36 protein-coding genes, 2 tRNA genes and 3 pseudogenes are annotated in these 44,338 nt (G+C 53.1%); 20 read left to right on the top strand and 21 right to left on the bottom strand.

The window, feature by feature from the left end:
• Nucleotides 1-292: 292 nt before the first annotated feature.
• Nucleotides 293-1,284: pseudogene (gene hemB / locus A7P99_RS05050) on the top strand (porphobilinogen synthase); the annotation flags it as partial.
• Between the two features lie 408 nt (nt 1,285-1,692).
• On the opposite strand, the gene prfB reads toward hemB, so the two are convergent.
• From prfB to A7P99_RS05030, 4 genes are all read right to left on the bottom strand, one after another.
• Nucleotides 1,693-2,796: a peptide chain release factor 2 gene (prfB, locus tag A7P99_RS05045; RefSeq protein ID WP_067448631.1), complete on the bottom strand. Its 1,104-nt coding sequence runs from the start codon at nt 2,794-2,796 to the stop codon at nt 1,693-1,695.
• A 219-nt stretch (nt 2,797-3,015) separates the two neighbouring features.
• A complete protein-coding gene (potE, locus tag A7P99_RS05040; RefSeq protein ID WP_067448633.1) occupies nt 3,016-4,332 on the bottom strand; it encodes a putrescine-ornithine antiporter in 1,317 nt (438 codons plus the stop codon).
• A gap of 127 nt (nt 4,333-4,459) precedes the next feature.
• On the bottom strand, nt 4,460-6,622 hold the full coding sequence (locus A7P99_RS05035; protein ID WP_067448635.1) for an ornithine decarboxylase: 2,163 nt from the start codon (nt 6,620-6,622) through the stop codon (nt 4,460-4,462).
• 523 nt (nt 6,623-7,145) lie between these two features.
• Complete coding sequence (locus A7P99_RS05030) at nt 7,146-8,942, bottom strand: aminopeptidase P family protein (protein ID WP_067448637.1); 1,797 nt, start codon at nt 8,940-8,942, stop codon at nt 7,146-7,148.
• Nucleotides 8,943-8,972: 30 nt separating this feature from the next.
• Here A7P99_RS05030 and A7P99_RS10025 point away from each other — a divergent pair, with 30 nt between their 5' ends.
• Nucleotides 8,973-9,221 (top strand): hypothetical protein, encoded by a 249-nt coding sequence (locus A7P99_RS10025; RefSeq protein WP_151086412.1) that lies wholly within the window; start codon nt 8,973-8,975, stop codon nt 9,219-9,221.
• 22 nt (nt 9,222-9,243) lie between these two features.
• On the opposite strand, the gene A7P99_RS05025 is transcribed toward A7P99_RS10025, so the two are convergent.
• The 8 genes from A7P99_RS05025 to A7P99_RS04990 all read right to left on the bottom strand — a co-directional run bounded on the left by A7P99_RS05025 (nt 9,244) and on the right by A7P99_RS04990 (nt 16,025).
• Nucleotides 9,244-10,731, bottom strand: a complete 1,488-nt coding sequence (locus A7P99_RS05025; RefSeq protein WP_067444462.1) for a peptide MFS transporter — start codon at nt 10,729-10,731, stop codon at nt 9,244-9,246.
• 567 nt (nt 10,732-11,298) lie between these two features.
• On the bottom strand, nt 11,299-11,991 hold the full coding sequence (locus A7P99_RS05020) for an epoxyqueuosine reductase QueH (RefSeq protein WP_067448643.1): 693 nt from the start codon (nt 11,989-11,991) through the stop codon (nt 11,299-11,301).
• A gap of 213 nt (nt 11,992-12,204) precedes the next feature.
• Nucleotides 12,205-12,777: a 50S ribosomal protein L25/general stress protein Ctc gene (locus A7P99_RS05015; protein ID WP_003824618.1), complete on the bottom strand. Its 573-nt coding sequence runs from the start codon at nt 12,775-12,777 to the stop codon at nt 12,205-12,207.
• A 66-nt stretch (nt 12,778-12,843) separates the two neighbouring features.
• On the bottom strand, nt 12,844-13,827 hold the full coding sequence (locus A7P99_RS05010) for a ribose-phosphate pyrophosphokinase (RefSeq protein WP_125080640.1): 984 nt from the start codon (nt 13,825-13,827) through the stop codon (nt 12,844-12,846).
• A gap of 389 nt (nt 13,828-14,216) precedes the next feature.
• Nucleotides 14,217-14,293, bottom strand: a tRNA-Gln gene (locus A7P99_RS05005).
• Between the two features lie 19 nt (nt 14,294-14,312).
• Nucleotides 14,313-14,389 (bottom strand) — tRNA-Gln (locus A7P99_RS05000).
• Between the two features lie 179 nt (nt 14,390-14,568).
• Nucleotides 14,569-15,435 (bottom strand): 4-(cytidine 5'-diphospho)-2-C-methyl-D-erythritol kinase, encoded by an 867-nt coding sequence (gene ispE, locus A7P99_RS04995; RefSeq protein WP_067527477.1) that lies wholly within the window; start codon nt 15,433-15,435, stop codon nt 14,569-14,571.
• Entirely contained in the window at nt 15,432-16,025 is a 594-nt protein-coding gene (locus A7P99_RS04990; protein WP_067686694.1) for an outer membrane lipoprotein LolB, read from the bottom strand. The genes ispE and A7P99_RS04990 overlap by 4 nt, the downstream gene beginning before the upstream one ends.
• A 172-nt stretch (nt 16,026-16,197) precedes the next feature.
• Here A7P99_RS04990 and A7P99_RS10020 point away from each other — a divergent pair.
• Nucleotides 16,198-16,307, top strand: a pseudogene (locus A7P99_RS10020) (IS5/IS1182 family transposase); the annotation flags it as partial.
• Nucleotides 16,308-16,655: 348 nt separating this feature from the next.
• Here the strand turns inward: A7P99_RS10020 and lpdA are convergent.
• The 5 genes from lpdA to yjgA form a co-directional block, all read right to left on the bottom strand.
• Nucleotides 16,656-18,086, bottom strand: coding sequence for a dihydrolipoyl dehydrogenase (gene lpdA, locus A7P99_RS04985; protein WP_067448649.1), 1,431 nt, complete (start codon nt 18,084-18,086; stop codon nt 16,656-16,658).
• Nucleotides 18,087-18,191: 105 nt separating this feature from the next.
• Nucleotides 18,192-19,061: a hypothetical protein gene (locus A7P99_RS04980; protein ID WP_067527475.1), complete on the bottom strand. Its 870-nt coding sequence runs from the start codon at nt 19,059-19,061 to the stop codon at nt 18,192-18,194.
• A gap of 159 nt (nt 19,062-19,220) precedes the next feature.
• On the bottom strand, nt 19,221-19,982 hold the full coding sequence (locus A7P99_RS04975; protein ID WP_067448653.1) for a hypothetical protein: 762 nt from the start codon (nt 19,980-19,982) through the stop codon (nt 19,221-19,223).
• 183 nt (nt 19,983-20,165) lie between these two features.
• The gene (locus tag A7P99_RS04970) at nt 20,166-21,620 is read right to left on the bottom strand and encodes an MFS transporter (protein WP_082880731.1); all 1,455 of its coding nucleotides are present in this window, start codon (nt 21,618-21,620) and stop codon (nt 20,166-20,168) included.
• Between the two features lie 437 nt (nt 21,621-22,057).
• Complete coding sequence (gene yjgA, locus A7P99_RS04965) at nt 22,058-22,615, bottom strand: ribosome biogenesis factor YjgA (protein ID WP_067448656.1); 558 nt, start codon at nt 22,613-22,615, stop codon at nt 22,058-22,060.
• 203 nt (nt 22,616-22,818) lie between these two features.
• Here yjgA and A7P99_RS04960 point away from each other — a divergent pair, with 203 nt between their 5' ends.
• The 10 genes from A7P99_RS04960 to A7P99_RS04915 all read left to right on the top strand — a co-directional run bounded on the left by A7P99_RS04960 (nt 22,819) and on the right by A7P99_RS04915 (nt 35,037).
• The gene (locus tag A7P99_RS04960; protein WP_067448659.1) at nt 22,819-23,067 is read left to right on the top strand and encodes a hypothetical protein; all 249 of its coding nucleotides are present in this window, start codon (nt 22,819-22,821) and stop codon (nt 23,065-23,067) included.
• Nucleotides 23,068-23,105: 38 nt separating this feature from the next.
• Nucleotides 23,106-23,333: a hypothetical protein gene (locus tag A7P99_RS04955; RefSeq protein ID WP_067527474.1), complete on the top strand. Its 228-nt coding sequence runs from the start codon at nt 23,106-23,108 to the stop codon at nt 23,331-23,333.
• A gap of 83 nt (nt 23,334-23,416) precedes the next feature.
• The gene (locus A7P99_RS04950; RefSeq protein WP_067686693.1) at nt 23,417-26,656 is read left to right on the top strand and encodes an N-6 DNA methylase; all 3,240 of its coding nucleotides are present in this window, start codon (nt 23,417-23,419) and stop codon (nt 26,654-26,656) included.
• Nucleotides 26,650-27,234, top strand: a complete 585-nt coding sequence (locus A7P99_RS04945) for a restriction endonuclease subunit S (RefSeq protein ID WP_197481757.1) — start codon at nt 26,650-26,652, stop codon at nt 27,232-27,234. Before A7P99_RS04950 ends, A7P99_RS04945 begins: the two co-directional genes overlap by 7 nt.
• A gap of 76 nt (nt 27,235-27,310) precedes the next feature.
• Nucleotides 27,311-29,587 carry a Tex family protein gene (locus tag A7P99_RS04940; RefSeq protein ID WP_067686690.1) on the top strand — a complete coding sequence of 759 codons (2,277 nt, stop codon included), beginning with the start codon at nt 27,311-27,313 and terminating at the stop codon, nt 29,585-29,587.
• Between the two features lie 73 nt (nt 29,588-29,660).
• The gene (locus tag A7P99_RS04935; protein ID WP_067448668.1) at nt 29,661-30,677 is read left to right on the top strand and encodes a hypothetical protein; all 1,017 of its coding nucleotides are present in this window, start codon (nt 29,661-29,663) and stop codon (nt 30,675-30,677) included.
• A 281-nt stretch (nt 30,678-30,958) separates the two neighbouring features.
• The gene (locus tag A7P99_RS04930) at nt 30,959-31,753 is read left to right on the top strand and encodes a 3'-5' exonuclease (RefSeq protein ID WP_067527468.1); all 795 of its coding nucleotides are present in this window, start codon (nt 30,959-30,961) and stop codon (nt 31,751-31,753) included.
• 127 nt (nt 31,754-31,880) lie between these two features.
• Complete coding sequence (locus A7P99_RS10015; protein ID WP_153705676.1) at nt 31,881-32,198, top strand: hypothetical protein; 318 nt, start codon at nt 31,881-31,883, stop codon at nt 32,196-32,198.
• A 209-nt stretch (nt 32,199-32,407) separates the two neighbouring features.
• Nucleotides 32,408-33,292 carry a UTP--glucose-1-phosphate uridylyltransferase GalU gene (galU, locus tag A7P99_RS04920; protein WP_067448674.1) on the top strand — a complete coding sequence of 295 codons (885 nt, stop codon included), beginning with the start codon at nt 32,408-32,410 and terminating at the stop codon, nt 33,290-33,292.
• Nucleotides 33,293-33,456: 164 nt separating this feature from the next.
• The gene (locus tag A7P99_RS04915; RefSeq protein WP_067448676.1) at nt 33,457-35,037 is read left to right on the top strand and encodes an inorganic phosphate transporter; all 1,581 of its coding nucleotides are present in this window, start codon (nt 33,457-33,459) and stop codon (nt 35,035-35,037) included.
• A gap of 731 nt (nt 35,038-35,768) precedes the next feature.
• Here A7P99_RS04915 and secB read toward each other — a convergent pair.
• From secB to A7P99_RS04900, 3 genes are all read right to left on the bottom strand, one after another.
• Nucleotides 35,769-36,230: a protein-export chaperone SecB gene (secB, locus tag A7P99_RS04910; protein WP_067527466.1), complete on the bottom strand. Its 462-nt coding sequence runs from the start codon at nt 36,228-36,230 to the stop codon at nt 35,769-35,771.
• A 153-nt stretch (nt 36,231-36,383) separates the two neighbouring features.
• Nucleotides 36,384-37,811, bottom strand: coding sequence for a D-alanyl-D-alanine carboxypeptidase/D-alanyl-D-alanine-endopeptidase (gene dacB, locus A7P99_RS04905; RefSeq protein WP_193563049.1), 1,428 nt, complete (start codon nt 37,809-37,811; stop codon nt 36,384-36,386).
• 182 nt (nt 37,812-37,993) lie between these two features.
• Nucleotides 37,994-38,683 carry an OmpA family protein gene (locus A7P99_RS04900; RefSeq protein WP_067440207.1) on the bottom strand — a complete coding sequence of 230 codons (690 nt, stop codon included), beginning with the start codon at nt 38,681-38,683 and terminating at the stop codon, nt 37,994-37,996.
• Nucleotides 38,684-39,007: 324 nt separating this feature from the next.
• On the opposite strand from A7P99_RS04900, the gene A7P99_RS10585 reads away from it, so the two are divergent.
• The 6 genes and pseudogenes from A7P99_RS10585 (at nt 39,008) to A7P99_RS04880 (ending at nt 43,102) form a co-directional block, all read left to right on the top strand.
• Complete coding sequence (locus A7P99_RS10585; protein WP_255361256.1) at nt 39,008-39,130, top strand: hypothetical protein; 123 nt, start codon at nt 39,008-39,010, stop codon at nt 39,128-39,130.
• 36 nt (nt 39,131-39,166) lie between these two features.
• A pseudogene (locus tag A7P99_RS10675) lies at nt 39,167-39,253 on the top strand (hypothetical protein); the annotation flags it as partial.
• 18 nt (nt 39,254-39,271) lie between these two features.
• Nucleotides 39,272-39,406: a hypothetical protein gene (locus A7P99_RS10580; protein ID WP_255361255.1), complete on the top strand. Its 135-nt coding sequence runs from the start codon at nt 39,272-39,274 to the stop codon at nt 39,404-39,406.
• A gap of 960 nt (nt 39,407-40,366) precedes the next feature.
• On the top strand, nt 40,367-41,131 hold the full coding sequence (gene mtgA / locus A7P99_RS04890) for a monofunctional biosynthetic peptidoglycan transglycosylase (RefSeq protein WP_197476500.1): 765 nt from the start codon (nt 40,367-40,369) through the stop codon (nt 41,129-41,131).
• Between the two features lie 260 nt (nt 41,132-41,391).
• Nucleotides 41,392-41,835: a universal stress protein gene (locus tag A7P99_RS04885; protein WP_067525152.1), complete on the top strand. Its 444-nt coding sequence runs from the start codon at nt 41,392-41,394 to the stop codon at nt 41,833-41,835.
• Between the two features lie 97 nt (nt 41,836-41,932).
• Nucleotides 41,933-43,102 carry a PilT/PilU family type 4a pilus ATPase gene (locus A7P99_RS04880; protein WP_067527464.1) on the top strand — a complete coding sequence of 390 codons (1,170 nt, stop codon included), beginning with the start codon at nt 41,933-41,935 and terminating at the stop codon, nt 43,100-43,102.
• A gap of 158 nt (nt 43,103-43,260) precedes the next feature.
• Here A7P99_RS04880 and A7P99_RS10670 read toward each other — a convergent pair whose 3' ends face one another.
• Complete coding sequence (locus A7P99_RS10670) at nt 43,261-43,431, bottom strand: hypothetical protein (RefSeq protein WP_193563042.1); 171 nt, start codon at nt 43,429-43,431, stop codon at nt 43,261-43,263.
• Nucleotides 43,432-43,688: 257 nt separating this feature from the next.
• Here A7P99_RS10670 and pdxH point away from each other — a divergent pair, with 257 nt between their 5' ends.
• Nucleotides 43,689-44,321: a pyridoxamine 5'-phosphate oxidase gene (gene pdxH / locus A7P99_RS04870; RefSeq protein ID WP_067448689.1), complete on the top strand. Its 633-nt coding sequence runs from the start codon at nt 43,689-43,691 to the stop codon at nt 44,319-44,321.
• Nucleotides 44,322-44,338: the final 17 nt, after the last annotated feature.

Genomic DNA, 44,338 nt, shown 5'->3' with positions numbered 1-44,338 from the left:
TAAAACACCCACACTTATCGGTAATCTGATTGTTAAAGAGCTGCTGAACCGTAAAACCGACAACAAAACCGTGCCGTAAGGAACAGCGAAGATGCGGACTATACGCCTACCAGAATATTTTGTCAAATACCGGAAAACAAAATATCCACAAACAAAAACTAAATCACTAAGACGGAAGAAGTTTCATTAGCGGAAAATTGCGTACCACATCTGCCACCATTCTCATCAATCCCCTTTTCTAGTTAAACGACATAGAATATACGCCGTTAAAAACATCCCATAGGTTTCCAGTATGAATTTCCCGCCCTGCCAAGTTCCCTTCATCCGCCCACGCCGGATGCGTAGAGATGATTTTTCTCGTTGCCCGATGCGTAAGCATCCCCTCACTTATCTACCCTGTATTCGTGCTGGAGCAATGCTCTGGCAACGAGCCCATTCCTTCCATGCCCGACATTGAGCGGCAAACCTTGGATAACCTGCTGCACCAAGCTGAGCAAGCTTGCGAACTGGGCATTCCCATGCTGACCTTATTTCCTGCTTCAGTGCCGCATAAAGACCTAACTGCCAGCGAAGCCTACAACCCAGAAGCATCGTACCGCACACCGTGCGCGCCTTGCGCGACCGCTCTCCCGAGTTGGGCATGATGACTGATGTAGTACTCGACCCCTACACCAGTCACGGCCAAGACAGCTTGATTGATGAAAATGGCTACGTATGTATTATAATGATGAAACCGTAGAAGTGCTGATTAAATAAGCATATGCCACGCTGAAGCCGGCGTACAAGTGGTTGCCCCTCCGATATGATGGACGGTCGTATTGGCTCCATCCACGCGCCATCCACGAAGCCTTGGAAGATGCCGGCCACATCCATACCCGACTGATGGCCTATTCTGCTAAATTATGCTTCCACCTTCTACGGTCCGTTCCGCGATGCAGTGGGCAGTTCCGCCAACTTAGGCAAGGCTGACAAACGCACTTATCAAATGGGTCCCGCCAACAGCAACAAAGCCTTGCACGAAATCGCGCTCGACTTACAGGAAGGTACAGACATGGTGATGGTGAAGCCTAGCCTGCCCTATCTCAATGCCATCCGCTGCATGAAAGACCAATTCGGCGTACCCTCCTATGCATACCAAATATCCAGCGAATACACCATGCTCCAAGCCGCCATCAAAAACGGCTGGCTTGACGGCAACAAAGTTATCCTCGAAAGCCTAGCTCACCTTTAAACGCACCACCGCAGACGGCATTCTCACCTAATTACGCCATTGAAGCGGCCAAACCGCCCAAGCCGGGCTCACCTGCATCCCCTGCGCCCCAAAGCCCGCACATTACAGGCCGCCCGGTACAGCCAGCACAAAAACACCAAACCCGAACACAGCAGCAAACCAACCAACACCCAAGTTCCAGACACTGCCACCCTGCCAAGTTGCCGAGTTCCCCTGCCGACAATTCCAGCCAACCCAACGCCTTCAACAAAACCATTCCCACCAGCCAACTCAATAATTGGCTCAAGCACACCAATACCGCCAAAAGTTGCATCCGCTGAGCAAGGCTAGCTTAGGCGAAATGTGTATTCACGCTGTTGTTTAGTCATCATATTGCCCCTTGAGTTAAACGTTTGAGGCTACCTGAAACCCTCATCACACTTTCAGGTAGCCTTTCTGCATTCAAATCACTTAAGCGGCAATCACATGCCCTGTTTCAAGCTGGCTTCGATGAAGTCGTCCAAATCGCCGTCGAGCACAGCTTTGGTGTTACCGGTTTCGTAGCTGGTGCGCAAGTCTTTGATGCGAGAGGAATCGAGCACATAAGAGCGGATTTGGCTGCCCCAGCCCACGTCTGATTTACCTTCTTCCAGCGCCTGTTTTTCCTCGTTGCGCTTACGCATTTCCAACTCAAACAGCTTGGCACGCAGCATTTCTTCGCAAACGCGGCGATTATCGTGCTGCGAGCGGCTGTTTTGTGACTGCACCACAATGCCGGTAGGAATATGGGTCATGCGCACAGCGGAGTCGGTTTTGTTGATGTGCTGGCCGCCGGCGCCGGACGCGCGGTAGGTGTCGGTGCGAACGTCTGCCGGGTTGATCTCCACTTCAAAGCTATCGTCCACTTCAGGGTAGACGAACACAGAGGCAAAGGAAGTATGGCGTTTGTTGTTGGAATCGAATGGGGAGTGGCGCACGAGACGATGCACGCCGGTTTCGGTGCGCAATAGGCCGTAGGCGTATTCGCCTTCCAAGCGGATGGTGGCGCGATTGATACCGGCAATTTCGCCGTCGTCCTGCTCCATGATTTCCACTTTGAAGCCTTTGCGCTCGCCATAACGCACATACATGCGCAGGAGCATGCCGGCCCAGTCTTCGGCCTCGGTGCCGCCAGCGCCGGCAGTGATATCGATAAAGCAGTTGTTCACGTCGGCAGACTGGTTAAACATGCGCTTGAATTCGAGCTCGGCCATTTGTTTTTCCAGCTCGGCTACATCTTCCTCAATCGCGGCAAAGCTGTCTTCATCTCCCTCCTCCAGCGCCATATCGATGAGCAGGCGGTTGTCGTCGATGCCGCCGGCGATATTGTCGAGCGTGAGCACAATGCCTTCGAGCACTTTGCGCTCTTTGCCAATTTCTTGGGCGCGTTTAGGATCGTTCCAAAGCTCGGGATCCTCCGAGAGGCCGACCACTTCTTCCAGCCGGTCTTTTTTGCCGTCGTAATCGAGATACACGCGAATTTCGCCACTGCGTTTTTCCAGGTCGGCGAGGGTATTGTTGAGTAGGTTGATGCGTTCGGCTTCCATGATTATTGTCTTGGTGTTTAATGCGTTAAATTCAGGGGGGCGTATTGTAACAGATTCAGGAAGAACGCCCGAAAGGCAGTGGCAGTATTTTTCAGGTAGCCTTCAATCCATGAGGCTACCTGAAAAAGCGCAGCCCCCGAATTCTCCTCTATTTAGAATTCGGGGGCTGCTTTTAGCAGGTTTGCCTAAACTGTATTCAGACCGGTTTGCTATAACCGACTAATACGGCTCTTTCAGGTCGAATTTCTTACCAGCAACCTGACCGTAGATCAGCCAGCCGAAGAAAGTTACCAAACCACCACCGAGCATAGCATCTGCGCCGGAACCATACAGGGCGTAGAAGCTGTAGATATTACCAATCAGAGCAACGATGGTGGTTACTTTCAACTCGCCAGCCGGCACGTTGCTGACTTTCTGCATGACATACAGGGCAGACATAGACAGTACGTAGGGCACGAGGTTGGTTACTACAGCCAAGTTCACCAATACGTCGAACTGCTCACTCAAGCTCGGGCTTATGGTCATCAGGGAGAGCAGGGTTTGAACCACGCACAGGATGATCATACCTACCAACGGAGTGTTAGATTTGGTAACAGAGCTGAACGCTTTGGGAAAGTAACCTTGGTCAGCACTGGATTTGAACACTTGGGCCACAGTGAACTGCCAACCCAACAGGGAACCAGTACAAGCCAGCACCATCAAACCCATTACCACTTTGCCGATAGTCGGGTTGAAGATTTGGGCAAACACCAAACCAAACGGGCCATCGGAAGCAGCCAAAGCAGCATTATCGACAATACCGGCTACTACGTTGGTAGAAACGATATAAATTACCGCAGTCATCAGGGTACCGCCCAATACAGCGATCGGCACGTTTTTCTCGGGGTTTTCTACGGCATCAGAGTTTGCACAGGCAGATTCCAAGCCAAGGAATGACCACAAGGTGATTGAAATGGATTTCGGCAGAGCTTCAAACACACCGTAGTTATGCGGGTTCCAAGCGGCAGCATATTTAGCGCCATCAAACCAGAACCAGCCGATAATGGAAATACCAACCACCGGAATCACCACGCCCCACACGGTGAAGCTGCCGATGCGGCCGGTGATGGATGCGCCGCCGAAGTTGGCAACCGTGGTTACCCATACGAAGATAATGGTCCACATGGCTACTTGCTGCGGAGAAAGCTGCCATTCCATCAACTGGGCAAGGTAGCCTACTGCGGTAATAGCAATAGCGATGTTGGCAATTACAAGAGAAACGGCGTAGGTGTAGTTGGCAATAAAGTTACCGGATCTACCGAAGGCATACTCGGCATAACCACCCATACCACCAGCATTTTTACTGAAGCGGCCACACTTAGCGAACGCGTAAGCCAAGGCCAGAGAACCGCCAGCGGTAACCAGCCATGACAAAATAGAAATCGTACCAACCTGAGCCAATTTGGCTGGCAACAGGATGATGCCTGAGCCCATCATATTTACCATGGTGAGAATGGTCAGTTGCACCACGCCCATCTTGTTTTGAGAGGTTGACATATACTTAATCCTTCTTAATGCAGCAGGCGGGTTTAACCAATATTCTGGCGAAGCCTGCGCTGCCGCGCAATCAAATTTATCTAACAAAGGCTACCTGAAACCGTTTCAGGTAGCCTGATACGGCTTATTAGCCTTTAACCACTACATGACCGAAAGCACGGCGGCTGCCGTCTTCCACGGTCTGCAGATATACACCTTGCAGCTCAGGTTCGAAACCAGGCAAGCAGTTGATGCCTTCTTCGAGAGCCAGGAAGTATTTCTGCACTGCACCACCCCAAACTTCGCCCGGGATAGTACACAGTACGCCCGGAGGATAAGGCAGAGCACCTTCAGCAGCGATTTGACCAGCGATTTCGCTCAAGCGAACCAGTTTCACTTCGTTGCGGATGAAGGCTTGCTGTGCGTCGTAGGGCAGCATAGCTTGTTTCGGCCAGCCATCGGCACGGAACATCTCGCTCTGCAACTGTTTCATGTTATTGCGTTTGTAGAAGTCGTGCATTTCTTGGCACAGGCGACGGATGGTGTAGCCTTTGTAGTACTCAGCATTGCGGCCATATACAGTGGGCACCACTTCGCTCATCGGGCTGTCAGCTTCGATGTGTTTTTCGAAGCGAGAGATCAGAGCAACCAAGTGTTCCATCTTAGCCAGATCTTCGGCTGGAGTCATCAGGAACAGAATGGAGTTCAAGTCGCATTTCTCCGGAACGATACCGTTGTCGCGCAGGAAGTTAGCCAAAATGGTAGCAGGTACACCGAAGTCTTCGTATTCACCGGTTTCCACGTTGATACCAGGAGTGGTCAACAGGAATTTGCACGGGTCAACAAAGTATTGGCCTTTACCGTAGCCAGGGAAGGAGTGCCATTTAGCGCCCGGCTCAAATTCGAAGAAGCGCAGATCTTGAGCAATCTTCTCGGTCGGGTAGGATTCCCACGGTTTGCCGTCAATGGTTTCCGGAATAAACGGTTTGATCAGCTTGCAGCTTGCACGCAGCATCTTACGAGCTTCAATACCTACGGTTACGCAGTCGCGCCACAGGTTGCGACCTACTTCACCATCCAAAACCCGAGCGTTCACGTCCAGAGAAGCGAACATCGGGTAGAACGGGCTGGTAGAAGCATGAATCATGAACGCATTGTTGAAGCGTTTGTGGCTGCAATAGCGTTTCTGGCCTTTAATGTGGCTGTCTTTTTTGTGAATCTGAGAAGCTTGAGAGAAGCCAGCCAGTTGTTTGTGTACGGATTGGGTAACGAAGATACCAGGATCGTTTTCGTTCAGTTCCAGCAACATCGGTGAGCAATCGCGCATCATCGGGATGAATTGCTCGTAACCTACCCAAGCAGAGTCGAACAGGATGTAGTCGCACAAGTGACCAATGCGGTCTACTACTTGGCGAGCATTGTAGATGGTACCGTCGTAAGTACCCAACTGAATGATAGCCAAGCGGAACGGACGTTCTTCTTTAGCACGCTCCGGAGCAACTTTAGCCAGTTGTTCGCGGATGTAGGCTTCTTCGAAGCAAGCATTGTCAATACCACCGATGAAGCCGTAGGGGTTACGAGTAGTTTGCAGGTAAACCGGGATAGCGCCGCCAGTAATCAGCGCGCCGATGGTGTTAGATTTGTGGTTGTTGCGGTCGAACAATACCAGGTCACCTTTAGCCAAGAGAGCGTTGGCCACCACTTTATTGGAAGAAGAAGTACCGTTCAGAACGAAGTAGGTCTTGTCGGCATTGAACACTTTGGCAGCGTATTGCTGGGCTGCACAAGCAGGTCCTTCGTGGATCAGCAAATCACCCAAGCGAACGTCGGCATTACACAAGTCGGCGCGGAATACGTTTTCACCGAAGAATTCGTAAAATTCGCGGCCGGCAGGGTGTTTGCGGTAGAACTGTCCACCTTGGTGTCCGGGGCAGTCGAACTGGGCGTTACCGATGTTTACATACTGCTTCAGCGTACCGAAAAAAGGAGGGGCAAGTTTGGAACCGTATTGATTTACGGCAGTATCCACTTGGCGGCCATAGTATTCTTCATTGCCGCGACCTAATTGAATCACGCCGTTCACACGGGTCAACAGGCTTTCGGGCACGCTCTCGCCGGGCTGCAGAGCAACAAATACCGGAATACCGAAGCCGGTGGCTTCAACCTGCTCTACAGCCTTGGCTGCATCGGCAGTAGAAGCAACAACGGCACCAATACCTGCGAGGTCGGCACCTTGCACGTCCACCACATCTAACTCAGTGGTGAAGCCCTGTTGAACAGACGGGCTGGCTGCTACTTTCAAAAACGTCATATCAAACTCCTATGTGTTTAAAAACACCGCCGCCAAACCACAGCGGCAGCAATGGGAAAACTCTTTATTTGGAGTGATGAGTGTATGTTATGTTTTGTGTTTTTGTGTAGTTTTGTGAATCAGTCATCTTGCCCCGCATTCCACCTAAACAAAATTTAGCATTTTGCTTTATTATTAACCAAACAATAAGTGCTAAATTCTCTGTGCGCTTAAATGAAAACGGTTCACATCTCTATTTCTTTATATGCTAACACAGCGCAATTCTTAAAATTTTTCCCTTGCTGCGCAGTGAAATATTAGCATAACTGCCAAACAACTGCCAAATATTTTTCGCTTGAAAAGCAACAAAAAACAACCCTACTGACCGTAAGTCTATTATTTGTAAAAACAAGTTATGTAAAAATTTCTTTACACGAAACGGAAATTGCCCTTTTCCAGGCAGAAAATATGGCCTGAAAGGCAAAAAACTACCTGAAATCCAGGTAGTCTTTTGTCAGCACGTTATTGAACCACATCATCAAAATCAAATGGGCTGGGTATTCTTTTCCAGCCATGCTTTAGCTGCACCTTCGGTATGCGGGGCCAGTTTTTCGCGCACGAGGGAGTGGTAGTCGTTTAGCCAAGCGGCTTCGTCGTCGCTCAACATACTGCGTTCGATAAGCTGCGTATCAATTGGGCACAGGGTAAGCTGCTCGAAGCACAGGTATTGGCCAAATTCGGTTTCCTTCGGCTGTTTCACGCGACGGTGCACTACCAGGTTTTCAATGCGGATACCCCATTTGCCCGAACGATATAAACCAGGCTCATTGGAGGTAATCATGTTTTCTTTCATATTGTTGCACTTGAGACCAGAAGTGTTGTAAGCAATTTTCTGCGGACCTTGGTGCACGTTGAGGAAATAACCTACACCGTGGCCGGTACCGTGACCGTAGTCGCACTGCTCTTTCCACAGCGGTGCACGGCAGATGGCATCCAGTACTTGACCGGAGAGATTTTCCGGGAACACTGCTTCGGCTAGGGCAATGTGTGCTTTTAGCACGCGGGTGTAGTCACGTTTCTGCTCGGCAGTAGGCGAACCAATAGGGATAACGCGGGTGATATCAGTGGTACCGTCCAGATAGTGTGCCCCGGAGTCGATCAGCAGGATGCCCTGCCCTGTGATGGTGCTATAGTGCTCGGGTGTAGCGGCATAGTGCGGCAAAGCGGCATTCTCGTTGAAGCCGGCAATAGTATCAAAGCTGAGCGAAATGTAACCGGCCTGACGGCTGCGGTGGTCGATTAACATGGTATCGATATCCAGCTCAGTAACGATTTCGCCGGCGGCCAGTTTCTGCTCTAGCTCGGCAAAGAAGCCGCACAAAGCCACGCCGTCACGCACCATGGCATGTTTGGCGTGTTCGATTTCGGCTTCAGACTTGCAGGCTTTAAATAGGGTGCTGGGGTTGATGTCTTTAATTACACGCACGCTGCCAGGCAACTTGCCCAAGGTGTAAACGGCGGTACGGTCGGGATCGACTAGGAGGCTGCCACTGAGTTTGCTCACGGCATCCACCACGCTGCGGTATTCAGCCACGTCGATTTTGGCTTCGTTCAGCACTTTGCGGCAGGCATCAGTGAGCTTGGTGGGGTTCACAAACAGGGTAGCCCGTTCGGCATCAATCAGCAGATAGGAGATAAACAGGGGGTTGAACGGCACGTCATTGCAGCGCAGACTGGTAATCCAAGCGATGTCGTCGAGCGAGGAAACCAAATGACAGTCGGCACCAAGTTCTTTCATTGCGGCACGCACACGGGCAAGTTTTTCCGGCACGCTTTCTGGCGAGAATCGGGCTTCGTGTACGAAAATAGGACTTTCCGGCAAGCCGGGGCGGTCGTGCCAGAAGTTATTGAGCAGGTCGGTATCAAGCCGCAGGTAGATGTTTTTCGTAGCAAAATCAGCCTGCATTTCGTGCTTGAGTGAGAGCGACAAACCATCTGCCGGAATGCCGACTACGGAGTTTTCAGGCAGCCTCTCAGCCAACGATTCAACCATGGTGGGGTAGCTCTGGCCGAGTTTCTGCAATACGAAACCGCTGCCTTCGAGCTGGCGTTTGGCCTGTTCCCAATAACGGCTGTCCACCCACAATTCGGCGAAATCAGCGCTCACGGCCAGCGTGCCGACCGAGCCATCAAAGCCGGACAACCAAGCACGGCCGCACCAATGTTCGGGCAAGTATTCGGAAATATGTGGGTCGGCGGAGGGCACAATCCAAACGTCAATTTTCTGTTCTTGCATGGTTTGCCGCAGGGCGGCGAGACGTTGTGCGTGAATATTACTCATAGCTGACTCCTTTGGCAGTTACTGGTAAAGATGCTGCTGATGCAAGGTGTTGCTGCTTTAACTTGTCTGATTGTAAAGTACGCATTTATTGCCGCTTATCGTTGCTATATTAAATATCGCCGGCAGCTGCAAGCCTACCTGAAAACAATCCGCTTACAAAGCGGCAAATATGATTTTTCAAATGCAAAGTTAATGCAATCATATTGCCTAGTTAGAGAAGTATGGAAAACCACCACGACAGCATTTTCCGGCAGAGGTTTTAGTGAGTGGGTAACTTGAGGCTACCTGAAAATCATGCAATTTAGTCTATGTCGCTCAACAGACGGTTCAACATAGGCAGCATCACCAGCAACACCACGCCTGCACTGATGCCGAGGATGCCCAACAGTTGGTAGAATTCAATTACCTTGGTAGCATTATACAACTGGTCGAACAGTACCCCACCCAGTGTGAAACCCAACGAAATGGTAAGGAAATTGAACGATACCATCTGTGTTTTGAATACTTCGGGCGCAATTTTGGTGGCAAACGACAAAGAAATCGGCGAGAGCAGCAGCTCAGCAATGGTAATCGTGAGAATCAATAGCGCCATTACCACCAGCGGCATAACCTGACCGGAGGAAAGGAAAGGAATGAAGCACAGGTAGGATGCACCCAGAATCACCATCGACAAGGTAAATTTCATGGGTGTTTTCGGCTGGCGGGTGCCCATTTTGGTCCACAGCGCAGCCATCAGGCCGGCAAATACGATAACCCACAGACTCTGTAAAGCGGCCAGCCAAGCCACGGGGATTTCAAAGCCCCACAACACGCGGTTAGACGTTTCGTCAAAGTAAATGGTTACCACAGTGTAAATCTGAAACCACACCGCCCAAAACAGGCACATTACCGCAAACATCGGTACATAGGCCAGAATATGGCGTTTTTCCGCATAAGAAACCTGCTCACTGGTAAACATGCGCACGAAATAAGTAAGGCTGGTAATAATTACCACAATCAAGAGTACACGTGAAAAATTTTCCAGATGCAACAGCTTACCCGCAATACTGCCACCTAGCACCATCGAAGCGATTACCGCAATGGATACAGCCAGTTTGCGCCGCTCGGGCGGCAACGGATTGGCAGGCGGAGAGGGCGGCAATTGGCTACGGCCGCGCCAGTATTGCCACAGGCCGAAAGCCATGCCTATAGCTGCCGCGCCGAAACCGTAGTGGAAGCCGTATTTCAACTGCAGCCAACCGGTGAGCAACGGACCGATAAAGCCGCCGATGTTGATGGCAGTGTAAAAAATTGAGAATCCCGCATCGCGCAGGTGCCGCCGCGACGGATCTTCATATAGCGATCCCACCATGGCGCCGGCAGAAGACTTCACCCCACCGCTTCCCAAGGCAATCAGCACCAGGCCAACAATCAGCCCACCCAAACCCGGCAGCACAGCCAGGGCAATATGGCCGAGCATTACCACCACGCCCGACCAAAACAGGGTTTTTTCCGCTCCCAATACGCGGTCGGCCAACCAGCCGCTCAGAATGGTGGCCAAATAGATACTGCCGCTGTATGCGCCTACCACACCGCCGGCCAGATTTTTATCGATGCCCAGGCCGCCGTCTTTAGTGGCGTAGTAGAGGTAAATCAACAGGATGGCCTGCATGCCGTAAAAAGAGAAACGTTCCCACAGCTCAATATGGAACATGGTACCCAATTGACGTGGATGGCCGAAAAAATCACCTTTGGATGAGCCGCCTTCGGTGACGGGAGTGGTAAAGCGTTCATTGGTTGGCGTAGTCATAAAGGATTCCTTGCTAATGGTCTGTTTTTCTATGCCTGCGTACAGACTACCTGAAAAATGCTGCGTTGCGCCTCATCCAACCATGGCAAGCCTGCTTCCGGCCAAGCGGCGCTGTTGTAACAAAAAATAATTCCTCCTTTGGCAGAAGAATACGGACGGTATCCAAATGAAAGCCACATCCGCTTTTCCTGCACAAAGGGGGACTTGGTGTGGCACATATTAGTATGCACTGCGCCTGCGTGCAAGCATAAATTTGCATTTCCCAACATTTATTTTCCTAATCAGCAAACCAAAGTGCTTTACAAACGCCGAATACAGTGCCTTTCAGCGATTTTCTCTTTCTTAATAGAAGTGGAAGCTACCTGAAAAATGTGCGCCGGGATTTTCAGGTAGCCTTGGGCGGGTATCAACCCCGCGTCTACAGGATTTCAGGTAGTCTACGCCTATATCGGTTTTGCTCGCTGCAAGCTATGTAGCAGCTTTTTCGTACCCGCTTGCTGCAATTAAAGTTGCAATAAAAAGGCTACCTGAAAATTCCAGGTAGCTTTTCCATGTAATCGGCAGCATTCAACCTGCATCCTCTTCATCACCATAATACTTCACCCCGATTCTAATCGGCGGCCGCCCTTGCGATTTACGGTGGGCGTTAGAATCACGCAGTGAGTAGGCACAGCCGCAATATTCCTGCTGGTAGAAGTGCTCGCGCTTACTAATTTCTATCATGCGCGAGCTGCCACCACCTTTGCGCCAATTATAGTCCCAATACACCAAACCAGGATGTTTTCTGGCGGCACTGTGGCCGCAATCATTGATTTGGCTCATATTTTTCCAGCGGGAAATGCCGAGACTGCTGGTGAACACAGGAAAGTCGTTTTCATAGGCATATTGGGCGGCTTTTTCAAAGCGCATATCGAAACACATGGTACAACGGACTCCGCGCTCGGGCTCGAATTCCATGCCCCTGGCTTTCTCAAACCATTCTTTACGGTCGTTTTCGTAGTCGTCGTCTTTGTCGATGAAAGGAATGCCGAATTTGTCGGCAAAATGCATGTTTTCTTCTTTGCGCAACAGGTATTCTTTGAGCGGATGAATATTGGGGTTGTAGAAATAGATGGTGTAGTCGATGCCGGAAGCAAGCAGGGCTTCCATCACTTCGCCGCTGCACGGGGCGCAGCAGGAATGGAGCAAGACTTTGTTTTGCCCTCCCGGCGGAACAAGCACGGGGCGGCTGATGGGGCTGACTTCAAGAGTGTGGTTCATGGTTTTTCCGTAATTTGGTTTGGGCAGGATTTTAACACCAAACGCAGCAGGGCTGCGGGCTGAAGAAGACGGTGAAGCTTTTTCAGGTAGCCTTTTCAAATACGAAGAAGCTGCCCGAAACTGCCAGCTATAACTTTTCAGGTAGCCTTTACACCGCAACACCGGCCAAACAAAACCCCGCTTTGCAGCGGGGTTTGTTATCAAAGCTATGGCTTATTTGCCTGCGGCGGTTACGGTGGCTACGGCCAAGTTGGCGCCACGGCGCAGGGAGGTGCTTTCCACGCCTTCTGGATATTGGATGTCGGACAGGTGCAATACATCGCCAGCCACAACTTTTTCGCAATCCAAAACCAGTTCGGACGGGATGTGTTTTGGATCCAGCAGCACTTCCACGCTGGTGCTCAGCAGAGCCACGCGGCTGTTTTGCAGTTTAACAGCCTGAGATTTCTCGGCATTAACCACGTGCAGCGGCAGGCGGATTTTGATCGGTTTGCCGGCTTCTACGATTTGGAAGTCGATGTGGCGCACTTCGCGGCGAACGGGGTGCATCTGGAAGTCGCGCACAATCACGTCATGCTCTTTGCCGTTCAGCGCCAGTTTGATGATGGCGGTGTGAAACTCTTCTTTCTGCAGGGCAAAGAATACGGTTTTGTGGTCAACGGAAACAGCAGTGGCGTCAGAGCCGGCGCCGTAAACTACGGCAGGCACACGGCCTTCGCGGCGCAGGCGGCGGCTCGCACCAGTACCTTGCTCTTCGCGCACTTGGGCTTCAATTTTGAAAGACATAGTAAAACTCCATTTAAGTTAAATAAAGCCGTCTGCCGGGCTGCGACCAACCCTGACGGCAAGGGATTACGGGAGGAATAATGCTCCCGGGGATGCCACATCCTCGTTGAAGAGGTATGAGACAGATTCTTCGTTGCTGATGCGGCGCATGGTTTCGGCCAGCAAACCGGCAATCGTAACTTGGCGAATACGGTCGCAGTTGCGGGCGGCATCAGACAGGGCGATGGTGTCGGTAATCACCACTTGGTCAATATCAGACGATGCAATGCGGTTCACGGCTTCGCCGGAGAACACGGGGTGGGTGGCATAGGCCAACACGCGTTCTGCACCGCGCTCTTTCAAGGCGGAAGCGGCTTTGCACAGAGTATTGGCAGTATCGATCATGTCATCCACAATCAGGCAAGTACGGCCTTGGATATCGCCGATGATGTTCATCACTTCAGCCACGTTGGCTTTGGGACGGCGTTTGTCGATAATCGCCAAATCGGTGTTCAGCACTTTGGCCACGGCACGGGCGCGCACCACGCCACCGATGTCGGGGCTGACCACGGTGAGGTTTTCGATGCGCTGTTGCAGGATGTCGTGAACTAAAATCGGGGTGGCATAGATGTTGTCCACCGGGATATCGAAAAAACCTTGGATTTGGTCGGCATGCAAATCCACAGTCAGTACACGATCGATGCCGGCGGTGGCGAGCATATTGGCCACCAGTTTGGCGGAAATCGGCACGCGCACGGAACGCGGGCGACGGTCTTGGCGGGCATAGCCGAAATAGGGTATGGCAGCGGTAATACGGCCAGCGGAAGCGCGTTTGAGCGCGTCGGCCATGGTGAGCAGCTCCATCAGATTATCGTTGGTGGGTGCGCAGGTGGACTGCAAGATAAACACATCGCGGCCACGCACATTTTCCAAGAGTTCCACGGCGACTTCGCCATCGGAAAACTTGCCAACGGAAGCACTCCCCAATGAAATACCGAGGTGTTTCACCACATTTTCAGCCAAGCCGGCGCTAGCGTTGCCGGCGAATACCATTAAACTTTCGTATGCCATTTCTTCATTACCTGTGTTGTTTGCGGTCTCGCCGCTGACTGTGGGAAACATTGCCGCTCCCTCGCGCTTGGGTTTGACTGGCTTGCAAATGGTAGATTATACGCCGAGCGCAGGCAAAACCAAAGTGCTGTTTGTGCGGAATATCCACCATTTGTACCTGCTTGATATCGGGGGCGGGCAACGAATGCCTGAGCATGGTTTGCTTTCGCCCTTAATTGAGCAATCAAAACCGAATAAACGGGTTTCCACGGCAAGAAAATTCTTACCACTCCGGTTTTCGAACCGATTTTGTTTTGGCGAAACTCGCTACGCTCGTTTTCAGGTAGCCTTTTAGTGTATGGTGCATACAATAAAAATAAAAGCATGTACGCGTACATGCTTTTGTAAGGTGGCTGGGGATGTAGGATTCGAACCTACGCATGCCGGAATCAAAATCCGGTGCCTTAACCAACTTGGCGAATCCCCAAATGTATTGTTTACGAATCTGGCTGGGGATGTAGGATTCGAACCTACGTATGTCGGATTCAGAATCCGATGCCTTAACCAACTTGGCGAATCCCCAGTACAATCCTGCTATTGCGGCAGGCGATTCAAGAAAGGGGCGAATTATGCGTTTTTTTCGGTATATTGTCAAGCGTGCCTGATGTTTTTGTCATAGTGGATAAAATTGAGATAAGGCGGTGAGCCGCAGACAGTACAACTAGTATGGCAAGGCGGGCCAACACCGTAGCATTCTTAATTTTAATCCACTATATTTTTCAGGATGCCTTGCAAGGGATGCCTATCTAAACCGCGCACGCACCAGGCAGCCAGATTTTCAGGTAGCCTACTATAGATATACTCGGCTTCGCCTTGCGTGGCGCAGGCGATAAACAGGCAGGCACCGGAACCGGTTAGCTGCGGCATGCCGTAATCTTGCAGCAGACGGAAGGCGGCGGCCACGGGCGGGTATTCGGCCAGCACCACGGCCTGCATATCGTTGCGGAAAGGTTGCAGTTGCGTGAAACCAGGCTGGGCGCAGGACGGGCTGTTGCGGGTGAGATTAGGGTGGGCAAAGATTTTCGGCGTGGCCACATGCGCACCGGGGCGCACCACTACATACCATTGTTCCGGCACGGCCAGCGGGCTCAGGATTTCGCCGATGCCTTGCACAAAAGCGCTTTGACCGAACAGAAAAAATGGCACGTCCGCACCCAACTTCAGGCCGAGCGCCCGCAGCGTTTCGGGCGGCACGGCAGTGTGCCACAAATGATTGAGGGCAAGCAGCACGGTAGCGGCATCCGAGCTGCCACCGCCCAGCCCGCCGCCGCTGGGAATATGTTTGTCCAGCCAGATTTCCACGCCGTTGGGGCTACCTGAAAACTGTTGCAGCAGGCGGGCGGCGCGGTGGCTCAAATCTTGTTCGGGCGGGATGCCGCCGGCGGGGTTGTGCAGGATGATTTGCCCGTCTTTGCGCGGCAGCAGCCATATTGTGTCGCACAAATCAATCAGGCAGAAGATGCTTTCGAGCAGGTGGTAGCCGTCGGTTCGGCGGCCGATGATGCGCAGGTCGAGATTGAGCTTGGCCGGGGCGGGAAAGGCAAGGGCGGCGGGGTGCGGCTGCATCATACGGCCTGCCCGGCATTATCTGCGCAGCTGCCGGGGCGCTGCTCCGGCTGGCCGAAGCGGTCGAACACCAGGCGCAGGCTCAGACCGGTGCGTTCCAGCAGCAGCATGCGCACTTGGCCGTCTTCGCCCAAATTGCGTTGGATTTTCCAGCCCATTTGCTGCAGGCGGCCGTCGGGCAGCACGCTGTAGGGCTCGCCGGGCACGCGCAGGCCGTTGGCCCAGCGGTCGATATAGGCCACGGGCAGGTCGTAGCCGAGTAGCTGGCGGCTGAGTTCGGCAGTGGTGGCGGCGCGGAAAACCTGGCCGTCGGACGCCACCGCCTGCACCCCGCCGCCGTCTTGGCACAACCGGCCCACACTGTTGCCCAGCGGGGTTTTCACTTCAAACAGCTGCACGGCGGCTGTGCGCAGCCAATCGAAATTGGCATAGCTGCCGCGTTCGTTTTCCTTCACGCCCATGCGGCCGGAGGCTTCAAATTCGGGCGTGGCGGCATCGTCGCGCCAGCTTTCGGCAGACATTTGCGTGCCAAGGCCGGTACAGGCGGCGAGCAGGAGGGCGGCGAAGATGGGGAGGAGGCGGTGTCGGATCATGGGCTTTCGTATTCTGAATGGATGGCAAGAGCGACCGGATGGATATGAAAATTTTCAGGTAGCCTCAAGCCGAGGAGAGGCTACCTGAAAATCAATCGGCCAACGGAATGGCCGTTATCCCTAATCTGGCAACGGGCGGATTTTAGCACGGCATCAGCAGTTTGGGCGGGCGGATTATAGTGGATTAAATTTCAATCAGGACAAGGCGGCGAGCCGCAGACAGTACAAATAGTACGGCAAGGCGAGCCAACGCTGTACTGGTTTAAATTTAATTCACTATATCAACCCCGCCCCACGAAATCGGCTGCCGTCGGCAACGTTGCAGGCTACCTGAAAGCAGAGCATCAACGAAGCCGGAAATACGTTCGCCCTATTTTCAGGTAGCCTTAGCTGTGGCAGCAGGGCGGATATACAGAGAATGGGAAAAGAAGAAGACCGAGCGGTACAACGCCGTTGATTCCCACATCATCAAACCCGCTTCTTCAGCATTTCAGATAGCCCCAACCAAGCCCGCTCCATAATCGGCAGGCACACAAAAGGCTACCTGAAATCTGCAAACCATTTCAGGTAGCCTTCATCACATCCTGCCTGCCCTGCGCGCCATTTCGCACAAGGCAGGCGGCGGCAGGATTAGCCGTGCAGGGCGCGCTTGTCGGCGGCCAGGGCGGCTTCATGCACCACTTCCGACAGGGTCGGGTGGGCGTGGACGATGCGGGAGATGTCTTCGCTGCTGGCGCAGAACTCCATGCCCACCACGCCTTCGCTGATCAGCTCGCTTACCATCGGGCCGATCATGTGCACGCCCAAGATGCGGTCGGTTTTGGCATCGGCCAGTACTTTAACCGTACCTTTGGCTTTGCCCAAACCCATGGCGCGGCCGTTGGCGGCAAAGCCGGACGTGCCTTTTTTGTAGTCCACGCCTTCGGCTTTGAGCTGCTCTTCGGTTTTGCCCACCCAGGCGATTTCCGGGTCGGTGTAGATGACCCACGGGATGGTGTTGAAATCGAGGTGCGGTTTCTGCCCGGCGATGCGTTCGGCCACGGCCACGCCTTCGTCGCTGGCTTTGTGCGCCAGCATCGGGCCGCGCACCACGTCGCCGATGGCCCATACGTTGGGCAGGTTGGTGCGGCATTCGCCGTCCACCACGATAAAACCGCGCTCGTCTTTCTGCAGGCCGACCGCTTCGGCATTCAGGCCGTGGGTGTTGGGCATGCGGCCGATGGCCACGATGAGCTTATCGAACTCGGCAGTTTGCGCTTCGCCTTTGGCGTTGTTGTATTCCACCACCACTTTGCTGCCGCTGGTGATTTTGTTCAGTTTCACGCCCAGCTGGATGTTCAAGCCTTGCTCGCGGGTGAAGTATTTGAACGCTTCTTTGGCAATCTGCTGGTCGGCGGCGCCAAGGAACACGGAGGAGGCTTCCAAAATGGTAACTTCCGCGCCCACGCGTTTCCACACCGAGCCCATTTCCAAACCGATGACGCCTGCGCCGATAACGCCGAGCTTGGCCGGCACTTGGGTCAGATTCAACGCGCCTTCGTTATCCAACACGTTTACGTTGTCGATGTCCACCAAGGGCAGCGCGCGCGGGGTGGAGCCGGTGGCCACGATGATGTGCTTACCCTCAACCGTGGTTTTTGCGCCTTTATCGTCCACTTCCAGCTGCCAGAAATCGCCGTTTTTACCCACGAAGGAGGCCGTGCCGAACAGGCTGGTTACTTTATTTTTCTGAAACAGGAACTTAATCCCGCCCGTGAGCTTGGTGACGATGGCGTCTTTGCGCTCGATCATCTTGGCGGCGTCAAACTGCACATTGCCCACAGTGATGCCGTGTTCGGCAAAGTCATGCTGCGCAGCATGGAAATGCTCGGACGATTGCAACAGAGCTTTGGAAGGGATGCAGCCCACGTTCAGGCAGGTGCCGCCCAAAGCAGGGGCGTCGCCGGCCTTATTCACGCCGGCATCGATACAGGCGGTTTTGAAACCCAGCTGTGCGGCGCGGATGGCGGCAACATAACCGCCGGGGCCGGCGCCGATTACCACTACGTCGAATTGAGACATATTGAAGCTCCTTTTGTGTGAAAAGCGGGGTGGAGAAAGAATCAGCCGCTTAGCATAGGAAAGTGTTGGCATCACTCTGCGTTAAGCGGCTGTAAGGTCATTGCGTTACTTAGGCTCGGAAGCAGACTGTCCGTCGCCTATCACAGTTTTGAGCTGCTCCATATACTCTTGCAGCTCAACCAAGGAAGATCGAATGGGTTCCCAATCTTCTTTGATGGCGTCCACGGAGGTGGGTTTGCCTTGTTTGTCCCAAGCGGAGAGAACGGGTTGCTCTGTCCCGTTGATGTTGACAATGGAGTGAAGCATGATGCCACCGCCTGGATAATAGTGGTTTAAGATGAGACGTTGCTTGTCTGCAGCGGAACGACCCCACACCATCGGTTTGCCATCGTTATAGAAGAACACCACTTCGTCATCCGACTCAGACCCACTATCACGAACTTGGAGAACCTGGCGGCCGTTGCGGTACATACCGTACCAGCCGTCAAGTTTGCCTTGGGTAAATTTGCCGGCGGCAAATACCGTGCCGTCCTCCTCTTTCCACACCACCAGGCTATCGTTCACATCGGTGGAGAAATTTTTCGGATCGCCGTCTTTGGAGATAATGGCGGGCAGAATCTGCGGTTTACCGCTGTCTTGGTAGAAATCCTGCACCACTAGGCGGCCGTCGGGCATGGTGCCCAACACTTCGCGGTAATAGCCGCCGACGCTGGGTTTATCGGTGGGTTTGGAATCTTTGTCGAAATAAATCACCTGCTTCTCAGCAGCAGGCTGATAACCTTCCACGGCTTTGGCAGCCGCCGCTTCAAGTTCTGTTGCATCGGCAGGCAAGGCCATAGCAGGCGCCTGCTGGCCTTCGGCAGTGTTGGAAGCAGCCGGCGGTGCAAATACTGCGTTGTTTTGGCTATTGTTTTGATTGGGATTACAGGCGGCCAGCAACAGGGCCGCAGCCACAGTGGCGAAGAGTTTATTCATAGATTTCCCTATTGGAATTGGTGAGTATCTGCGCGATTGGTAGATTGATGCAATTCTATAGCCAAACTCATTATTTTTCCATACAGGATGCTACCCACACCGCCATAGCAAAAGGCTACCTGAAGGTTTTCAGGTAGCCTTTGATGGTTTATACCAGCTTTAGCGCAGGTGTTTGCTCATCAGATAATTCACGCGCTGGAGGCTCTCGCGCAGCTGAGTCTGCACCTCGTCTGCCGTAGCGCTGCTGCCGTCTTCTTTCCAGAATTCGGTTTTAACCGCATTCTCTTTGCCCACGCTCTGCATCAGCTTGTTGCCGTTGGTGTAGTAGTAGGTGCGCACCAAACCGTTGTCGGTGTGGTTATCAATTAGCTCGAACATCGGTTTGCCGTTTTCGTAGAAGCCTTTTATTTCGAAGGGTGTATCTTTAACATCCGGCTCACCCGCAATACTCAACACCAGCTGGCCATTTTCAGCATACATGCCGACACGTTGCGATTTGCCGTCATGGATTTCGGCAAAATTAGTGAGGCGGCCTTCGGGGGTGTACCACACCACCAAGCCTTCAATCACTTCGGAGCTGGAGTTTTTCAGCTCGCTGTCTTTGCTGATGATAACGGGGTTAATCTGCTTGGTGCGGCTGTCTTGGTAGAAATCCTGCACCACGGCTTTGCCGTCGGCTGTGCGGCCGAGCAGCACGCGGTAATAGCCGCCTTTCATCGGACGGTCGGCAGCGTCGCCGTCAGCATCGTAGTAGGCAATGATATTTTCTTGCGCTTCGCGTTGGCGCAGGGCGGCGGCAGCCTGCTCAGTGCGAGCGGAAAGCTGGTCGGCACGGGCGGGGAAGGCATCGCCGCTGCCGGTAGCGGCGCAGGCGCCGAGCAAGGCAGACAATACGGCGGCGGTGAGAATATTTTTCAGCATAATGGTTTGACTCCTAAAAATAACGCTGGGTGGCGTGCAGTCTACACCAAAAGGCGGACGGTGTGTCTACGGTGGAATATTGTGGCTTGTTTTATATAATTATTTTTAAGCAGTTAAGATTAATTTCGTTGGAATTTCTGTTTTCAGGTAGCCTTTCATCCCTGCTTGAGGCTACCTGAACCCTCACCTCCGCAGCGGCAGCTTGCGCCCCACCAGCCACACCAGGCCGAGCACCGGCAGGCCCAAGAGCGCGGTGAAGAGGAAGAAGCCGTCGTAGCCGATTTGGTTCACGATACTGCCGGAGTAGCCGCCCAGCGTTTTGGGCAGTAGCGTCATCAGCGAGCTAAACAGGGCGTATTGCACGGCGGTAAACCGGATACTGGTGAGCGAGGAGAGAAAGGCCACGAATACGGCGCTGGCCAAGCCGCCCGCCAGATTGTCGAAGGCCACGGCCAAATAGAGGAAGGGCAGATTGTGCCCCTGCCAAAACAGCAGGATAAACAGCAAATTGGTGGCCGAAGCCAGCACGGCGCCGAGCATCATCATGCGCATCACGGCAAACCGCTGCGCCAAGAGGCCGCCGAAGAAGCCGCCGGCAATCGACATCAGCACGCCGAAGGTTTTCACCGCCCCGGCAATCTCGTCTTTGCTGAAGCCCATATCGGCATAAAACACATTGGCAATCACCCCGGCCACAATATCCGAAATGCGGTATAGCCCGATTAAGGCCAACAGCAGCGCGGCATGGCGGCCGTAGCGCTGGAAAAAGTCGGCCAGCGGCAACACCCAGGTTTGCCGCACCACTTCGCCGCACACCAGCCCCAGCATCACCAACAGCCGCCCCGTCAGCACCGCCGCCATCAATGCCGCCGAAAGCCGCGCGCCTTCCCACAACAGGGAAAGCAGCGGCCCTTGGTTTTCAGGTAGCCACCCGCCAGCCCAGCGGAACACCAGCACAAAAGCCGCCACCGCGCACACAAACAAGCCCACCAGCCGCGCATTGTCGCCCAGCGCCAAGCCGGCCGGCCGTTCGCGTTTTACCGCAGGCTCGGCCACCCACAGCGTGGTGAGCACGCCGGCGCCCATGGTGGCCGCCATCAGCCAATAAGTGTTGCGCCAAGCGGCATACAGATAATGTCCCTTTTCCGAGCCGAAGCCGCTGGCCAGCCACAACGCGCCCGCCCCGGCCACAATCATGCCCACGCGGTAGCCCGCCGTATAGGTGGCCGACATCACCGACTGCATCGCCGCATCGCCCGGCGCGCTTTCGATGCGGTAGGCATCAATCACCACGTCCTGCGTGGCCGAAGAAAAGCCGAGCAACACCGCCGCTGCCGCCATCCACGGCAACACCGCCGCATTAGCCGGATTGAGCGCGGCCATCGCCAAAATCGCGGTGATAATCAGCCCCTGCGCCAGCAGCAACCAGCCGCGCCGCTGCCCGAAACGGCGCGTTAGCCACGGCAGCGGCAGCGCATCGATTAACGGCGCCCAGATGAATTTGAAGGAATAGCCCAATGCCGCCCAGCTGAACATGGTAACCGTGGCGCGGTCGACGCCGGCTTCGGTGAGCCACAGCGAGAGGCTGGAGAAAATCAGCAAAATCGGAATCCCCGCCGCAAAACCGAGCAACAACATGGCGATGGCGCGGCGGTCGGTATAGCCCGCCCACGCGCGCCGCCTCGGCGTTTGTCCGTCGGCATGGGAGGAATCGGCTGGGCGTTGGCTGGATGAGGTCATGGTGCTGCTCCGCTGCGGGGTAAAACTGGAAAACGTGGCATTATAGCGCGTTTGCCGAAATGGCAAGGTTAAGCCACAATCGGGATGGATGCCCTCTCCTTGTTAGCATACCCCCCAACAGTGAAATCAAAAGGATGAAACCGCGATGCCCAACCAAGCCCGACTGGCCGCAGCATAGCGGATTAAATACGGAGTTGGCTCACCCTACCCTATTTTGATTTTCATCCGCTATCAGCACCAAGCCAGGCACCATCCGGCAAACAAAATAAAGGCTACCTGAAAACTGGAAAACCGTTTTTCAGGTAGCCTTTTCTTGCTAGCTAGGGCTAAACCGCTTATTCCTGCTCCACACCCTGCCCGTCTTCCTCCTCCGGCACATCTGCGGCGGGATTATCCGCCTCCATCGCTTCTTTCAGGTAGCGGTAGAGCGCGCGGAAGTGTTTGGGCGGCTTGGCCTGCTCGCGTTCCTTGCGCGTGTTGCGAATCAGGGTGCGCAACTGGCCGGCTTCGGCGGCGGGGTAATCGCGCAGGAAGTCGGTGAGCGCATCGTCGTTTTCCAACAGGGTTTCGCGCATCTGTTCCACACGCTGCAAGAAAGCGTTGTAGGCAGCGTGGCTGCCCTGCAGTTTGTCGAGAAACTCGCGGATCGGCTCCGGATCGAGATCGCGCATCAGGCGGCCGATGTATTGCGTTTGCCGCTTGAGCGCGCCGTTGCTGTTGATTTTCTTATACATGGCAATGGCTTCGCGCAATTCCTCAGGCAATTCGATTTTCTTCAAGGTGTCGCCGGAAAGGCGGGCAAGCTGCATGCCCAAATCCTGCAAATCGTGCATTTCTTTTTTGCGGCGGGTTTTGCTCACCCATTCCTGCTGGTCGTCTGGCTGCTGTTGCATAACGGTTTCCATAGAAAAAGTTGGCGGCATTTTAGCAAAGTTTGCGCACGGCGGCTTTCAGGTAGCCTGAGTTTAGGTAGGAAGGCTACCTGAAAACTAAAGTTACCATAAGGGGACTGACTTTCTGCAAGGCTAAAACTGATTGGTGGATATGGCATAATCCGATTTTCAGGTAGCCTGCCGCCCTGTAAACAAGGAAAACCATGTCCGAAATTCTGATTTACCAAACCGAAGACGGCCGCATCCAAGTGAACCTGCTGGTGCAGGAACACACCGTCTGGCTCAACCAAAGCCAACTGGCCGAACTTTTTGACACCTCCGTGCAAAATATCGGCCTACACATAAAAAATATATTGGAAGACAATGAATTAGATGGAAATTCAGTTATAAAGGATTTCTTTATAACTGCCGCAGGCGACACAATTACCACGAACACCCATCTGCCAAAATAAACAACCGACCGCACCCCCAACTCGAAAGCCCCTCCCCCATGACCGCCCACACCTACGAACACAAATACCGCCTTGCCGCCCAATTTGCCCGCCTCTTCCAAGACGAAAAGCGCGAGCGTGCCGAAAATAGTAACGCAACGGTACTGCCAACCAAAACTGCTTTGACGCACTGCTGGAATTATTCGGCTAGGACAACTGGCTCTACATTTCTTATGACAATAACGAATAATATGATGCAGAATAAGCTTATGATATTTTTCAGGTAGCCCAGCCTGTAAACAAGAAAACCTTAAAACGGTTATTTCAGGCAACCTTTCCTTTTCCCCTATTTTTTAAGAACCTTTCAATTATGATTACCAAACAAAACCTGCCTCAATTCCTAACCCATTTGGGCTTCACCAAACAAAACCAAATCTATACAAAATCCCTGCACGGACACGAACTAAAAATCAACTTTGCCAATGAAAAAATCATCTATCCTAAAGGTGTAACTGCCCACCGCGACACTACCAAAAATTTCAGTCAGCCTGAAAACTTTGTCGTATTTGAATGCATACATAACCTGCTGCAATCGGGCTACAAACCCGAACACATCATTTTGGAGCAGGGTATGCCCGGCGGACACGGCATGACGGGCGGATTTTGCGACATCATTGTGCAGGATAATGATGGGCAACCCTATCTGCTTATCGAATGCAAAACGGTAGATGGCGACAAAAGCAAAGAATTTTCCCGTGCATGGGCGAAGATGCAGAAAGACGGCGGGCAGCTTTTTAACTATTACAACAGTTATCGCCAGGCACAATGGCTATGTCTGTATGCAAGCGATTTCGTCAACAATCAGGCAGAATCCGTTTACCACCTGATTTCTATGAAGGATAACGACGAATATCTGGGCAGTAACGAAAAGCTACTGAGTTTCAAAAAAGTGCAGGAGGAAAATGGCTCAAAATCCGACTATTTCAAAGTATGGAGCGAAACCTACCAGCAGGACTTTATTTCCCACAATCTATTTGAATCCGCACCATTCAATATCGGCAGCCGTCCCTACAATGTGCGCGATTTAAAAATTGTGGACAACAACACCATTCAGAAAAAATACCACCAGTTTGCCACCATCATGCGCCAACACAATGTTTCCGCGCGTGAAAATGCATTCGACAAACTGGTAAACCTGTTTCTGTGCAAAGTCGTTGATGAAAAAGCGAACCCCGAAAATTTAAAGGTCTATTGGAAAGGCGCGGCCAGCGACAACCACTATGACCTGCAAGACCGCCTGCAACAGCTTTACCAAACCGGCATGAAAGAATTTTTGGGCGAAGACGTAACCTACATCAGCGCGGAAACACTGAATAACGCCTTTCATCTGTTCAAAAACCAAAAAGATGAAACCAAACGCACGGTAATGGAATATTTCACCCAACTGAAATTCTATTCCAACAATCCCTTTGCCTTTTTGGACGTACATAACGAAAAGCTCTTCTTTCAAAACGCCGTCATTCTGAAAGAAATCGTGCAGATGTTACAGGACATCAAACTCAAAAACGAAGAAGAGCAGCACCAGCTTCTCGGTGATTTGTTTGAAGGCTTCCTAGACCAGGGCATAAAGCAGTCTGAAGGACAGTTTTTCACGCCCATGCCGATAGTTAAATTCCTGATTTCCAGCCTGCCACTGACTGAACTGCTGCAAAACAGCGAAACCCCAAAAGTAATTGACTATGCCTGCGGTGCAGGACATTTCCTTACCGAATACGCAAGCCAAATTAAACCCCTGCTGCAAAGCGGGCAAAATCCCGCCGATTTCTACCCCCACATTTACGGCGTGGAAAAAGAATATCGTCTCTCCAAAGTCGCCAAAGTGTCCGCCTTTATGTACGGGCAGGACGAAATGAACATTATCTATGCCGATGCGCTTGCCCAAAACGGCAACCTCAAAGACGGCGGCTTTTCCCTGCTCGTTGCCAATCCGCCGTACAGTGTCAAAGGTTTTCTCACTACATTGAGCGAAGAAGACAAAGCCCGATTTACGCTCTACCCTCATGTTTCCGATGAAGACAGCTTCAACAGCATCGAAACCTTCTTCATCGAAAAAGCCAAACAGCTCCTGCATTCGGGCGGCATCGCCGTCATCATCCTGCCGTCCAGCATCCTGACCAACGGCAACATCTACATCAAATGCCGCGAAATCATCCTGCAATACTTTGATTTGGTCGCCATTGCCGAATTCGGTTCCGGCACATTCGGCAAAACCGGCACCAACACCGCCACCCTGTTTCTGCGCCGCAAATCCGATACGCCAAACCTTGCCGGACACTACCAAAACCGCGTAGAACAATGGCAATCGGGCAATTTCAGTTTTGACGACCTGTTTGAAGACAGCCATCTGCTGCAAAACTACTGCGGGCATTGCGGCTTCGATCTGGCGCAATACCAGGCCTTTTTAACGGCGCAAAGCAAAATGCCGCCAGAAATTGCCGAAACCGAAGTGTTTCAGGAATACAAAAAAGCATTCGACAAGAAAAAGCTGCCCAAAAGTGCCGATATGGAAAAAGCATGGCTCGATTTCGCTAAAGAGATTGAAGCCGACAAACTGCGCCATTTCATGCTCGCCGCCAACAATCCGCAAAACGTGCTGGTAGTGAAAATGCCGGCCGAAACCAAAGAGAAAAAAGCCTTTTTGGGTTATGAATGGAGCGCAGCAAAGGGCAATGAAGGCATCAAGTATCTGAGCGGGCAGGCTGAAACGGGCGAAGAAGGGCTGCAAAATTTACAGGGCATCAACAAAATCCAAACCCCGCTCTTCAACCCGCAAAACCTGTTCGACGAAACCAAACTCAACAGCCTGATACGGCAAAATTTTTCAGGTAGCCTGCAAAACATACCCGAACACTTGGCAAAATTTGCCGCACTGCTGCCGCTGACAGAAATGCTGGATTTCGAACGTGCGGATTTTGATAAAGCTATTCGGACAAGTGCACAGAAAAAAGTTGAGATTGTGAGCAAATATACATTAGTAAGGCTGGGGAGCATTGCAAACGTTTCAAGTGGGAATAGCGCACCTCAAGAAAGACATTTATACACAGATGGCAAGTATCCATTCTTCAGAACATCAGATGTCGGCAAAGTCCATTTATCTAAAAACTTAATAGAAGTTTCAGACTATTTAAATGAAAAGGGGATTGAAAATTTGAAGAAATTCCCTAAAGGAACTATTTTAATGCCAAAATCTGGTGCTTCAACATATCTAAACCATAGGGTAATTATGGGATGTGATGGCTATGTTGTTTCTCATTTGGCAACAATTATTGCTGATAATAATCAAATTTTAACTGAGTTCTTATATGAAATTCTGACATTGATAAAGGCGCAAGATATAAAAGCAAATTCTGGCTACCCTTCGTTAAATGAAAACGATATAAATAATATTAAAATCCCGCTTCCACCCTTGGATATCCAACAAAAAATTGTGGAAGAATGCCAAAAAATCGATGACGAATTTAACCATACCCGTATGAAAATCGAAGAATACCGAGCCAAGATTGCAAACATATTCAATGACTTGGAAGTGATTCAGGCGGGGGGGTGGTAAAATGGTTTAAAATCAATGAATTATCTAGTATTAATCCATCAAAATCAGAAATCAGATCTTTGGCGGACAGCTTAACAGTTTCTTTTGTGGAAATGGCTTCAGTCAGCAATCATGGATTTATCGAACACAAAACGGAAAAGCCGTTAAGCGAACTACGCAAGGGCTCTTATACTTATTTCAGAGAGAACGATGTCATCATTGCCAAAATAACACCATGTATGGAAAACGGAAAATGTGCTTTGGTAACAGGGTTATCAAACGGTATCGGTATGGGAAGTTCGGAGTTTCATGTTTTCAGAGCTGATCAAACCCAAATTCTGCCAGCTTTCTTGTTCTATGCCTTAAACCGTAAACAAATCCGTCAGGCTGCCGAAAAACAAATGACAGGTTCAAGCGGACACCGCCGAGTGCCTGCCTCATTTTATGAAGATTTGCAGATTCCCGTTCCCAACCTGGAAACCCAAAAATCCATCATCACCCAAATTGACGGATACGAAGCCGAAATCGCCGCCTGCGAGCAAAAAATCCAATCCCTGCCCGCGCAAAAGCAGGCAGTGTTGGCGAAGTATCTAAATTAGAACAAGGATATATCCATTCATTCTTTTTCAGGCAGCCTGGAAAAGCAGCCTGCACCCCATTCACTCAAGGAACTTTATGAACATCACCCAAATCCTCTCCCAAGAACTCTCCGCTACCGCCGCGCAAATCACCGCCGCCGTCGAGCTTTTGGACGGCGGCGCGACCGTACCGTTTATCGCCCGCTACCGCAAGGAGGCCACGGGCGGGCTGGACGATACGCAGCTGCGCCAGCTTGCCGAGCGGCTGCAATATCTGCGCGAGTTGGAAGAGCGCAAAGCCGTTGTTTTAAAAAGCATTGAAGAGCAAGGCAAGCTTTCAGACGACCTCAGGGCGCAAATCGAAGCCGCCGACAACAAAACCGCGCTGGAAGACCTGTATCTGCCCTACAAGCCCAAACGCCGCACCAAGGCGCAAATCGCGCGCGAACACGGTTTGCAGCCGCTGGCGGATATGTTGCTTGCCGAGCAGCCACAGGACGTGGAAGCCGCCGCGCAGGGCTACCTGAACGAAAACGTCCCCGACGCCAAAGCCGCGCTGGACGGCGCGCGCGCGATTCTGATGGAACAGTTTGCCGAAGACGCGGAACTCATCGGCACGCTGCGCGACAAGCTGTGGAACGAAGCCGAAATCCACGCGCAAGTCGTTGAAGGCAAAGAAACCGAAGGCGAAAAATTCAGCGATTATTTCGACCACCGCGAACCCGTCCGCGCCATGCCCAGCCACCGCGCACTGGCGGTTTTGCGCGGCCGCAACGAAGGCGTGTTGAACATCGCACTCAAATACCAGCCCGACGACACGCCGATTACGCAGCAAAGCGAATACGAGCAAATCATCGCCCGCCGTTTCAAGGTTTCAGACGGCCACAAATGGCTGCGCGACACCGTGCGCCTGACTTGGCGCGCGAAAATCTTTTTGTCGCTGGAACTCGAAGCCTTAGGCCGTCTGAAAGAAGCCGCCGATACCGATGCGATTACCGTGTTCGCCCGCAATCTCAAAGACTTACTGCTCGCCGCGCCCGCCGGACGACTGACTACTTTGGGCCTAGACCCCGGCTACCGCAACGGCGTGAAATGTGCCGTGGTGGACGACACAGGCAAGCTGCTGGATACCGTTATTGTCTATTTGCATCAAGAAAACAATATGTTGGCAACGCTGTCGCGCCTGATTAAACAACACGGCGTAAAACTCATCGCCATCGGCAACGGCACCGCCAGCCGCGAAACCGACAAAATCGCGGGTGAACTGGTGCGCGGAATGCCGGAAATGGGGCTGCACAAAATCGTCGTTTCCGAAGCCGGCGCATCGATTTATTCCGCGTCCGAATTGGCGGCGCGCGAGTTTCCCGACTTGGACGTTTCCCTGCGCGGCGCGGTGTCCATCGCCCGCAGGCTGCAAGACCCGCTCGCCGAGCTGGTCAAAATCGACCCCAAATCCATCGGCGTGGGGCAGTATCAGCACGACGTGAACCAAAGCCAGCTCGCCAAATCGCTGGACGCGGTGGTCGAAGACTGCGTGAACGCCGTCGGCGTGGACGTGAACACCGCCTCCGCCCCCCTTTTGGCGCGGATTTCCGGTTTGAATCAAACCCTTGCCCAAAACATCGTCGCCTACCGCGATGAAAACGGCGCGTTCGACAGCCGCAAAAAATTGCTGAAAGTGCCGCGTTTGGGCGAAAAAACCTTCGAGCAGGCGGCGGGCTTTTTGCGGATTAACGGCGGCAAAGAGCCGCTGGACGCGAGCGCCGTCCACCCCGAAGCCTACCCCGTTGTCGCCAAAATGCTGGCGCAACAAGGCATTACCGCCGCCGAACTCATCGGCAACCGCGAGCGCGTGAAGCAAATCAAAGCATCCGACTTCACCGACGAACGCTTCGGCCTGCCGACCATTCTGGACATCCTGTCCGAGCTGGAAAAACCCGGCCGCGACCCGCGCGGCGAGTTTCAGACGGCCTCCTTCGCCGAAGGCATCCACGAAATCAGCGACTTGCAAGTCGGCATGATACTCGAAGGCGTGGTTTCCAACGTCGCCAACTTCGGCGCATTCGTAGACATCGGCGTCCATCAAGACGGCTTGGTGCACATCTCCGCCCTGTCCAATAAATTCGTCCAAGACCCGCGTGAAGTGGTGAAAGCCGGCGACGTGGTGAAAGTTAAAGTGCTGGAAGTCGATGCCGCACGCAAACGCATCGCGCTGACCATGCGCTTGGATGACGAAGCCGGTGTGGAAAAACGCGGGCGCAGGCTACCTGAAACCGAAAAACGCGGCACCAACAGCCGTTCCGGCAAACCGCCGCGCGAAAAGCAGCCTGCAAATTCGGCGATGGCGGATGCGTTGGCGAAGTTGAAGCGGTAAACTCAAACAGTGCAGGCTGCTTTTTCAGGCCGTCTGCAAGCCAACGGGCAATATTTTTAAAAGATGGAAAAACATGACCTATCACGAACTCGCGCTGTATGCGTTGCAGCAGTTGGCACGCCCAGCCGGCGCATCAGAAATTTGGGATTTTATCGAACAAAACCGGCTTTACGCCGAACTGGACGGCTACAACCCAGAACAAGGTTTGGCTTCCATCGGCAAAACGCCGTGGGCAACCGTGGGTGCGGCGTTATATGTGGAAGCAAAAAAGCCCGACGGCAAAATCACGTCGCAGGGTAGCCGACCCAAGCTATTCTCCCTGCGGCAGGATATTTCTCACATATCAGGCAGCCTGAAAGCTTTGCCGCTGCCCGAAAACGCCGCCGCCCTGCCGCCTGCCGCCCAAACACAAAAAGCCCGATTCCACGAGCGCGACCTGCATCCGCTGCTGTGCAAGTTTCTGGCGGAGCATCCCGTCTTTGCCGCACAGTCGCGCACCATATTCCACGAAAAAAGCGGCAAAAACCAAAAAGGCGCGGACAAATGGCTCTATCCCGATATGGTGGGCGTACAGTTCGAATATGCCGATTACGAACATGGCAGCCTGCAAGCCTGGATGCGGAAGTTTGACCGCCTGCCGATTAAGATTTTCTCGTTCGAACTCAAAAAATATTTGGATTTCGGCAATTATAAAGAATACTTTTTCCAAGCAGTCAGCAATTCCAGCTGGGCGAACGAAGGCTATTTGGTAGCATTATCCGTGCCGCAGGATGGCGAGTTCCGCGAAGCCTTGCAGAAACTCAGCCAAAGTTTCGGCATCGGCATCATTTTGCTGGACGCAGCCAACCTCAGCCAAAGCGAAATCCTGTCGCCCGCACAGTATAAAAAGCAAATGGATTATGCGGTGATGTATGAATTGGCCGAAAAAAACCGCGATTTTTCCCAGTTCCTGACAACCATCACCGAATACGACCACAAGAACCCTCACCGTTATTTGAGCGAGTTTGATAAAGTACTGGATGATGATGCTATGGCAACATATCTGTTATCAAAAGGGATTTTGTCGGATGGGGAAGACGGAACTATCTAGTGGTGCATAATCACGCTCTCTGTGAAGGCGGATGCGTTGGCGAAGTTGAAATGGTAAGGTGTGTATCAAACAAGAGCGGCAAATTGCTTTGCTGCTCTTGTTTTCAATCCGGCTCCAGATGAACCAATGAAAGACGCTGCCAAAAACGGAAGCGCTACCTTCCACTATCGCGGAGATTTACCCAAGCTGCCGCACAGGCTACCTGAAACCCATCAGCCAACCTTGGCGAAACCCCTGCTTCGTGCCACAATCCATGCCGTCCCCACCCTCAAGCCCCCATCATGACTCCGATTCTCGCCTTCGATATCGAAACCGTTCCCGATGCCAACGGCATCCGCCTGCTGCACGGTCTGCCGGCCGGCACGCCCACTGCCGATGTGGTGGCTTGGGCGCAGCAGCAGCGCCGCGCCACGCACAATGGCAGCGATTTCATGCCCTATCATTTGCAGCAGGTGGTGGCCATTTCCTGCTGTATGCGCTGGGGCAGCGACAAAATCCATGTGGGCACCATCGGCGAAATCGGCGACAGCGAAGAAACCATCATCGCTAAATTTTTTGAGCTGATCGAAAATCATACCCCGCAGTTGGTGAGCTGGAACGGCGGCGGCTTCGACCTACCCGTGCTGCACTACCGCGCCCTGATCCACGGTCTCTCCGCCGCCCGCTATTGGGACACCGGCGAGGGCGATTTCGGCGACAGCCGCGACTTCAAGTGGAACAACTACATCAACCGCTACCACAACCGCCATTGCGACCTGATGGATCTGCTCGCCCTCTACCAGCCCCGCGCCAGCGTGCCTTTAGACGACATGGCCAAGCTGTGCGGCTTCCCCGGCAAGCTGGGCATGGACGGCAGCAAGGTGTGGCAGGCCTTCCACGAAGGCCGCCTGCGCGAAATCCGCAACTACTGCGAAACCGACGCTGCCAACACCTATCTTATGTTCCAACGCTTCCGTTTGATGAGCGGTGCAGCCGATGCCGACGAATACGAAATGGAAATCCGGCGGCTCAAAGGCTACCTGAAAATCCAAGAAGACAAAGTGCATTGGCAGGAGTTCCTGGCCGCATGGCGTTAAGACGCAAACCAAAAGGCTACCTGAATTTCAGGTAGCCTTTATCAAATGATTCCGCAATACACCACAACAGGCCGGCCATTCATGCCAAGCAAAACCACCAGCCTCACCAATCCTTCACGTCCCAAACATGGATTTCCTCCTTGAACTCCTGCTCCGCCTCGTCTTCCTCCCCATAGAGGCGCTGTTTGAGTGGATACTGGAAAACACATTCAGCCGACACCCGAAGCTCGCCTTCGGGCTCCTCTGCCTGTTTACGCCGCTGTGCTTTGCCCTCAGCCGGTGGCACTTCGGCACGCTGGTTTGGTATGCCTGGCTGCTTGCACCGATAGCGGCCATGTTCCTGGCTCTGCCCGTTATCGGCTTGTGGCATGCCGTCAGCTATGTTCGGTTGCGGCACACTCCGCCCGTCACCATCCCGAAAGCTGGCAAACGTCGGAAACGCTGAGCCCAACCGATGCTGTGTCTGCTTAGAACAACAGCAAATGGCTTTCAAGAGGCTACCTGAAAGCGTAAGCTGCAAAAAGCTCAACCGCCGTGCAACGAAGTTTCAACGAAACTGCAATTTCAGCCTCACTTTCAGGTAGCCTTTAAAACATCCTACGTTCAGCCGCTGCTATAATGCGGCATCTTTCCAACCTATACCGAAGCAAAACCATGGGAAATCCCGTTCCAATCAAAAAAGCCGTCTTCCCCGTGGCCGGGATGGGCACGCGCTTTCTGCCCGCCACCAAGGCCAGCCCCAAAGAAATGCTGCCGATTGTGGATAAGCCGCTGATTCAATACGCAGTGGAAGAGGCCGTGGCCGCCGGCTGCACCGAATTGGTGTTCGTTACCGGCCGCAACAAACGCAGCATCGAAGACCATTTCGACAAAGCCTACGAGCTGGAAACCGAGCTGGAGCAACGCCAAAAAACCGCGCTGCTCTCGCATGTGCGCGATATTTTGCCGCCCGACGTTACCTGCCTGTATATCCGCCAGACCGAAGCCTTGGGCTTGGGGCATGCCGTGCTGTGTGCCCGCGCGGCGGTGGGCAACGAACCTTTCGCCGTGATTCTGGCCGACGATTTAATCGACGCGCCGCAGGGCGCGATTGCGCAGATGGCCGAGGTGTACCGCCAAACCGGCAACAGCGTGCTGGGCGTGGAAACCGTTGCACCCTCGCAAACCGGCTCCTACGGCATCGTGGAAGTGTCGCCGTGGCAGCAATATCAGCGTATCCAAAGCATTGTGGAAAAACCGAAGCCGGAAGAAGCGCCGTCTACCCTGGCCGTGGTGGGGCGCTACATCCTCACGCCGCGCATTTTCTCCCTGCTGCAAACCGTAGGGCGCGGGGCGGGCGGCGAAATCCAGCTCACCGACGGCATCGCCAAGCTGTTGGAACACGAACCGGTGCTGGCACACGCTTTTGCGGGCAAACGCTACGACTGCGGCAGCAAGCTGGGCTACCTGGAAGCCACGCTGGCCTACGGGCTGAAACACCCGGAAACGGCGGAAGCGTTCCGCACGCTATTGCAGGAATACAGTCAGGCAAAAGTGTAGCAATCCGCCCATTCTGTATCTCAGGCTACCTGAAGCGCTGCTTTCAGGTAGCCTGTTTTTGCATGCAGCACAAATTGGTTTGGTATAATTGCGCCGTTTGTTCGGCTGCAGCATGAATTGCTGCGGCCGCCGTATTCAACATTTTGTTTGTAAAGATTTTCATCATGGCCGGTTCTTCTGCCTCGCTGCGTTTGAAAAGCGTCAACTTCCTCGGTATGGCCTTGTTGTTCAGCGTGTCCTGCTATTTCATCTATTGGGGGCTGGGCTATATACAACATAACCATTCCGCGCTGTTTATTCTCGCGGCACTGTTCGGCATCTTTATGGCGTTCAATATCGGCGGCAACGATGTGGCCAACTCCTTTGGCACTTCGGTGGGCGCAGGCACGCTGAGCATCCCGCAGGCGCTGGCCGTGGCGGCGGTGTTTGAAGTGAGCGGCGCGATACTGGTTGGCGGCGGCGTTACCGATACCATCCGCAACGGCATCGTGGATTTGAGCAGCATGACACTGGAATCTGTGCAATTTGTCCATATTATGATGGCTGCACTGGCCGCCGCCTCGTTGTGGCTGCTGTTTGCCTCGCAAAAAGGCCTACCAGTGTCCACCACGCATTCCATCATCGGCGGCATCGTGGGAGCAGCGATGGTTTTGGGCTTTTACAACAACGGTTTGGCCGGTTTGAACATGGTGCGCTGGGAAAAAATCGGCGAAATCGCTATTTCCTGGGTGCTCTCGCCACTCTTGGGCGGGGTAACTTCCTATTTGGTGTTTAAAAACATTAAAACCTATATCCTGGGCTACAACGTGGCCTCCAGCCGCCATGTGCAGCGCCTGCGCAAGCAAAAATTGGCCTACAAAAAGGAACACAAAACACGCTTCGAGCAGATGAGCGAATTGCAGCAGATGGCCTACACCGCCACCATCGTGCGCGATGCCCAGCTTTACAACGAAGGCAACTACCAGCCCGAAGAGCTGGTGTCCGACTACTATCGTGGCCTGCACGAAATCGACTGCCGCAAAGACGAAATCAACGCCTTCCGTGCCCTGCGCCTGTGGGTGCCGCTGGTGGGTGCAGTGGGCGGCATGGTGATGGCGGCGATGCTGCTGTTTAAAGGCCTAAAACACCTCAATTTAGGCTTGGGTACGCTGGATAACCTGCTGATTGTCGGCATGGTTGGCGCGGTATTGTGGATGGGCACGTTTGCCTACGCCCGCACCCTGAAAACTGGTGCCAATCTCGACCGCGCCACCTTCATCATGTTCAGCTGGCTGCAAGTGTTTACTGCCTGCTGCTTTGCCTTCAGCCACGGTTCGAACGACATCGCCAACGCCATCGGTCCGTTTGCCGCCATCATGGACGTGCTGCGCAGCGGCACCATCGGCAGCAGCGGCGACATTCCGCCAATTACCATGCTCACCTTTGGTGTATCGCTGGTGGTAGGGCTGTGGTTTATCGGGCGGGAAGTGATTGCCACCGTGGGCGAAAACTTGGCCAAAATGCACCCCTCTTCCGGCTTCGTGGCCGAGCTCTCCGCCGCCACCGTTGTGATGCTGGCCTCCGCGCTGGGGCTGCCCGTATCCAGCACCCACATCCTCGTTGGCGCCGTGCTCGGCATTGGGCTGGTAAACCGCAATGCCAACTGGCGGCTGATGAAGCCGATCGCCTTGGCTTGGGTAATCACCGTGCCGGCCGCCGGCCTGCTGGCATCGATTTGCTTTATTGTGCTAAATGCGGTTTTCTGATTAAAGGCTACCTGAAAAACAGCTTCTATAAGCTTCAGGTAACTTTATTAGTTGTGCTAGGCTACCTGAAAGCGTCAGCCTCAACAGAGTAGAAACATAGCGTAGCAGCGTTTCTGCGAAGCTAAAACTTAATTGGGAAACATCCGCAACCTGCCAGCTATCTTACCGACATCTCTCCGGAAAGAAGGGATAGCCACGCCTGCAGACGAATTTGCCAAAAATCTCTATCTGAGAAAGCTGAAATTTCTCAAATCTTGTTTTGAACAACAGCCGGCCTACCTCCCAGCACTGTAAATACCAAAATAAAAACCCTGCTGCTTAACGATAGCCAAACCGAACAGCTTAAAGAAACAATCAACACCCTGCTGGATGATGTGTTCTACACCATATCGTTAGGATTGGATGGCGAATGTGCGATAGGAAACATTCAACAAACTTATAAAATTTATGACACACAAGACTGCCTCATTTCCGATTGCGGCGAACTGGAAATAAGTACAGGCGATTATTTCAATGACCGTAAATACGAGAAAGAGATAAAACGAATCAGGGGAATAACAGAATGATCTTTAGGCATTCCCTTGAAGATTGGCTTTTGGGCTGCCGGAAGTTCTCAGGTAGCCTTCTAGATGATAAAGAGGCTACCTGAAAAATAAACAGCCTCTTTGTGCAAAACGCAAAACAGGCTATGGCATTTCCTACCATAGCCTGCTTGCCTTATTGACCTCGAATTAAGCGTTGCCAGCAGCCGGAGCATTGGCAGCGGCTTGTTGCTGTTCGTACATGGCTTCGAAGTTGATCGGTATCAATACCACGGGCGGGAAGCCGGCACGGGTGATGCAGGAAGACACAGCTTCGCGGGCATAGGGGTAGAGGATGTTCGGGCAGGCAATGCCGAGCAATACTTTCACATCTTGCTCCGGAATGTTTGCCAAACGGAAAATGCCGCTCTGTGCCACTTCGTTCAGGAACAATACTTTGCCATCAGGCAACTTGGCGGTGACGGTGACGGTAACGGTTACTTCGTGGTGTTCTTCTTCCAGTTTCTTAGAATCGGTGTGTACTTGGATTTCCACGTTCGGAGCATCCTGGCTGAGGAATACTTCCGGTGCGTGCGGCACTTCCAAAGACAAATCTTTTACATACAGTCTTTCTACATTGAAAATCGGTTGCTGTTGTTCTTGTTCGCTCATGGTTTACTCCTGAGAAAGGGGTGAAAAAATCAAAATGGAGATATGGCGGATTGATCCGCTATAAACTTTATTAGGCTACCTGAAAATGCTCTACTTTGCCAGCTTTTCCTTGTGGGATAAGGTATTCGGCAGCTTTCCCGTTGCATTTGCCGATTATTGGGTGGGTACGGTTTGAACGTTATCCAATCTATCGGCATCATGCACAATCCGGCGCACCATGGCGTCCATATCGGGCAGATAGCCGCCGGAACGGTGGCTGTTAATAATCACCACCACGGCCAGCCTGCGTCCATTGGGCGGCAACCAGTAGCCAGCCAGTGCACGCACGTCGCGCAGCGTACCTGTTTTCATGCGCAGCGAGCGGCCGAGCTGGCGAAAGCGGCCACGCAGGGTGCCATCGGTACCGGCTATCGGCAGGGTGTGGATGAAGGTATCGCGGAAAGAGGAGCGGTAGGCTTGAAACAACATGCTGCCGAGAAAACGGGCGGTAAGCCGCTCGCGGCGGGAGAGGCCGGAGCCGTTTTCCAACACCAGCGCTTCATCATCCAATCCGACCGAAACCAACTGCCGCCGCACGGCAGCCTCGGCATTCTGCACGCTGTGTGGTCCGCTTGCCTGGTGGCCAAGCGTGAGAAAAACGCTGCGTGCAATCAGATTGTTGGAATGTTTGTTCATATTGGTCAGCACTTCGCCTAACGGTTTGGAAAAGTGCGTGGCCAAGATGCGGCTGTTGCTAGGGGCAGCTCCCCGACCAAAACCATAGAGACCACCTAAGCCCTGGGCAAGCCAATAGCCGCGAAAACTTTCTTCGGCAAAGCGAGGGGCATCGAACAAATTGATGAACATTTTCTCGCCCAAACATGCAGCAGGCAGGCGACCGCGGAATACCAACACGCCGTTTTCAAATTTGGCGGAAACATGATTGGAAAGTTTGCCGCAGCGGCCATCGGTTTCGGTAAGTTGGCTGAGGTCGGTTTGGATGCCGTAGAGTGGCGGATTGAGTAAAAAAGCAGGCTGCCCTGCTTCATTACGGGCGGCAGTAATCCAAAGGGCTTTGTAGGCAATCATATGGGGATCAGGCGGCACAACGAAGCTTTCATCTGCATCGTTTTCAAAACCTTCTGCACTAGTAAGTCCACCCCAAACGCGCCGATCCAACACCACTTTACCATTTAACGACACAATGCCCTGCCGCACCAACTGCTGCTGCATATCCACTAGATCTGGCTGATCGAAAGCAGGGTCACCGCTGCCCACCCAATATAAATCGCCTTGCAGTGCGCCATTAGCTACTGTGCCGCTGCTGCGCCATTGGGTTTGCCAGCGGTAATCACCGCCCAATCCACGCAAGGCGGCGAAGGTGGTTACCAATTTCATGGTGGAGGCGGGATTCATAGAAACATCGACTCGATGTGCAAACAACACTTCACCGCTGTCGAGGTCTTGCACATAAACGGCAGCCTCTTCCGGCTGGATACGTCCGAAATCGATGGCAAAGGCTACCTGAAAATAAAAGGATAAAGCAAATGCCAACAGCAGGCGGAAGTGGTGTGTGCAGAGGAGTAGAAGTTTTTCCAGCATAATATTATTTTTAATAAAATATTTTCCAGCAGACAAATTTTGCTCCATCCCACCTGCATTAGCAATGGGAAATTGTTGGCAAGCAGCTATTTCTGCATTCCCCTAGTTACGAGTAATGCATATAAAAAACCGGACTTTGTATAAAGTCCGGTTTTCAGTATTAAATGCTAATTGGATAACGATTACTGAGCAGGTTGCTCAACCAAAGTACGGATGCGAACGTCTACACGACGATCCGGCTCGATACATGCAATCAGAGCACTGCGTTTGCGGGCAGCAGAAACACGACGACCCAAGTTGCGAACTTCTTGCTGACACTGCTCGGTCATCTTAGCTTGAGATTCACCCAAACCAACAGCAGAGATTTTCTCAGCCGGTACGCCACGGCCAACTAGGTACTCGCTAACAGTGTTAGCACGACGCTCAGACAGGCGTTGGTTGTAGGCATCGCTACCCATGAAGTCGGTGTTACCCTCAACACGTACAGATTGTACGTTGCTGCCGGTCAAGCGCTGAGCCAGCTCATCCAAAGTAGTGCGAGCCTCGGGACGCAGGTTGAATTTGTCAAAACCAAACAGGAAGTTGGATGACAAGGACACCAGTTCTTCACGTACTTGCGGTTCGGTAGGAGGAGCTTCTGGCTGACGGTCGCCACACTCTACCAGACCCAAGCGATCCACTTCAGCGTTCAAGAAGCTGTTTTCCCAGCATTCGTGAGCACCTTTAGGCTCATAGTTGGAACGAACTACTTCGCGAGACTGCTCGCTGATAGTGTAGCCATATTTTTCATTATTGAAGCTGCTGTCCGCCATGGCGGCACCGGAAGCAACCAAGGCCAAGAACAAAGCGCCTAATTTAAGCTGTTTGGTCATGTTATTCCCTCATCAAAAAGTTTGTTATGCGTAGACCTGGGAAGCTTTACAGCATACCGGTCTTCACAAAAATCACCATATACGGACCGCCCAGATACTGCGGTAATCCAAATATACTCGGGGTATCACTATAAAAAACCGTGCCCGAACTGTCAATAAGGAATTGGCTACCCGCCGCACGGGCGCCCCCGTTTCCTACGTACCCAATCATGCCCAAAATTACCCTTACTGTCAGCAGTATAATGGCAAAAGAAAGGGTTATTTCTCTGTAAGTTGTTAAAAAACAACAAATCCCATCGCAAATTACCAGCACATGGCAAAATAATGCTGGCAGGTCATGCCACCATCCAATCTTTATCGGTTTCAGGCGAAACCGGTGATTTCTGTGGCACTTCGTCGACCGGCTTGTCGCATAAATCCGACAAACACCACTTGGATGCATCATGAAACTGCGACAACCGCGCTATTTCCTAGAGATTACCGCTGCAATCTGAATATTCTGGAGGTGGTAGAAATTTTTTCACTTCCCAGCCGGTCATTTCCAAACAAATAAAGCTTTTAGAAGACGAGCTGGGCGAGCAGCTGTTTGTGCAGCACGGCAAGCGCATTGTGGCAGTTACGCTGCTGAGGCAGGCCGTACTAGGGATTGCCGAGCGCATCTTCCTCAAGATGCAGAGCATCCGCAGCATCGGCACTGAACTTGCCGAGCAGGATAGTGGCTAAATGATTGCCTATGCCTTAGGCACGGCATGTATTGCCACCGTTAGTGGCCGAGAGCTTAGCCGATTTCACCATCAATTCGGAGGGGATGCGCGTCATTCCAAGTTGCGTCACATCAGTGCGGGCTTGGAACCGCTGCGTATTGGTACCGCAGGGCACGCGCTAACGGGCAAAGTTGCATCAACCTAGTAAATTTGTCGTCGCACCGCTCATCGGTTACACCGATGCCGAACAGGATGCGGCATTGTAGCAACGCCTTTACCGACAGCAGGTTGGCTTTGCCACAGGTGGCACTTTCCAGCATGAATGCGGGCATGATTAAAACTTATGTGCGCACCGGTTGGGAGCTTCTAGCCGACACCGCCTACGACCTGCAGCGCGATGCCGATTTGGTTTGCCTGCCGGCAGACCATCTATTGTTGTGATGTGGTAGGATGGCTATCTGCGCAATTATGCCTGCGATTTTCATGCAGCTCTACCTACCCGGCCTCACCCACGGACGCATCAAGCAAGCACTATACAAACCGATTTACTTTGATGGTTGGCTGTTTACGTTTTAGCTTCATAGAAACTACGGACGCTTTGACGCTTTCATGCAGCCTGTCAGGCATACTGAAAGGCTACCTGAAAAATCGTTGCTTAGTCTGAAAGAGAAACAGATGACCGAAACCGAAGCTCACTTCATCATCGGCCGGGAAACCTTGGCGGTGAATCAGTTCAGCAAACATAGTCCAAAACTGGGAGAATAGGAGAACCGGTGATTCAACATTCAGCCTTGGGCAAACTAATTGAAAAAGCACGCCGGTAGCGCCCCTTAATTCTTAGAGCCGATTTGAGGCTACCTGAAAACGACGTCTTGGCAAAGCCAAGGCAAAGTTCCTGCGAAGCTAAAACATAAGCTTCACCAAAATTAAAACCGGATTCCTTTATAATTGCCCCGTCCTGCCCAATATTGATTTGCCGATGGATACCCTCTCCCCCGAATTCGTTTCCCCCCCCCAAACCACCCCCACTACGCCACCTGCCAAGAAACGCCCTGGCCTGCTGCGCCGTTGGTTTAAGCGCTTGGTGTGGAGCATCATCCTCTTCCTGCTGGGCTTCCACCTGCTGGTTTTCCTGCTCTTGGCCTATTGGAAAGGCCAGCCCGTGCACACCAGTGCCTTCATGCTGCGCCACAACCTCTCCACCTTTTCCCGCGTGCAACAAACTTGGGTGGACGACAGCCAAATCGCCCGCGTAGTGAAACAAGCCGCCATCGCCAGCGAAGATGCCCAATTCAGCAACCACGACGGCTTCGACTGGAACGGCATCGAACACGCCATGCGCCGCAACCAGCGCAGCGGCACAATCCGCGCCGGCGGCTCCACCATCAGCCAGCAGCTGGCCAAAAACCTATTCCTGTTTGCCGAGCGCTCTTACGTGCGCAAAGCCGAAGAAGCCGTGATTACCGTGATGATGGAAAGCATGTGGAGCAAAGAGCGCATCCTCACCGTGTATCTGAACGTGGCTGAATTCGGCGAAGGCATCTACGGCATCGAAGCCGCCGCCCAGCATTATTACCACAAGCCGGCATCCCGCCTGCGCGCCGGTGAAGCCGCTTCCCTCATTGCCATGCTGCCCAACCCCAAATACTTCCAACAACACCGCAACGACCGCCGCCTGCGCAACAAAACCCGCATCATCCTGCGCCGCAGGGGCAGCGCCGATTTGCCGCCAGACGAAGAGTAGTGGGTATCTATCAATCACAAAGGCTACCTGAAAACCCATTCCGTTTTTCAGGTAGCCTTTAAGCTGTGTAGCACGGCTTGTTGGGATGTTGCCGTGCCAAGCTGCCACAGTTTTCAGGTAGCCTGCCTTGGTAAATAGAGCAGTCGCTGTAAAGTGATGCAATTTGCTTTACAATCCCATCACAGGTAAAGTGATTCGGTCTGCAAAGAATTGGCGGCGGCAATCCTGCCCGGCCGCCAGCAACTAAAAGGAGTGGCAAAATGTATCAACGGATTTTCGTTCCGATAGACGACAGTAAAACCTCTCTCTACGCCCTGGAACAAACCTGCCGGTTGGCCAAGGCAACCGATGCCGTATTGGTGGCCGTGCACGTAGTGGATTTAACCGACCTCAAACGCGAAGCCAGCCGCCTGCCCAATTCCGAAGAGCTGTATGCGGCCGAAATGCAGGTGGCCGACCATGCCGAAGCCATCATGAAGCAGGCCGGCGTGAAATACGAAGTGGACACCCTGGAAAACGACGGCATGCGTATTTCAGACGTGTTGATTAAAGAGGCCGTACGCCAAGAGTGCGACCTCATCGCCATGGGCACCCACGGCTTCTCCGGCCTGCTGCATCTGTTGATGGGCTCCGTGGCCGAAGGCGTGCTGCGCCAAGCCCCCATGCCCGTGCTGCTGTTCCGCCGCCCAGACAGCGAAGCCTAGCTTCAATATATTTTCAGGTAGCCTCCTGCCCGCGCAGAAAGGCTACCTGAAACATCATCTAATACTCCACAACCTTAACCCAAATGGAAAACGTCCTATGGCAATCCCCGCTTACAACGAAGAGATGAAAAAATTCATCCATGGCCTGCTCAACCACCTGGTGCAGAGCAAAGGCTCCGACCTGTTCATCACCGCCGGCTTCCCCCCGGCCATGAAGCTCGACGGCAAGCTCACCCCGATTACCGACAAACCGCTCACCGCCGACCACACTGCCCTCATCGCCCGCGCCCTGATGGACGACAAACAGGCCGAAGAATTCGACAACACCAAAGAATGCAACTTCGCCATCAGCCTGGCCGGCGTGTCCCGCTTCCGCATCAACGCCATGGTGCAGCGCGGTGCCGCTGCCCTTGTTTGCCGCGTGATCACCAGCCAGATTCCCAAGTTCGACAACATGAACCTGCCGCCGATTTTGAAACAAGTAGTGATGGAAAAACGCGGCCTCGTGATTTTCGTGGGCGGCACCGGCTCCGGCAAATCCACCTCCCTGGCCGCCATGATCGACTACCGCAACGAAAACAGCCACGGCCACATCATCACCATCGAAGACCCGATCGAATTCGTGCACCCGCACAAAAACTGCATCATCACCCAGCGCGAAGTGGGCGTGGACACCGAAAACTGGTTTGCCGCCCTCAAAAACACCCTGCGCCAAGCCCCCGACGTCATCCTCATCGGCGAAATCCGCGACCGCGAAACCATGGACTACGCCCTGGCCTTCGCCGAAACCGGCCACCTCTGCATGGCCACCCTGCACGCCAACAACTCCAACCAAGCGCTCGACCGCATCATCAACTTCTTCCCCGAAGAGCGCCGCACCCAGCTGTTGACCGACCTCTCGCTCAACCTCAAAGGCTTCATTTCCCAGCGCCTCGTGCCCAAGCCCGACGGCAAAGGCCGCGTGGCCGCCGTGGAAGTGCTGCTCAACTCCCCGCTGATTGCCGAGCTGATTCTAAACGGCGACATCCACGGCGTGAAAGAAATCATGGCCCGTTCCCGCGACTTGGGCATGCAAACCTTCGACCAGTCCCTGTTCGACCTCTACGAAGCCGGCCACATCGCCTACGAAGACGCCCTGAAAAACGCCGACTCGGTAAACGACCTGCGACTCAATATCCAGCTCAACAGCAAACGCGGCCGCGATAACGAAAAATCCGGCATCGACAGCCTCGCCATCGTCGGCATGGAAGAAGCAGGCGAAGCCTAAGGCAGCAAAGGCTACTTGAAAACAGCAGTTCGAATGCTTGTACCCAACACGTAATCCACAACGAAGTTAAATAAGCAGCCCGGCTGCATAGGAAAAGGCTACCTGAGATTTTCAGGTAGCCTTTTCCTGCTCAACAACCAAGCTTTCAAAAAAGCGCTTTATCTAGAATTTAGCCCATACCCCTGTACCAAGGCTTCGGTTTGGTAGCGATAGAGGTAGGGCTCCAGCGTGCTCCGGGAATCTTGCGGTAGTCGGCCAGCCAGCGGACAATATCGTCCAGCTCGCCTACGCCAATAGAGCTCGGTGCGGTTGCAGGTGGATAAAATCACGGCTTCGTTGGCCGTGCGGCTGCCTACCAGCTCGCAATGCCTCAGACAGCGCGGCAGCAGCAAAAGCCAACCACTCGCGTATGCTCAACGGAGCGGTTTGGTGGTTCAAGCCGATGGCGGTAAGCTGCATGGCGGATTATCCCAAAAACCGAAACTGCGCTATTATAGCCAAACCGCACTGGATGGTGAATAAAATTTTTTAATAACTTCAAGATAGTAATGTTTGTCAGTTAGCAATTTTCAAAAAGGAGAAACAGATGGATTTGCACAATATCCGCGAAGACTACAGCAAACAGGAGCTTTCCAAGGCCGATTGCGCCAATACGCCGCTGCCGCAGTTTGAAAAATGGCTGAACGAGGCCATCCATTCTGCCGCTAAAGAGCCCACCGCCATGAGCGTGGCCACGGTGGACGAAGTCGGCCGGCCCAACAGCCGTATCCTGTTATTGAAAGAGGTAAACGACCGGGGCTTTGTGTTTTTCTCCAACTATCAAAGCCGCAAAGGCCGCGCGCTGGCGGCGCATCCGTTTGCCGCGCTCACCTTTTTCTGGCCGGAGCTGGAGCGGCAGGTGCGTGCCGAAGGGCGGGTGGAAAAACTGGACGCTAAATCTTCAGATGAATACTTCGCCAGCCGCCCCTACACCAGCCGCTTGGGCGCGTGGGCCAGCGAGCAGAGCAGCGTGATTGCCGGTAAAAGCATCATCGTGGCACGCGCAGCGGCTGAAGCCGTGAAACACCCCCTACACGTACCGCGCCCGCCGCACTGGGGCGGTTATCTGCTGATTCCCGACCGGGTGGAATTCTGGCAAGGCCGCCCCAGCCGCCTGCACGACCGTATCCAATATCGGCTGGAAGGCGATAAGTGGATTAAAGAGAGGCTTGCGCCTTAGTTTGGTTGTATAAATAA

Origin of the sequence: Eikenella sp. NML120348 (assembly GCF_001648435.1) — a bacterium.
GTDB classification, from domain to species: domain Bacteria; phylum Pseudomonadota; class Gammaproteobacteria; order Burkholderiales; family Neisseriaceae; genus Eikenella; species Eikenella exigua.
This window is presented reverse-complemented; position numbering and strand designations above follow the sequence as displayed.

What these genes read in the sequence shown, in the direction of transcription:
- prfB (WP_067448631.1), bottom strand. Translation starts at nt 2,796, where the DNA reads ATGGAAGCCGAACGCATCAACCTACTCAACAATACCCTCGCCGACCTG.
- potE (WP_067448633.1), bottom strand. Translation starts at nt 4,332, where the DNA reads ATGTCAACCTCTCAAAACAAGATGGGCGTGGTGCAACTGACCATTCTC.
- A7P99_RS05035 (WP_067448635.1), bottom strand. Translation starts at nt 6,622, where the DNA reads ATGACGTTTTTGAAAGTAGCAGCCAGCCCGTCTGTTCAACAGGGCTTC.
- A7P99_RS05030 (WP_067448637.1), bottom strand. Translation starts at nt 8,942, where the DNA reads ATGAGTAATATTCACGCACAACGTCTCGCCGCCCTGCGGCAAACCATG.
- A7P99_RS10025 (WP_151086412.1), top strand. Translation starts at nt 8,973, where the DNA reads ATGCTGCTGATGCAAGGTGTTGCTGCTTTAACTTGTCTGATTGTAAAG.
- A7P99_RS05025 (WP_067444462.1), bottom strand. Translation starts at nt 10,731, where the DNA reads ATGACTACGCCAACCAATGAACGCTTTACCACTCCCGTCACCGAAGGC.
- A7P99_RS05020 (WP_067448643.1), bottom strand. Translation starts at nt 11,991, where the DNA reads ATGAACCACACTCTTGAAGTCAGCCCCATCAGCCGCCCCGTGCTTGTT.
- A7P99_RS05015 (WP_003824618.1), bottom strand. Translation starts at nt 12,777, where the DNA reads ATGTCTTTCAAAATTGAAGCCCAAGTGCGCGAAGAGCAAGGTACTGGT.
- A7P99_RS05010 (WP_125080640.1), bottom strand. Translation starts at nt 13,827, where the DNA reads ATGGCATACGAAAGTTTAATGGTATTCGCCGGCAACGCTAGCGCCGGC.
- ispE (WP_067527477.1), bottom strand. Translation starts at nt 15,435, where the DNA reads ATGATGCAGCCGCACCCCGCCGCCCTTGCCTTTCCCGCCCCGGCCAAG.
- A7P99_RS04990 (WP_067686694.1), bottom strand. Translation starts at nt 16,025, where the DNA reads ATGATCCGACACCGCCTCCTCCCCATCTTCGCCGCCCTCCTGCTCGCC.
- lpdA (WP_067448649.1), bottom strand. Translation starts at nt 18,086, where the DNA reads ATGTCTCAATTCGACGTAGTGGTAATCGGCGCCGGCCCCGGCGGTTAT.
- A7P99_RS04980 (WP_067527475.1), bottom strand. Translation starts at nt 19,061, where the DNA reads ATGAATAAACTCTTCGCCACTGTGGCTGCGGCCCTGTTGCTGGCCGCC.
- A7P99_RS04975 (WP_067448653.1), bottom strand. Translation starts at nt 19,982, where the DNA reads ATGCTGAAAAATATTCTCACCGCCGCCGTATTGTCTGCCTTGCTCGGC.
- A7P99_RS04970 (WP_082880731.1), bottom strand. Translation starts at nt 21,620, where the DNA reads ATGTTGTTGCTCGGTTTTGCGGCGGGGATTCCGATTTTGCTGATTTTC.
- yjgA (WP_067448656.1), bottom strand. Translation starts at nt 22,615, where the DNA reads ATGCAACAGCAGCCAGACGACCAGCAGGAATGGGTGAGCAAAACCCGC.
- A7P99_RS04960 (WP_067448659.1), top strand. Translation starts at nt 22,819, where the DNA reads ATGTCCGAAATTCTGATTTACCAAACCGAAGACGGCCGCATCCAAGTG.
- A7P99_RS04955 (WP_067527474.1), top strand. Translation starts at nt 23,106, where the DNA reads ATGACCGCCCACACCTACGAACACAAATACCGCCTTGCCGCCCAATTT.
- A7P99_RS04950 (WP_067686693.1), top strand. Translation starts at nt 23,417, where the DNA reads ATGATTACCAAACAAAACCTGCCTCAATTCCTAACCCATTTGGGCTTC.
- A7P99_RS04940 (WP_067686690.1), top strand. Translation starts at nt 27,311, where the DNA reads ATGAACATCACCCAAATCCTCTCCCAAGAACTCTCCGCTACCGCCGCG.
- A7P99_RS04935 (WP_067448668.1), top strand. Translation starts at nt 29,661, where the DNA reads ATGACCTATCACGAACTCGCGCTGTATGCGTTGCAGCAGTTGGCACGC.
- A7P99_RS04930 (WP_067527468.1), top strand. Translation starts at nt 30,959, where the DNA reads ATGACTCCGATTCTCGCCTTCGATATCGAAACCGTTCCCGATGCCAAC.
- A7P99_RS10015 (WP_153705676.1), top strand. Translation starts at nt 31,881, where the DNA reads ATGGATTTCCTCCTTGAACTCCTGCTCCGCCTCGTCTTCCTCCCCATA.
- galU (WP_067448674.1), top strand. Translation starts at nt 32,408, where the DNA reads ATGGGAAATCCCGTTCCAATCAAAAAAGCCGTCTTCCCCGTGGCCGGG.
- A7P99_RS04915 (WP_067448676.1), top strand. Translation starts at nt 33,457, where the DNA reads ATGGCCGGTTCTTCTGCCTCGCTGCGTTTGAAAAGCGTCAACTTCCTC.
- secB (WP_067527466.1), bottom strand. Translation starts at nt 36,230, where the DNA reads ATGAGCGAACAAGAACAACAGCAACCGATTTTCAATGTAGAAAGACTG.
- dacB (WP_193563049.1), bottom strand. Translation starts at nt 37,811, where the DNA reads ATGCTGGAAAAACTTCTACTCCTCTGCACACACCACTTCCGCCTGCTG.
- A7P99_RS04900 (WP_067440207.1), bottom strand. Translation starts at nt 38,683, where the DNA reads ATGACCAAACAGCTTAAATTAGGCGCTTTGTTCTTGGCCTTGGTTGCT.
- A7P99_RS10585 (WP_255361256.1), top strand. Translation starts at nt 39,008, where the DNA reads ATGCTGGCAGGTCATGCCACCATCCAATCTTTATCGGTTTCAGGCGAA.
- mtgA (WP_197476500.1), top strand. Translation starts at nt 40,367, where the DNA reads ATGGATACCCTCTCCCCCGAATTCGTTTCCCCCCCCCAAACCACCCCC.
- A7P99_RS04885 (WP_067525152.1), top strand. Translation starts at nt 41,392, where the DNA reads ATGTATCAACGGATTTTCGTTCCGATAGACGACAGTAAAACCTCTCTC.
- A7P99_RS04880 (WP_067527464.1), top strand. Translation starts at nt 41,933, where the DNA reads ATGGCAATCCCCGCTTACAACGAAGAGATGAAAAAATTCATCCATGGC.
- pdxH (WP_067448689.1), top strand. Translation starts at nt 43,689, where the DNA reads ATGGATTTGCACAATATCCGCGAAGACTACAGCAAACAGGAGCTTTCC.